We start from the raw sequence: 56,964 nt of genomic DNA, 5'->3' as shown, positions 1-56,964 counted from the left end.
TGGTCCTGGTGGCGCTGGCCGGGGGAGCGGCCACGTTGCTGGTCTGGTTGACGGTGGGGGCGTCATTCAGCCTGGCCATCCTGTTCGCGATCACCGTTGTTGTGATCACCTGCCCGGACGCGCTCGGCCTCGCCACCCCGACGGCCGTCATGGTCGGTACCGGGCTCGGCGCCGCGCGCGGCGTGCTGTTCAAGAACGCCAGTGCCATCGAGACCGCCGCCCGCATCGAGGTGGTCGTCATGGACAAGACCGGCACCCTTACCAAGGGCGAGCCGGAGGTGACCGACCTGGCCGCCGACGGGATCGGCGAGCCGGAACTCCTCGCCCTGGTGGCCGCGGTCGAGCGTGAATCCGAGCACCCGCTCGCCGACGCCGTCGTCCGCCACGCGGAGGGCCGGGACGTCGCGGTGTTCCAGGCGCGGGACTTTCACAACGTCCCGGGCCACGGTGCGATCGCCACCGTGGACGGCCGCCGGGTCGTCGTGGGCAACCGGCGGCTGATGGAACGAGAAGGGATCTCGCTGGACGGGCTCACGCCCCGGCGCGACGAACTGGCCGCCGGCGGGCGCACCGTGGTGGTCGCCGCGGTGGACGGCCGCGCGGCCGGGCTGATCGGCATCGCCGACGCGCCGCGCGACACCTCGGCCACCGCGGTGGCCACCCTGCACGGCCTCGGTGTCGAGGTGGTGATGCTGACCGGAGACAACGAGCAGACCGCGCGGCGCATCGCCGAAGGTCTGGGCATCGACACCGTCATCGCCGAGGTGCTGCCGGGCGACAAGGCGAGCAAGATCGTCCAACTGCAGCAGGGAGGCCGGAAGGTGGCGATGGTGGGCGACGGGGTCAACGACGCCCCGGCCCTCGCCCAGGCCGACCTGGGCATCGCCATCGGCGCCGGCACCGATGTGGCCATCGAGACCGCCGACGTCGTCCTTATGCGGTCCGACCCGCTGGACGTCCCCACTGCGCTGCAGATCGGCCGAGGGACGCTGCGCAAGATGCGGCAGAACCTCGGCTGGGCGATCGGCTACAACGCCATCGCGCTGCCCATCGCCGCCGGGGTCTTCGAGCCCGCCTTCGGCCTGACGCTCCGGCCTGAGATCGCGGCACTGTCGATGTCCGGCTCCAGCGTGATCGTCGCGGTCAACGCACTCATGCTGAAGCGCCTCCGCCTCCCAGGCCGTACGCAGTAGTTTGCCTGGTATGCCGCATCAATCCCTGGATCCGCTCGTCGCCGAGACCGTCGGCGTCTATCTGGAGGAGGTCGACGCGCAGGCCCCCGGGCTGGTTGAAGGGCTGTACCTGGTCGGGTCGGTGGCACTCAACGACTTTCGGCCGCAGGCCAGCGACATCGACTTCGTGGCGGTGACCTCGGCCCGCCTGAACGCCGCCGCGCTCGCGACTCTGGCAGGGGTCCATGACCGGCTGAAGCGGCGCCGTCGCAAGCCCTTCTTCGACGGCGGTTACATCACCTGGGACGACCTGGCCGACGCGCCCGCGGACAGCGGTCCGGGTGCGAGCGTCCACGAGCACCGCTTCCACGCCACCCAAGGGGGAAGCGACCCGGTGACCTGGCACACCCTCGCTCACCACGGCATCGCCTGCCGTGGCCCCGAGCCGGGAGAGGTCAAGGTCCGGGTCGACCGCGAGGAGCTGATCGCCTGGACCGACGCCAACCTGGACGACTACTGGCGTTGGTTGCTGGATCGCGCCTCCCGGCTTCGCCATCGGTGGGGGATGGCCATGCTCGTGCCCTATGGCGCGGTGTGGGTCGTGACCGGGATCTCCCGCATGCACTACACCATCGCCACCGGCCGCGTCATCTCCAAGACCGGCGCCACGGCCTACGCGATCGAGGCGTTCCCCGAGCGGTGGCACCGGGTGGTGGCCGAGGCGGCGCGCCTGCGCCGCGGGGAGCCGGGCCGCTCGCCGTACCGGTCCCCGCTGTCCCGGCGCCGCGACGTCCTGGCGTTCGGTGAGATGGCGATCAGCGAGGCGCACCGCCTCCGCCTGCGCGCCGCCGGAACTTGACGGCTTCCCTGCACAGCGGGAAGCGTCCTGGGGCGCATCATGGGATGCGCCCCAGGACGTGCACTTACTTGGAGTGGAGCATCTGCTTCATCGTGCCGATCTCCGCCGTCTGGCTCGTCACGATGGCACCGGCCAGTTCCTTGGCCGGTGGGTATGCGCCGGTGTTCTGCTCCTTCTCGGCCATGGCGATCGCTCCCTCGTGATGGTCGATCATCATCGTGAGGAATGCCTTGTCGAAGGCGCTGCCCGGCAGTTCTTCGAGTTCCTTCATATCGTCGGCCGACATCATGCCGTCCGTGCCGTGTCCCATCGAGGACATGGCGTCGTCCGGGACCTTCGTGTTCCAGGCGGTCAGCCAACCGCTCATGGTCGTGATCTCGGGGTCCTGGGCGGCCTCGATCTGCTTGGCCAACCGCTTGACGTCGGGGCTGGAGGCCCGCGAGCCGGCGAGCTTGGCCATGTCGATCGCCTGTCGATGATGAGGGATCATCATCTGGGCGAACATCACGTCCTGCTCGTTGTGGTCCGCCGACGTGGCGCCGCTGGTGGGCGCGGCGGCCGGCGACGCCATCGAGGACATGCCGTGGCCGCCGGCTTGCTGACCGCTTCCTGCCTCCTGTCCGCCGCAGCCCGTGGCGAGCAGCCCGGCCGCGGCCAGAGCGGCGGAAGCGATGACGAGACGTTTCATGTGAACAACTCCGTGCTTCGACTGGGTGACTGATCCGTGGGCGGCCGCAGACCGCCGCAGCGGATGTCACCGCCGAAGCACGCAGAGTTGCGCGAGAGTGGGCCCGCGTGGCAGGAGCATCGGACCGGCTCGTGGAACATGCCCGCCGAGGACGAGAGAATCGATGCCCGGCCTCGTGCTGAGGGCCCTGGTGAACAGGAAGGCCAACGCCGCCATCAGAAGCAGGGCGAGGCACACCTCCCCACCACCGTGCCCATCATGGGCGGGCATCTGCCGGTCGTGGGCGTCGGTCCCTGGGGTAGAGGAGGGCATGCCGTCGTGGGAGAGATGCATGGTCCAGACGCTGGCCATCTCGGCCGGCCCCGGCGTGGGTTGAAGGCCGTGCATGGCGAACAACCCGGCCACTAGTGCGCATAGTAGGATCTGCCAGGCAACCACCCGGCCGATCACCTCGGATGTGCTTCCCCCGACCACAGAGCCAGCCTAGCGGGTATCCCAGTAGCTACTACCCATCCCCGGAGGATGCGGCGGATCAGACCTTGGCGGACTGGGCAGCGAGGATGTTCATCCTGCCGCTGCGGGCGAGCAGTCGTACGCCCACGGCGCACGCCGCGCCCAGCGTCACCAGGCCCCACCACGGAAGGCTTTGTGCTCCCGAATTCCGGCCCGCGTCGAGTGCGGCGCCGGTGAGGACGTTGCCCGCTGCGATCCCGACTCCGGACACCGTGCTGTAGAAGCCGTAATACGTGCCGACCATGCGGTCGCCCCCGAACATCGCGATGGTCGCCATCTCGAAGGGGTAGACCATCATGGTCGCGATGGTGAGCAGGCTCGTCGTCGCCAGCAGGGGGGTGAGCGCGAGGACGTAAGTGACCGGCGAGGAATCGACGGTGGGGGCCACTGCAGAGACGTGGTGATCGCGAGAGGGAGGAAGGACACCCCCATGAGCGCGAGCCCTCGTACGATCGCCTGCTGAGCGTTCCACCGCGCTCTCATCCATTGGGTGAGGTGGACCTGGCCGAACATCGCCAGGGCGCCGGACAGCACGAAGAGAAGCGTCACACCAAGTTCGCCAGAGGTCAGGCGCCGAACTTCGATGGGCAGGCCGAGGTAGATCTGGAAGTTGAGCACGTAGGACCCGATCATGGCGAGGGAGAAGAGCAGGAAGCCCCTGTTCGCCACCACCTGCCGCCAGTCGCCGAACATCGTGCTTCCCGCTGCCCGCCTGGTGCCTCCACTGGCCGGAAGGGCGCGCGCTTGTGCCACAGCGAGCACGGCGAAGAGAGCGGCCGCCACCAGACAGGTGACGCGGAATGCCAGTCCCTGTAGCAGCAACCCGACCAGCGGTCCGATCAGGATGTCCATCTGGTAGAAGACGTTGAATGCGGCGAAGGCCTCCACCTTGCGCTCCCCGGACTCCTGGGCTAGATACGCCCGTGCGGCAGGGTTGAAGAACGCGCCGGCGAGTCCGGTCAACGCGGACGCCGCGATGAGCATCGGTACGGAGTCGACCAGTCCCAGCATCGCGAAGCCGACCGTCCTCAGGGCCAGGCCGGTCAGGATCATCCGCTTGTGACCGATCCGGTCGGCCAGGCTTCCGCCGATGAGGAACATGCCCTGCTGGCTCAGGTTGCGGACGCCGAGGATGAGACCGACCAGCCAGACGGCGAGTCCCAGATCGCCGGACAAGTAGTTCGCGAGATAGGGCATCAGCATGTAGAAGCCGATGTTGATGGTGAGCTGGTTGACCAGGAGCAGTTGCACCGGCTGGTTGAAGGACCGGATCTGCGTGACCGTCGTCTTCACCGCCGGCCCCCCTGGCTCGGGTCGACGACATCGGTGCATCGAGTCCAGCGCAGTACTTCGCTTTCGCCCGGACGCGCGATCTCATCCGGTTCGGGTTCCGGCTTGGCGTCGAGCAGACCTCTCTTCGCGCAGTAGGCGTCGTTGAAGACGGTGTCGAAGTAGCGTTCGGGCCCATCGGGGAAGATCGCGGCGATGCGGGTGCCCGAAGGCTCGGTCCTGGCGACCCAAGAGGCGACGAGCGCGACGGCGCCCACACTCCACCCTCCCGTGGCGAAATCGGCCTTGGCGAGACGGCGGCTGGCCCAGATGGCCTCACCAGGGGCCACCCAGTGCACCTCGCTGAATGCGTCGTAGGCCACGTTGCGCGGATAGATGCTGCTCCCGAGCCCGCGCATGAGGCGAGAGCGCGCCGGCTGCCCGAAGATCGTCGAACCGATGGTGTCGACTCCCACCAGTCGCACGCCGGGGCACAGGTGGCGGAGCACGCTGAAGACGCCGGCACTGTGACCGCCGGTGCCCACACTGCACACCAGGACGTCGATCCGGCCGAGTTGGGCGGCGAGTTCGACGGCCAGAGCTTCGTACGCGGTCACGTTGTCGGGATTGTTGTACTGGTCGGGGCAGTAGGCGCCTGGATGACGCCGCAGGAGTTCGCGCACTCGTGCGCAGCGGGCCGCCTGCCGGCCGCCCTCCTGATGAGGCGTGTCGACGAGTTCGATTCGGGCGCCGTACGCGTGCAGCAGTCGGTCCATCAGCGGTTCCATCCCGGGATCGCTGACCAGGATCACCGGGTGGTGGTACATGATGCCGGCCAGGGCGAGTCCCAGGCCGAACGTCCCACTGGTGGATTCGATGACCGGTTTGCCTGGTGCGAGGTCTCCGCGCAGACGGGCTTGCTCGATCATGTGCTGGGCCGGGCGGTCCTTGATCCCGCCGGGGTTGTACCCCTCCAACTTCGCCCAGAAGCCGCGTTCTCCTCCGGACCAGAGTTCCGGAATCCAGAGGACGGGCGTGTTTCCGATCAGGTCTCGGGGGGTGGGGCGGCGCATGGCATGCGCCAAGGGTTGCGTGACTTCCATGGAAGATTCCTCAACGTCGCATGGGAAAGGGGCCGGGCGCGAGGGCGCGGCCGTGCGACATGACGCTGACAGTCGTTCAGCGCGAAAGGGCACGGCTGACGCCCGCCCTTCTACATGCGTGACTGGCAGAGCAGATTGAGGAGACTCGTCCCTGAATGAGCTAAGGACGCCGGAAGCGGATGGTAGGACGTGCCCGGAACGGCGTCGGAACCCTCCAAGGCGGGCGCCATCGCGAGCACGAGCACGCCTGTGAGCAGGGGAGGTGGAGTGACAAGATCGTGTTGGCCGTTGCCTGCCTGTAGAACGGGGGTATCGCACGCTGCGGCAGGCTCCGGGTGTATCGGCTCGTGACCTGAGCGACCATGATCGGTCAGCGTGACGCCCGTCTCCTGTGCGGAGAGGGGGTCCGCGTGGTCGTGGCGGACCATTACGCAAACGGTAAGGGCTGCCGCGATCAATGCTGCGAGCAGGCCGAACCACACCCCAGGTCGCCCAGGGCGCAGTGTGGAGGATGGCCTGACCCGTACGTTCACCGACCACCGACGGTACATCGCCGAACGTATACCGCTACGCAACGGAAGGTAATATCGGTTCGCGGTAACCGCTCCGTGTCGTTGACCCGTCAGGTGCCCGCAGATCAGCTGCGGTCTGGCTCCGCCGGTGCCGGCTGTTGAGGACGTAGTCCGGCCAATGTGATGGCGACGAGGCGGTGGATGGCGTCGGGTCCGATGAGCGTGCCGGCCGCGGTGAGAGCGTGGAGGCAGTAGCCGGTCAACTCGTCGGCGGGAACGTCATCGCGCAGGTCGCCGCTCTGCGCTCCTTCGATGATCAGCTGTTCGATGAAGTCGTGGAGGCGCTTTCGTGCCCGGTCGACGTGGTCGCCGTGATGGAGCAGCACGGAAAGTTCGCCGCCGTGGCGACCTGAGTGGTGCTGGATGAACGCGTAGGTCCGGAGTACCGCTTCCAGTCGGACGCCGGCCGGCGCGGCGGGGTCGGCAGCGGCGGCGAGTTGGTCCAGATGTGTGGCGATCTGGCGCTCGTGCCAGGCGAAGAGGACGGCCTGCACGTCGGGGAAGTACTTGTACAGCGTCGCCCGTCCGATGCCGGCCTTCTCCGCGATCTGCGACATCGTCAGTGCGACGAGCCCATGCTCGGCCACCAGGGCGGCCGTGGCGTCCAAGGCCGCGTCCTTCACAGCCGCGCGATGCGCGTCGATCGACTCGTTCCACAGCTTCGGCACCGCGCCATCATACATCTCGTCCCTGCTATAGACAGACTGACGTTGCCATAGACACTATGTATCGATAGATCTGATGCCGAGTCGATGTCCGTCCTGCGGGGAGTGCCGGTCGCCTCCCTCTCCAACCCGATTCAAAGGAGTGCGATGCCAAGCCTGGAAGCCAACATCGAGACCGAGCGTGCGAGCCGCTATCTCGTCCAGTTCTGCGAACACGCCACAGCCATGGGCGGACGGGGCGCCCACGTGCCGCGGATGCATCTCCATGGAGAGATGAGCCGTCGTGACGTGCGGGTCGACGCGCAATGGTCGGACACGGAGGGCACGGTCACCTTGACTCCATGGGGCCGATGCGTGCTGCGCGCCGACGGGAACGCGCTACGTGTGAACATCGAGGCCGTCGACGAAAACGGCCTGCGAGAGATCCAGGACATCGTCACGCGCGACCTCGACAGGTTCAGTCGCCGTGACCCGCTGGTCGTGACCTGGCGCAGGTCCGGAACGAACGACCCTGTACGGACTACGGAGGCCGAGGGGGTAGCGTCCGGCAGGCGAGGCATTTCTCGGGTGCCTGTGAGCATGCAGGGGATCATCTTGGCGCTCGCCGGGGCGCTGGCCATCGTCTTGCATCTTGGGTTGGCCGGCACCTTCCTCTCCGCTGCCCCCTGGGCCGGTCTCGCCGTCAATGCGGTGCTGGTGATCGTCGTGGTAAAGGTCGCTCTCATCGCTCTGTTCCGCTTCCGCCTTCACCGCCGACGCAGAGCGACCGAGGCTTCGGCTGACGCGCCGGTCGGAGAAGGTGGGTGAGCGGTTTGTCGGAGCGGGCGGGGTGTTCCCAGGGATGGAAGGCAGCGGTCGTATCGGGTGGCCCGGCGAGCCGTCTGCCGTAGGGCTAGCCGGGCCACGGCGCGGCGGGGGTGACGGGACTGTACGGGCCGGGTCGGCGCCTCGGTGCACTTCGACACCGACGAATGCTCCCGCCGGCGCGATGGGCAGCGGACGCTGGATGCTGGTCACCTGTCCGGACCGGCCCGGGATGGTCGTCCGCGACGCCGGCCCGGAAGACGCCCCCGACCTGATCGCGGTTCCCGGCGAGCTGGGCGAGACCTACGCCGCCGCCTACGCCCTCATCGCCCGTGGCCGGACGCTCCCGCACGAAGGCCGCTGGGTCACCGGCGCACGCACTTCCGCGCCGACACGGCAACCCGCCCGGCTCTGACAGCCGCCCGACAGCCCGCAACTCAACAAGCCGAGGCGAGCCGCTCGCCGTGATCAACCCGCGCGGCGAGCTCGGCGACCTGAGGCCGAATGGGCTCGGGAGCGATCGGGGCGGTGGTGCTTATCGCCTGGTGGAGAGCGCTGCTCCAGGACGACACCGCACTGATCCTGCCCGCCACCCTCGCTCACGAGATCGCCCACCAGGCCCTCGGTCACCCCGGCCGGCGCATCCTGCGACTGCTCACCCACCTGCAGTGCGCGGGACTCGCATTCGGCGTCCTGGCCATGGCACTGCACGCCCCATGGCCACTCATCCTCGTCACGGCCGTCGTGACCGTCGCTGCCCGCCTGTGCCTGGACCGGACCTACTGCCACGACGAACTCGCCGCCGACCTGCACGCCGTGACCCTGCTCGATCGCGCGGGTATCCCCGGCCGCCGAGCCATCGGGGCCACGCTCGCCGAGGACGCGGCGGCCGAGCCCCGATGGCACGCACTCACCGGCTGGATCTTCACTGGCCACCCGACCGTTAGCGCCCGGCTCCGCAACCTTCGGCAGGGCCGATGACCGTCATCGTGCCCGGCGCGGGACTCGACATCACGGTGACCCAGCCTGCACCTTCCGCCCTTCCGCCGTAGACAGACCGCCTCCTTGACGCGCCCCCTCGAACCCTCATGAAAGGCCACAGCATCTCGTGAGCATCGCGGTCATGAACTGGGTGTGGCAGCACTCGCCCACCTCCCGGCAATCAGCGCCTGGTGCTGCTCGCCCTCGCCGACGCCTGTTCGCGTGACGACGGGACCGGTTGCTGGCCCTCGGTGGCGACCGTGGCCCGCAAGGCCAACATCAGCCCGCGCAGCGTCCGGCGCATCCTCGCCGAGTTGGAGGCCGCCGGGCACCTGAAGGTCCGTCGCGGCGCCGGCCCGCACGGCACCAACGGCTACGCCATCGTCATGCACGCCCCTACGCCGGCCCCGCCAGCTCCTGTGGAGATCGAATTCGAACCTGTGTACGAGTCTGTGGAAACTGTGGATAACCCCGCGGCCCCCGGACAACCAGTCACCCCTGACAAGTTGTCCGGGGTGACACCGGCGACTGCGAGGGGTGACACCGGTGACAGGGGAGGGGTGACACGCCTGTCACCCAATCCACCAAAGAACCACCAGGAACCACCACCGCCCCCGCGCGAGCGACCGATGTCCAGGCGAGGACGCAAGACCGCCGGCCCGGCGCCCGTCCGAGCTGTTGAATCCAGCTCCGGCCTGCTGCACTGGCCCGAAGGCGGCGGCGGTGGCGAGGCCGACACCGGGGATTCGCAGCCGGGCAGCCCGCAGGAGACCTGCGCCAACCCGATCGAGGTCTTCATCGCCGAACTCGGCCCCGACTGGCCGCTGTCGACCCGCCAGGTCGACCGGCTCACCCCCGCCATCGCCGCCGCCCTGGCCGACGGGTGGAGCCCGGGCGCGCTGGCCGAGCACGTCGGCGCCAACACCGCCGGCGTCCGCAACCCGTACGCCGTGCTGACCGCCCGGCTCAACGACCTGCCCGACCTCGTACGCCTCCCGCCGTCGCGCATCAGTCCCGCCGATCGCAGCGTCGCCGAGGCCGTCACGCCCGCCTGCCCGCACGGCGATCCCCGTCCCGGCGGATGCGCCCTCTGCCGCCGCGGCATCACCCACCTGGAGAGCGCATGAAGCCCGCGGCCCACAACAGTGCAGGCCAGGGCTGCATTCGACCACCTCGCACAGCACAGCCCGACCCCGGCGGCAAAGCCGCCAAGCATCCACCGCCGGGGCCGTACTCCAACCGCCCTACTCGAACGGACAGGAGCACGCCCATCATGTCTTCCCCCTCCTCCCGCCACCAGGCCGGCCCGCACGTGGTACTCCCGGCGGGAGTGCCGAACCTGACGCCCGCCGCAGCGGCCGAGCGGAAGGCCAAGGTGTACGCGACCTTGGGTCTGCGCCTCGTCTATCAACCCGGCAAGCAAAAAGTCCTGGTCACGAACTCTCGTGACCAGGACCCTTTAGGCGACCGGTTTGTGTCCGAGGGCCGACTCGAACCCTTCGCCTATCTCCTCACCTCCCAGCTGGCCCCCTGGCTGGACCTCCCATGAGCGACCCGCTCAATGCTCGGGGAGACAGCGGGCGGCCGGACACAAAGCTCGGATGCAGCAGGCGACAGCGATATCTCGACTTGTACGCTCGGTCCGGGATGTTTGGTGGCTTGCCCATCTTGTAGTTCGGAACCTGGAGTGCGCATGCGACACGCCAGACGTTCCGAAGGAGGTATGGCACCGTATGGTCCTTGATAAGTGAATCAGCAACCGTCCTGATCTACTCCGGACAGCAGTCTTGGCTGCTCAGGCACCGTGGCGGTCGCCCCTCCGGGCGACCGAGGATCGCAACTGCTTGTTGTTGTGCATGACGATCGCTTGGTAGGACGTGGCGGTCGCCCCTCCGGGCGACCGAGGATCGCAACAACTTCGTGCTGTGGGTCCCGGTCGAGCTGGTGGGCCGGTGGCGGTCGCCCCTCCGGGCGACCGAGGATCGCAACCTCCCACGACAGCGGGACCTTCCGCGGCTTCCGGGTGGCGGTCGCCCCTCCGGGCGACCGAGGATCGCAACCGCTGCGCGGAATTGTGTGTTGCGGGTTATCGGGAATGGTGGCGGTCGCCCCTCCGGGCGACCGAGGATCGCAACCGTGTCCTGTGACGGGGTGCGGGTGGTGATCGGTGGGTGGCGGTCGCCCCTCCGGGCGACCGAGGATCGCAACTTCGGGGGGCTGATCCTGATCGGGGTCATCACCAGTGGCGGTCGCCCCTCCGGGCGACCGAGGATCGCAACACCCAGCCAGAGCTCACCTGGCGCAAGAGCTCCTACGTGGCGGTCGCCCCTCCGGGCGACCGAGGATCGCAACATCGGCGGCGCAGAGAAAGCCGTCCAAGCCCTCCAGGGTGGCGGTCGCCCCTCCGGGCGACCGAGGATCGCAACCTGATCGGCGTGCAGAGCGTGGAGTTCGGCAACTGTGGCGGTCGCCCCTCCGGGCGACCGAGGATCGCAACTTCCACACCCGCGCGCCGCCGTTGTCGACGCCCGTCACGTGGCGGTCGCCCCTCCGGGCGACCGAGGATCGCAACTTCCACACCCGCGCGCCGCCGTTGTCGACGCCCGTCACGTGGCGGTCGCCCCTCCGGGCGACCGAGGATCGCAACCTGTCTACGCCTTGACGGCCCGCAGTGTCGCGGCCGTGGCGGTCGCCCCTCCGGGCGACCGAGGATCGCAACTTCTGAGGCAGCCGGTCACACCAACGATGTCACGGCGGGTGGCGGTCGCCCCTCCGGGCGACCGAGAATCGCAACCACAACACCGCGCGCTCTTGAATGGCGGTCGCCGGTGGCGGTCGCCCCTCCGGGCGACCGAGGATCGCAACTCCGGTGTCACCTCGACGCCGTGAGCCGCGAGGGTGTGGCGGTCGCCCCTCCGGGCGACCGAGGATCGCAACCACTCCGGCGTGCGGACGATCGCGCCCGGGGTCACGGTGGCGGTCGCCCCTCCGGGCGACCGAGGATCGCAACGTAGTGCGCGAGCAGTGTGAGCCGCGGGGGCTCGGCGGTGGCGGTCGCCCCTCCGGGCGACCGAGGATCGCAACCCTCGGCGCGCGATGCTCAACGTCGGCCAGCTCCTCGTGGCGGTCGCCCCTCCGGGCGATCGAGGATCGCAACCAACTCACCTCGGCCGGCTCCCCGCTCAACCTCTCAGGGTGGCGGTCGCCCCTCCGGGCGACCGAGGATCGCGACCGCAACGCGGCGCGCATCAACGCCAGCGGCACGGCGTGGTGGCGGTCGCCCCTCCGGGCGACCGAGGATCGCAACATCGACGTCGCGCTGCGCGGGATGCCCAGCACCACCAGGTGGCGGTCGCCCCTCCGGGTGACCGAGGATCGCAACTGGTGGGCGGCCTACTCCATGGAGCAAGCATGATGTGGCGGTCGCCCCTCCGGGCGACCGAGGATCGCAACGACGTCCTGCAGGGCAATCCGGCCTCGGCGCAGACCGACGTGGCGGTCGCCCCTCCGGGCGACCGAGGATCGCAACCATGCCGGCGTTGGTGCCGGTCGCCCACTGCGAGGAGGTGGCGGTCGCCCTTCCGGGCGACCGAGGATCGCAACGGCTTGCCGCCCATGGTGTCGCTGAGGGTGCCGTAGGTGGCGGTCGCCCCTCCGGGCGACCGAGGATCGCAACCCCGACCCCCTGACCTGGTACTGGGACACCCGTCCGTGGCGGTCGCCCCTCCGGGCGGCCGAGGATCGCAACGACGCCTCCTACCCGCAGGTGTCCAACCTGGGCGCGGTGGCGGTCGCCCCTCCGGGCGACCGAGGATCGCAACCTCGTGCTCGACAACGCGACGCTCGGTCAGCTCGAGTGGCGGTCGCCCCTCCGGGCGACCGAGGATCGCAACGTTCTCCGTTCGGTTGTTGCCGCCCCGCGCCCGGCATGGTGGCGGTCGCCCCTCCGGGCGACCGAGGATCGCAACATCACCTGATGGGCGACGGTGTTAATGCCCTCCCTGGTGGCGGTCGCCCCTCCGGGCGACCGAGGATCGCAACGTTCTCCGTTCGGTTGTTGCCGCCCCGCGCCCGGCATGGTGGCGGTCGCCCCTCCGGGCGACCGAGGGTCGCAACATCACCGGCACGCTGGCCCCGATCTTCGCATGGCTGGTGGCGGTCGCCCCTCCCGGGCGACCGAGGGTCGCAACGGCCAAGGCACCGGCCGGGCATCGCTGGTCTCCGGTGGCGGTCGCCCCTCCGGGCGACCGAGGGTCGCAACCGCTTCGGCCGCCGGTACATGGCCCAACGAGAGAGGTGGCGGTCGCCCCTCCGGGCGATCGAGGATCGCAACTCCGAGATCTTCGGAGATCTCTTCGTCGGCTGGAGGTCGCGGTCGCCCTTCCGGGCGATCGAGGGTCGCAACTACTACGTGAGGGTCTGACGTGGCGACCATCCGCATCGTGGCGGTCGCCCTTCCGGGCGACCGAGGGTCGCAACGGCGACGGCACCGAGCAGTCCGGCCGCTCGCGTCTCATGTCGGTCGCCCTTCCGGGCGACCGAGGGTCGCAATCAGTACTCGATCGAGGCTGGGGAGTTGTTCCGTGCCGATGGCGGTCGTCCTTCCGGGCGACCGAGGGTCGCAACCTGGAGATCGCGGTCATCACCTCGGCGGTGCGCGGTGGCGGTTGCCCTTCTGGGCGGCCGAGGGGCGCAACCAAGAAGGCGTCGGCACCGAAACGGACGTCCCTCGGGTGTCGGTCACGCTTTCTAGCGACCGAGGGTCGTAACGATCGCATGCACGAATGCGACGGCGGCTGGGCATTGACGGTCACCTCTCCGGGGGAGAGGGTCGCAACATCGGTACCGCCGTGCACGACGTGCTGAAGATCGTGTGGCGGTCGCCCCCACCGACGCGAGTGTCGGCCGCCCGAAGGGGCGACCGCCTACGGGCACTGGCATCGTCATCCCCGGAAAGTGGTCGCCCCTCCGGTGACCGCAGATGGCCGGCCTGTAGTGGGACACGCGACCGCGCGGCGGTCGTCTTCTGGGTGGGCGAGGAAGTGCAGTAACGCACGGTGATCGAGTCTGTTCGATAACTATCTGTGCCGATCTCACGGAAACTGTCGGTGCCGTCTCCTACAGTCACCTCTTGCTGGATCGCCGCGAGGGAGTGGGATGGCCGAGCGTCTGTGGGCGCATAGCGCGCGTGATAGTGATGGGCTTCGCCATGGGCTTGCCGATCACTTGAGGGGTACAGGGCGGCGGGCGGGTGCGTTCGGGGAGATCTTCGGCGCTGGACCGCTGGCGGCGCACTGCGGCTTGGTGCATGACGTGGGCAAGGGTTCATGTGAGTGGCAGCGGGGCCTGATCCGGGCGGAGAGCAGTAACGGCCCCGTAGGAGTGCCGCACAAGCATGCGGGTACGTGGTTGCTGGACCAGCAAAGGCTCGGGATCTTGGCTGCGGTCGTGTTCGGGCACCACGGAGGTCTTCCCAGCGCAGCACGGCTGAAGGCGGAGTTGCAGTTCGCCGACCACCACCCCTTGGTCGCTGAGGCCATCCGGCGAGTAGGAGAAATCGTCCCGGAGATCCACCTGCAGGGGCCGATCGCCTTGCCTGGTTGGTTGGGCGATGCCAAGGTGGTTGCGGCAGACCCGTATGCGCTGGATCTGCTGGTACGCATGGTTTACAGCACGGTGGTCGACGCGGATTTCCTGGACACCGAGGCGCACTTCGCCGGTGTCGCGCGCGCTGTTCATCGGATGAGCGCCGCCGACCTGGTTGATCGTTACGACCGGCGGCGCTCAGAGCTTCTGGTTGCTCGGTTGTCCGAGCAGGGGCCTTGCCCGGTCGATGGGCTGCGCCAGGAGGTGTACGAGCAGGCTGTTGCCGCTGCTGGTGGCCCTCGCGGCATCTATCGGCTTCCTGCGCCGACGGGGTCGGGGAAGACGCTGGCCGCAGGTGGGTTCGCCGTGCACCATGCACGTATTCATGGGCTGCGGCGTGTGATTGTGGCGGTGCCGTTCATGTCGATCACGGAGCAGAACGCCGATGTCTACCGGCAGCTGCTCGACCGTGACGGTGAAGAGCCGCTCGTGTTGGAGCACCACAGCGGCGTCGATCTGGACGGTGATTATGCCAATCGGCGCTGGCAGCGGTTGGCTGCGGAGAATTGGGATGCGCCGTTCGTGGTCACGACAACGATCCGGTTGTTTGAGTCGCTGTTCAGCAACAAGCCCGCGGCGATGCGCCGGGTGCACCGGCTGGCCGGCGCGGTCATCGTGCTCGATGAGGTGCAGGCGTTGCCCGATCGCCTGTTAATCCCGATCATCTCGGCCCTGAGAACGTTGACCGAGCGGTTCGGTTCGACGGTGTTGCTGGCGTCGGCAACCCAGCCTCCCTTCGAGGTGTTGAGCCCGCTGCGAGCGACGCCGATCCGCGATGTGATCGCCGAACCCAAGCCGCTCTATAAGGCGCTGAATCGGGTGCGTTATGAGTGGCGGCTTCACCCTAAGCCGACATTGGCCGAGATAGCTGGAGAGGCCGCAGAAGAGCCGCAGGCCCTGGTGGTGGTGAACACGACCAAGGATGCCAGCCGGCTGCATCAGCTGGTCGAGCAGAACCGGTCGGCGCTGCATCTGTCCACGCGGATGGCTGCCGCGCACCGCCGTGACGCTCTGGCAGAGGTTAAGCGGTTGCTGGACGCCCGTGAGCCGGTGTCGGTCGTCAGTACCCAGTTGGTGGAGGCCGGGGTCGACCTGGACTTCCCGGTGGGGTTTCGGGCGGTTGCTCCTGCCGATTCGATGCAGCAGGCGGCAGGGCGAGTCAACCGTGGTGGTCGCTTGCCGTACGGGCGGGTCATCGTCTTCGACCCCGAGGACGGCAGCAAGGGTGTCAAGGCCCTGTACGGGGCCGCGTTGGAGGCGACCAGAGACCGGTTCGGGCCCGAATGTGCCCCTGATGACCTTGACGCTTTGGAGGCTTACTACCGGGCACGGTTCGATTTCCACAATGTGGAGCACGTCGGTCAGGAAATCCAGAAGGAGCGCTTGGCTCACGACTTTCCCCGGGTGGCAGAGCTGTTCCGCATGATCGACGAATGGACCGTTCCCGTAGCCGTCCCTTACGGCGACGTTGACGAGCTGCAGCGGATTCTGGCGCATCTGCGCTCAGGAATTCCCGGTGCGGGCGTCCAACTTCGAGCATTGCGTCCGTACTTGGCCACCGTGCCCAAAGGAGCAGCCATCCGCGCGGTGGAGGAAGGGCTAGCCGCACCGGTAGTCGGTGACCTCATCGAATGGCTGGGCGACTACCACCCTAAGCGAGGCATCGAGATTACATCCCCCGACCCTCAGGAGCTGGTGTTTTGACCACTCGTCGCGCTCACCATCCGCCTCCGGCGCTGGTGGTGGAAGTGCAGGCGCCCTATGCCTGCTTCACCCGTCCGGAGTTCAAGACCGAACGGCTCAGCTACCCGGTGATGACGCCGTCAGCCGCCAAGGGTGTCCTTGAGGCGATCTTCTGGAAGCCGGAGTTCTTCTTCCAGATAGAGAAGATCGAAGTGCTCCGGCCGATCCGCTGGTCGTCGATCCGCCGTAACGAGGTCTCCTCGATGCTGTCTTTGAGCTGGGTTCGCGACGCCATGTCGGATCCGACGCTGCGGTTCGACGCCGAAGCTGACCGTGACCAGCGCAACATGGTGTGCCTGCGCGATGTGGCCTACCGCATCCACGCCCAGATACGGTTGCGCCCGCACGCCACCGACCCTGAGGCAAAGTACCGCGATCAGTTCCGCCGGCGGGTCGAGCGAGGAGCCTGCTACTCCCAGCCCTTCCTCGGGGTGCGCGAGTTCTCGGCCTCCTTCCACCCGGCCACCCCCCGCCCGCCGATCCCGCATGACGAGCAGCTCGGAGTGATGCTCCACAGCATCAGCTACGGCGACAAGGGCGAAAGCTACCGCTGGTTTGACGCCGTGCTCGACAACGGCGTCCTCATCGTGCCCAGGCACGGCGTGGAACTGCCCACTGGACAGGCGGCCTCGCGATCGAGTCGTACCGGCGGACGGAGCTAACGCATGCTGATCAAGCAACTGGTCGCGCATGCCCGTGACCGCACGGATCTGCCTCCGCCCTATTACCGCAACCGCAGCGTGCGCTGGGCCATCGACCTGGATTCCGCCGGTCGTCCACGCGGCGACCACCTGATCGACCTGAGCACACCGGAGGCGAAAGCCGGCCAGATGCTGGCCACTCCCTACGTGCAGCGCTCTGGCACCGGGTCGTTGCCCTTCCTGCTCACCGACACTCTGCAGTACGTCCTCGCCGCAGCCAAGGACGACAGCGACAAACAGATCGCCGATGCTCAGCGGCGCAACGCCGACTTCATCGCCCTGATCGATCGATGGGCCAAGGACGAACCTCTGGCGGCACCGGTCGTCGCCTTCTTCCATAGCGGTGCCCACACCAAGATGGTCATCCCGCCAGGAGCCGCGCCCACGGACGTGGTGGCGATCAGAACCGATGACGGCTGGGTGCACGCCCTACCCTCCGCGGTCACCATCTGGGGCGACATCGTCCGTCAACGCAAGAGCTCCAGCGACGAAATCGGCATCTGCCTATCCTGCGGGCAGCCCGGACCGCTGCTGGACACCATTCCCGAACCCGTCAAGTCCGGCGCCATTCCGGTGCCGGGTGGCCGGGGACGAGACGCCCAACTGGTGTCGATCAACAAGTCCGCACAAGGACGAGGCGGAGCCATCCAACTCGCCAACACCCCCATCTGCGACACCTGCGGCAGCCGGGCCATGTCGGCGCTCAATGCCTTGCTCGCCGACCCCCACCACCACCAGCGCGGTAACGACAACGTCATGACATGGTGGTTGCGCCGGCCTGCGCCGATCTCACCGTTGGCCTCCGTCCGCGATGCCAGCCCCGAGCAGGTCAACGCCATCATCGAGCAGGTCCACCTGCCGCCGGTCCGCCGAGCGGCCTGGGTGGACGGCAACGACTTCTACGCGATCACCCTGTCGGCCAACCAAAGCCGCGTAGTGATCCGCGACTGGATCGACATACCGCTGATCCAGCTCTGCGAGAACATCGAATCCTGGTTCGCCGACCACGCCATGACCGACCTGTGGGTTGATGGCCCGCAAAAAGTCCCGCTCTGGCGAATGACCGCTGCACTGGGCCGGCACGGCAAACAGGGATACGTCAAAGACAGCGCCCCCACGGGCGCCGCACGCGACCTCATGGCCGCCGCCCTGCACCGCACCGCGCTGCCGGCCAACCTGCTGGCACGCCTCATCCAACGCATCCGCGCGGACGGCCACGTCGACCTTGCCCGCGCCGCCCTGTTGCGCCTGCTGCTCATCCGCGCCAACCCCGCACTGAAGGAGACCCTGGTGGACGGCCTTAACCGCGACAGTACCGACGCCGGCTACGTCAGCGGACGCCTGTTCGCCGTACTGGAAGACATCCAGCGCACCGCACTGGAGAACATCAACACCACCATCGCCGACAAATACTTCGGCGCCGCGATGGGGCGGCCCCTGGCGGTGTTGACGATGCTCCGCAAGAACGCCACCGGCCACCTGCGCCGCCTGCGCGGCACACGACGTCCCGCCGGCATCGCGCTCGACAAGCGCCTGGACGACGTGCTGCAGCAACTCCATCAAGAACTGCCCGCCGTCTTGGACCTTGCCGGACAAGGCCGATTCGTCTTGGGCTACCACCACCAGCGCGCCGCCGACCGCGCCGCTGCCCGCCAGGCCGCCGCCAACAAGGCCGCCGCCGTTGAATCCGCCTGACCAGCAGCTTCTCCTCTCCCAAGAAAGGACCGTCCATGACGGCTCACCTGGACCCCGCCCGCAAGCACGACTTTGTGTACCTGTTCGACGTCCGCGACGGTAACCCCAACGGTGACCCCGACGCCGGAGGCATGCCCCGCACCGACCCGGAAACCGGTCAGGGCCTGGTCACCGACGTCGCCATCAAGCGGAAGATCCGCAACACCGTTGCCCTGCTCCAGGAAGGCATCCCTGGCTATGACATCTACGTCGAAGCCGGCGTGGCCCTGAACGCCCAGCACGAACGCGCCTACGCCGCCTTGAACCTCGACCCCAAGCAGCGACGCAAGTCCGAAGCCGAAGCCCAGCAGTGGATGTGCCAGACCTTCTTCGACGTGCGCATGTTCGGCGCGGTCATGAGCACCGGCACCAAGCCCTGCGGACGTGTCCAGGGCCCGATGCAGCTCACCTTCTCCCGCTCCATCGATTCGGTCCTCCCACAGGAACACGGCATCACCCGCGTCACCCAGACCCGGCAGGACGACATCGACAAAGGTGAGTCCACCGAAATGGGCAGCAAGCACATGATCCCCTACGGGCTCTACCTCGGATACGGCCACTTCAGCGCCCCGCTGGCGCGCCGCACCGGTGTCGACGGCCAGGACCTGGAGACCTTCTGGCGCGCCCTGACCCTGATGTTCGAACACGACCACGCCTCCACCCGCGGAGAGATGGCTCTGCGCCGGCTGTACGTCTTCAGCCACGACGACGCCTTCGGCCGCGCACCGGCCCACACCCTGTTCGACCGCATCACGGTGCCACCCAGCAACACCACACCGCGCTCAATCAACGACTACACCGTCACCGTCACCGACGACCTGCCTGACGGCGTCACCCTCACCCGACTGATCGGATGAGCGTGTCCGTGCAGCGGGCTGACCACACCGGCGGCCCGCTTGCGCAGGTCACCTTGTCCGCCCTGGAACACCATGAATATTGCCCTCGTCAAGCCGGGCTGATCCTGCTGGAAGACGGATACGCCGACGACGCGGCCACCATCCGCGGCACTCTCATGCACCAGCGGGTACACGAGCCTGGGCAGCAAACCCGCGGCGCGGTCCGCACCCTGCGAGCCTTGCCCGTCTGGCATGACGAGCTCGCGCTCATCGGCGTGTGCGATGTGGTCGAGCTACACCACGACGGCCGTATCATCCCCATCGAGCACAAGTCCGGCACCTATACGCCCGGAGGGCCGGCTGACGTCCAACTGGCCGGCCAGGCCATGTGCTTGGAGGCCATGTTCCACAGAGACGTACCGCACGGTCTCATCTATGCCGGGACAACTCGACGCCGATACACGGTCAACGTCGACCATGCCCTGCGAGAACGCGTCGTGTCGGCTGCTCATGCTGTTCGGCAGACCGTGACCAGCATGACCCTGCCAAGTGCTCCCGCCGACCAGCGGTGCCGCCGATGTTCCATGCGGGACATGTGCATGCCCCGGGTCCTTGCCCGTACCAAGGCCTACACCGCCGCGGCCACCACCCTGTTTCTCCCCCGACCAGAGGCGGCATGGGATGACTGAACTTCTCAACACCCTCTATGTCCAGACTCAAGGTGCCAGCCTCCATCTCGATCACGACAGCCTCAAAGTCGTCGCTCCGGAGGCCCCCAAACGGAGCTTGCCACTGCGCCGCCTCGACAGCATCGTGGTCTACGGCCATGTCGCGCTGTCGGCGGAGCTGCTGACCCGCTGCGCCGACGATGGCCGCTCAGTTGTGTGGATGAGCCTGTCAGGACGTTTTCTAGGCCGCGTCGACGGCCCCACCCGAGGCAACGTCCTCCTGCGTCACGCCCAGCATCTTGCACACGCCGATTCCCAAGTCCGCCTGCAGATCGCCCGATGCTGCGTGGCTGGAAAGCTGCACAATTCTCGCCAGGTTCTCCTACGCGGAGCCCGAGACGCCACCGGCAACCTTCAAAGCTCGCTGCGCGCCCTCACCGAAGATCTTGATGTCCTGCTCACACGCGCCCGCGACGCGGCCACTCTCGACGAACTGCTAGGAGTGGAGGGCCAGTCCGCCCGTCTGTACTTCGAGGGACTCGCCGGCATGTTACGCACACCACCAGACATCGCCCCCTTCACCAGTCGGACGCGACGGCCACCAACCGATCCCGTCAATGCACTGCTGTCCTTCCTCTACGGGCTTACCCGAACGCTTGCCCATGGCGCCGCTGAACAAGTCGGCCTCGATCCCTACCTGGGCTTCCTCCACGGCCTGCGTCCCGGAAAACCTGCCCTAGCGCTGGACCTGATGGAAGAGTTCCGTCCCATCTACGCCGATCGCCTGGCACTCAACCTTCTCAACCGCAAACAAATCCGTGCCGAACACTTCGAAACCCTCCCTGGAGGAGCGGTCCAGCTCACCGAAGACGGTCGGCGGCTCCTGCTCACCGAATGGCAAGGATGGAAGAACAAGGAATGGCCGCACAAGCTGCTCGGCCGCAAGGTGTCGGCCTCACTGCTGCCGGTTGTCCAAGCCCGTCTGCTCGCCCGCAATATTCGAGGTGAGCTGCCCTCGTACCTGCCCTGGACACTCAGCTGATGCAACTACTACTGACCTACGACGTATCCACCACCACCCCTGAAGGACGCCGGCGGCTCCGTCAGATGGCCAAACTCTGCGAAGGCTACGGACATCGAGTCCAGAAATCCGTATTCGAAATCACTTGCACCGACGCCGAACTGCTCACGCTCCTCGACGGTGCGACACGAATCATTGAGGCGGGAGACGACTCCGTGCGTGTCTATCGCCTGCCTCACGACGGGTTCACCACCGTTCACCGGCTGGGCGTAGCTGAGCCTGTCCCGCACCATGACCCGCTCATCCTCTAGCTCGGAACCCCAAGCGCTCATACGACACGCCGGTCATACCGAATGAGATATAGCCCGTTTTGCTCCTTGATAAGTAAATCGAGCAGCCCCAAAGATCGGTACTGTGTGGGAGTACTCCCTGCTCAGATGCCGTGGCGGTCGCCCTCCGCGGCGACCGAGGATCGCAACTGTGTGACATCCGGATCATAGGGCATGCGAGGGTGTGGCGGTCGCCCTCCGCGGCGACCGAGGATCGCAACAACTCGCTCCCGGTGTCTCATGTGCGCGACGCACAGTGGCGGTCGCCCTCCGCGGCGACCGAGGATCGCAACGGCTTCCGTGAGCTTTGCCATGACCTCGTCCAGGTGGGGGTGGCGGTCGCCCTCCGCGGCGACCGAGGATCGCAACGGTGTCAAGGTCGGCCCGACCACCGTCCAGCTCAAGTGGCGGTCGCCCTCCGCGGCGACCGAGGATCGCAACGACATCGCGGCCGTGCCGCTGGACATGCTGACGTGGGAGTGGCGGTCGCCCTCCGCGGCGACCGAGGATCGCAACCGTGGGGGTTGACTTTCCGCCGCGAATCGCGAGAGGTGGCGGTCGCCCTCCGCGGCGACCGAGGATCGCAACCCGTCGTCCGGCCACCTCGGGTCATGGGTCAGGGGTGGCGGTCGCCCTCCGCGGCGACCGAGGATCGCAACGGGATCTTCTCCATGCTCGGCTACCGGTTCGCGCCCCGGTGGCGGTCGCCCTCCGCGGCGACCGAGGATCGCAACAGCCCTGCGGCCTTCTTGCGGCGCGACCCCGGCTGATGTGGCGGTCGCCCTCCGCGGCGACCGAGGATCGCAACGCCTGTGGCCCCGAGCGCAGCCACCCACCGAGGAAGGGTGGCGGTCGCCCTCCGCGGCGACCGAGGATCGCAACCCGTACGACCAGGCGCACAAGGCCCTGGAGGAGTTCCGTGGCGGTCGCCCTCCGCGTCGACCGAGGATCGCAACGGTACTGCACGTTCGGTAGTTGCATCCGCTATGCCCGGCCGTGGCGGTCGCCCTCCGCGGCGACCGAGGATCGCAACCGCGACCCACGCGAGGGCCTCGGCGGTCGCCCTCCGCGGCGACCGAGGATCGCAACCACGCGCTCCACGGCAGTGCCGCGCCCTCAGGCGTGGCGGTCGCCCTCCGCGGCGACCGAGGATCGCAACCGTGCGGGCGGGGGCGTGGTCGGTGAGCCAGTGCATGGTGGCGGTCGCCCTCCGCGGCGACCGAGGATCGCAACGTGAAGTCCTCGACCGGCACGTCCGGCAGCGTGACGTGGCGGTCGCCCTCCGCGGCGACCGAGGATCGCAACCCGGCTCCACGTTCAGCAGCTCGGCCGGCCGCGGTGGCGGTCGCCCTCCGCGGCGACCGAGGATCGCAACCACGCGGTGGCCGGCCACGGGTGCGGCGTGGTGCCGGTGGCGGTCGCCCTCCGCGGCGACCGAGGATCGCAACTACGAGGCGCCGAAAGTGCTGGTCCTCACGACCAGGTGGCGGTCGCCCTCCGCGGCGACCGAGGATCGCAACCGGGGCCGGGACCAGGGGGCGGAGTGGGACCACGTGGCGGTCGCCCTCCGCGGCGACCGAGGATCGCAACCCCAAGGCGTGCCTGCTGGCGTGCGTGGAATCCGACCGTGGCGGTCGCCCTCCGCGGCGACCGAGGATCGCAACGACCACCCTGCAAGACGACGACCACCTTGTGGTCGCAGTGGCGGTCGCCCTCCGCGGCGACCGAGGATCGCAACACCCAGTTGGCATGCCGGTGCCACCAGGACATGGGTGGCGGTCGCCCTCCGCGGCGACCGAGGATCGCAACTCCCCGGTCGTGAGCCGCACCTGTGAGACCCACCGGGTGGCGGTCGCCCTCCGCGGCGACCGAGGATCGCAACGTCGCCGGTCTGCGCGCCGCCGCGCTGACCGCCGCCGTGGCGGTCGCCCTCCGCGGCGACCGAGGATCGCAACACCATCATCCACGTCGCACATGCCGACGGCTCCCACGGTGGCGGCCGCCCTCCGCGGCGACCGAGGATCGCAACGGCGTCTACCGCAAGTCGATCCGCGCGGCTGAAGCCGGTGGCGGTCGCCCTCCGCGGCGACCGAGGATCGCAACGACACCCCGTCCGGCGGGTGGGCCCCTTTGGTGCAGGGTGGCGGTCGCCCTCCGCGGCGACCGAGGATCGCAACCCGCACGTGGCACATGCGGGGATCTCGACTGTCGGGGTGGCGGTCGCCCTCCGGGGCGACCGAGGATCGCAACTATCGGGGCGCGCACCAGACGCTGTTCGACACGAGGTGGCGGTCGCCCTCCGCGGCGACCGAGGATCGCAACCACGTCTTGGCCTGGCGGGCGTAGGAGCCGCCGGCGGTGGCGGTCGCCCTCTGCGGCGACCGAGGATCGCAACCGGGTGGAGCATTAACCGGGACGGTTCGGCGGAATTGTGGCGGTCGCCCTCCGCGGCGACCGAGGATCGCAACGGCCACAGCGCAGCCGTACCCGCCACGCCTCGTCCGTGGCGGTCGCCCTCTGCGGCGACCGAGGATCGCAACGATAACCGGGGTTGGTCAGGCGGCGTCTCTCGCGGGTGGCGGTCGCCCTCCACGGCGACCGAGGATCGTAACGCCCGGGGCGGCCAGCTGTGGGCCGTCGACCACCTCGGTGGCGGGTCGCCCTCCGCGGCGACCGAGGATCGCAACTTCTGCCATCACGGCATGCCGGTGGTCGACGGCTCCGTGGCGGTCGCCCTTCGCGGCGACCGAGGATCGCAACGCCACGGCGACCGTTAAGAAGACGGCCAGGGCGCAGGTGGGGGTCGCCCTCCGCGGCGACCGAGGATCGCAACCCCGAGCGGGACCGCCTCCCAGCCGAAGGTGGCGGGTGGCGGTCGCCCTCCGCGGCGACCGAGGATCGCAACGCCCCCGCCACCGGGGCATGGGTCAACGTGCCGCTGTGGCGGTCGCCCTCCACGGCGACCGAGGATCGCAACCCTCCGTCCTCGTCCAGACGCAGGAGACGCCGTGACGTGGCGGTCGCCCTCCGCGGCGACCGAGGATCGCAACCGCTCGATGTCGACCTGGATGGCCACGTCGGTCGGGGGTGGCGGTCGCCCTCCGCGGCGACCGAGGATCGCAACCTGACCGGCACCTCGAACCACGGCTCGTTGTCGCCGGGTGGCGGTCGCCCTCCGCGGCGCCGAGGATCGCAACGCCATGGACGGGCGGGCGGTGCGCGAGTACGTGATGTAGCGGTCGCCCTCCGCGGCGACCGAGGATCGCAACCACGGGGTCGACCCGTACGCCGTGTCGGTGTTGAAGTAGCGGTCGCCCTCCGCGGCGACCGAGGATCGCAACAACAGTGAGGAGCGACACAATGCCGAACGTCACGTGTAGCGGTCGCCCTCCGCGGCGACCGAGGATCGCAACTCCTCCGCCTACATGTAGCCAACCGGAACGGGGGTGGTAGCGGTCGCCCTCCGCGGCGACCGAGGATCGCAACCGGCTGGTTGTGCGCGTACTCGAACCCCACGTGGCGAGTAGCGGTCGCCCTCCACGGCAACCGAGGATCGCAACCCCGGCACCCCCGCCGGCACCGTCGCCGGGATGCTCGTGGCGGTCGCCCTCCGCGGCGACCGAGGATCGCAACAACAAGGACTTCGGCCACCGGCCCGGCCAGGAGGTGGCGGTCGTCCTCCGCGGCGACCGAGGATCGCAACGGCAAGGGCTGATAGGAGCCGGCATGGCAGACAAGGTGGCGGTCGCCCTCCGCGGCGACCGAGGATCGCAACGAGTGCGTGCTGGACATGCCGAACGCCAACTGGCGTGTGGCGGTCGCCCTCCGCGGTGACCGAGGATCGCAACATCAAGCGCATGAACACCACCGTGATCCCGGACGGTGGCAGCCGCTTCGTGGCCACTGAGGATCGCAACGAACCCGGCCAGGACTAGTACCTGGACTTCACGCCCGCGGCGGTCGCCACTCGCAGCGACCGAGGATCACAACCACGACTCCAACGTCGGAACGGCCTACGACGCCCGGTGGCGGTCGCCTCTCACGGCGACCGAGGATCGCAACGGCTCGATGCCCTACCAGTGCAACGGTCGCCCTGGCGGCGACCGAGAGTCGCAACAAGCGGTCCCTGAGCAGAACGTCAGTGGTCGCCCTCGGCGGCCATCGAGGATCGTGACGAGGGCGCCTGGACATCTGTACGCGGAGGGGAGTGGAAGCGTCCGGGAACGCTGGTCCTCCCCAGCCCGTGAGGCTGAGCTGCGTGGAGGTGGCCGTGTAGGTGGCGGGCCTCCGATGTTCGTCTGGTGGCTGGTTTCAGTTGTCAGTACCACGGAGGAGGAGGCGCTGGCCGTCGTGGATGCGTACTTTGGGGCCGCCGGGAGTGATGGCGTCGAGTAGGCGGATGGCGAAGGGCTCGGTCATGTGGCTGGTGATTTCTGCCGGGGTGAACCAGGCGACTTCGGCTGCCTCGTCGGTTTCGTGGGCTTCGCCTGCTACCGGCCTGCAGCGAAAGACCAGCGAGACCACGTGGCGGCGCATGTTCTTGTAGACGCCGGTGAGGAGTTCGGGCTCGACTTCTACGCCGGTTTCCTCTAGGACTTCGCGTATGACTGTATCGCGCGGGCCTTCGTCCAGTTCCACTATGCCGCCAGGCAATACCCATTCGCCGTTGTCGCGTCGCTTGATCACTAGTAGAAGACCGTCATCGCGAAGAACGGCGGCTCCGGCGCTCACCGAGTGGAGGGGCAAGTCGCTTGGATAGGTCCGGCCGTCGTTGTATACCACCATGCGCTCTTGCCTCTATCTCGGCGTATCTGTCGCGTGTGAATTCGTTAGATCCTGGAAGAACCGTGTGGGTGTGCCTATTAGTCGACTTGTGTAGCCGGCGGCCACGAGGTGATGAAATGCCTGTTCTACTTCTTCTGGCATCTCTTGGGCTACGGCGAAGCCTGCTCTCGCATATACGTGTATTCGCTGCGTATCGCCGACCAGCATGTCAAGGACCCGTTTGGAACTCCCGATTCCCTCAACATACTTGTCCAGCGGCAAGTCCTGGGAGGCGCAGACAATGCTCACCTCTGACCAAAGCTTCTTGCAGGTGGCGTAGGCCCTACGCTGCTGGTAAGGGCGCGAGATTAGCATGACGGATGAAGGGTGCTTCCCTTTTTCCGCCAGGAGGCGCATGCTCAGGTCGATGTTTTCTCCGGTGTTCCTTGCCTCGGCTTCTACGAAAATTCTGTCTGATGGAACCCCTAGGCTAATTGCGCGGTCTCGGTAGTGGGCGGCTTCACCTTGCGGGAATAGGTCGATCGTCGTTGGCGCATTGGCGCCCGTGAAGACGATTAGGGGAAACATGCCTTGCTGGAACAGTTCGGCGGTGTAGTCGGCAACGCCGATGTCGTGGCTTCCTAGCCCAATACCAACGTCACACGGTCTGACCTGATGGCGCATGTTGTGGTAGTCCCATAGGATCTCAGCTTCGCGCCAAACTTCCTTGGGGATTGTGCTTTTCTGGGTCATCTTGTCCTCAGTGTGTGCCAGGTTGAGCTCATTCTGCCTTGGGGATGTGGTAGCGAGAGATAGTGGTGAGCAGGCGGCAAGCTCATTGCTGGCTTGATCTAAATACGCAGTAGGCGACGGTCGCGTCGTCGTGTGTCTTGAAGCGGGGCCAGCGGTGGCCGGCTGGGTCGCCTTGTTCGGCTGTTCGGACCTGGTCGATCAGTGCTGCAGGGCCGTGGGTCTGCAGCGTATTGAGGATCTCGCGCCAGGTGGCCATGTGGTAGTCGTCGATGTAGTCGGCTACCCCGTCACTCAGTACGGCCGCGGCGCGCAGACGGTCTCGTTCGATGCTGCCGATGATGGCGGCCTCGGACACGGCTTGGTCCGAACTGGCGACCCAGTAGCCGTCGGTCATGTTGCGGAAGCGCCGTTGAACGGCGATGTAGGCCTGGCGGGCGGCGGCATGCTCTGGCGACCCGAGGGGGAAGCCATGCATTACCTTCCGTGGTTCGCGGAGGGCGTCGATTTCCAGGATTCGCCTGTCGCTGACCGCCTCGATGCCGTCCACGGTGTCGAGCACGAGTGTCGAGTCTGAGATGACCAGGTAGTCGACCGTGTCAGGGCGTTCGCGCAAGATGATGGCCGTCGTCGATGGGGTGCCCTCGTTGTGCAGGTCACACGTTGGCCGGTGGAGGTCAGCCGTCCTCTCCAGGCCGGTGGCGAGACCAGCGCGCAGGTCGTCGTCTGGAGACCGGGTCAGGGCACCCAGCAGTTCCGCGCCCAGGTTCCGGACGAACCATGCGACACCGTGGATGCAGCCGCCGCCGTCTTCGCTGGGGCCGCCGGCTCCGTCGAGCAGGATGACGAACTGAGGTGTTGCGACGAGCCAGTCCTCGTTGGGGCGGTTGGGATGGCCGGCGTGCGTGGCGAAGGTGACTTTCAATGCGCCCCCCTTATCGAGCGTTGGAGAAAGAGGCTGCCATATCTGACTGCACGAGTCATGATGCAGGTATGGGCGAGGTGGATCACCCGTGGCTGCCACGATCAGAGGCGGACGCTACAAGAGTTCCGGATCTCGGGAGGCTCCTCAGGGACTACCGAACCGCGGAGTCGCTGACCCAGGGACAGCTCGGCAAGTTGCTCGGGGTGGACCAGACCTACATCTCGAAGATCGAGCGTGGTCATCGCGTCATCCGCGATATGGGCTTCCTGCTCAACGTCTCGCGCATACTCCGGGTTGCCCCTGAGCAACTCGGTCTTGCCGGTGACGGCTTCCAAGGAGAGGCCGTGCCGCAGGACGCTGTAGCAGCGAGTCAGGAGCGTTGGCGGGTTGGCCGCCGCTATCTCAACCAGCATCGAGCCGAGCTGGCACGGCAGGCCAGTCTTCTCTACCCATCCGACGTACGTCTGAAGTCCACCGCCTTGATCGCACCTCGGGAGTGGTTGCCGGACGAGCCTGTCCGCCTGGAGGAGATCGAGCTGGAGTGGGTCGACGGATCGATGCCTCGCGGAATTGACGGCACAGAGCCGGAGTCTCAGCAGGTACGTCCCCTTCGTGCGTTAGGTCGCCAATTCGAGAGCTATACATCGGCGGTCCGCTATCTGGATCCGCCCAAGCTGTTCGAGAACCGGCCGAGTTACCGGCTGACGGATGTCCATTGGACGCAGTCTGGTGGCCGTATGTGCTTTGGATTGGCGAACTACTTCGACAAGCTCGATGTCTCAGAGGCGATCGGACATGAGCTCGCTCTCGTCCAGATGGAGAACACCGTTGAGAAAGTGAACCGCCTGGCCGACTTGCCGTTTCGCTCGCTGATCGGTGATCCCTTCGCTTTCGGTAGACGTGCCATGATCCCGGCGATCACGACGCTCACACTGCGACGTCGCCGGACTCATGGTGACGCCTCGTTCTTGCTGCACTGGCGGGATCCCAGGCGAGTGGCCACCGCATCAGGTCTCTACGACGTCATCCCGGCCGGAGAGTTCCAGCCTTCGAGTATGGCGCCGTGGGACCGAAGCAATGACTTCGACCTCTGGCGGAACGTCGTCCGTGAATTGAGTGAGGAGCTGCTGGGAACTCCGGAGCACGATGGTTCGCGCAGTACGCCAATCGACTACGACGCATGGCCGCTCTATAGGGACCTACAGCGTGGACGTATGAATGGGCAGGTCTCCATCTACTGCCTGGGAGTGGCTCTGGATTCGCTGACCTTGGCCACCACGATATTGACGGCCCTGGTGATTGATGACGACCTGTTCGATCGAATCTTCGCCGACATAGTCCAAATGAATGCGGAAGGCATCACCGTGTCGGCAGTGGACGGGATGGCCGGCGGGAAGGGGATTCCGTTCAGTGAAGGGAACGTGGGCCGCCTCCTGCGCAAGGAGCCGATGGCATCGCCAGGTGCGGGATGTCTCGCCCTGGCCTGGCGCCATCGAGGTCTTCTGCTGACGTCGTAGGCTGGCACCAAATCGCGACGCTAGGGAGTGATGTGGCCCGTACAGACCAGTGGCGCTCTGTGCGGCGCTACCTCAACGAGCATCGCTATGACCTGGCGGCCGTCGCACAGGATCTCTATCCAGAGGTGGACCACGTCGCCGGCACTCCGTTGCTGTGCCGTTCGGAGTGGTTGCCCTCCCGTCCGATCGATCTGGCCGACCTGCGTCTGACGTGGTCCGCAGATGCCAAGCCGCCTGTCTGGAATGGGGCCGAGGCAGAGGCGCAGTCCATATGCGCCGGTCACTCCACCTACGCGTCAGCCATGGCCGCATTCGACTCTCCGCGGCTGTTCGAGGACCGTTTCAGTTACCGGCTCCTCGACATCGCGCTCGATGAACGGCGGATGCGCTATGGGCCGGCCGCCTACTTCGACGGTGTCAACGTGGGAGAGGCCGTCGCGCACGAGCTGGCGGAGCTCGTCCAGCGGGGGCAGCGGCCGAAGCTGGCCGAGCTGCCTTTCCGGGCGTTGGTCGGTGATCCGACGCTGCTTTCTCAGCGGCCGGTGCTGCCGGCCATCAGCATGCTGACTTTGCGCCGCGATGCTCAGCAGGGCGACATGACCTTCGTGCTGCACTGGCGCGACCCTGCGCATGTGGCTCATGGCGGTGGCCTCTACCAGGTCATGCCCGTAGGGGTGTTCCAGCCCATTGACGACAGTCCGGCGGCGCGGCAGCGTGATTTCGACCTTTGGCGGTGCGTCGTTCGGGAGTACAGCGAGGAGTTCCTCGGGACCACGGAACACTACGACGAAGCGTTCGACTACGAGCAATGGCCGTTCTACCGGACCCTGACGGAGGCCCAGGAGCAAGGGCTGCTGCGCGCATACGTGCTCGGAATGGGAGTGGACCCCCTCACCTTCGCCACCGATGTGCTCGCGGTCACTGTGATGGATGCGCAGCTGTACGACGAGGTCTTCGAAGACCTCGTCGACGTCAATCCTGAAGGTAAGATCCTCGCTCATGACGCGCGGGGGTTTCCGTTCGAGAGCGACGTGGTGAACCGCCTGACCACCAGGGAGCCGATGCAGGCTGCGGGTGCGGCGGTCCTCTCGCTTGCCTGGCGCCACCGCGAGTTTCTTGGACAGTTCTGACCTGGCCTTATGACAGCCTGGCCTGAGTGAGACTCCGGCAGGACAAGCTGTCATACATCGCGATCGCTCAGGCTCCTACCTTCTGAGATGACGGAGGTCATCAGGAGGCACTGTGAGCCCCGACGAAGTGCGACGAGTGGCAACCGAATTATCCGAGCTGGCCAAGGAACTGCAGGCCCTTCGACACCGTACGGAACTGCTGGCCGTCAGGCTGGCGAATCCTCCGCCGGCCCGTCGACCAAGCCCTCCAGCCGCGACAAGCGATCGCCCATGCGGACGAGATCGTCACGAAGAACACGGATCTCGCTCATGATCGCCGTGTACTCGGGCGAGGCAGTCGCTTCCTGGGCGGGAGCCTGGCGCACGAATGTCCCTCGCTGCCACGCGCTGAGCACGCCGTCCCGGATGAGCTGTTGGATCGCCTGGTTGAGGGTCCCAGTGGCGACGCCGTACTCCTCGGCGAGTTTGGCGCGCGAAGGCAGCTTTTCCCCTGGCTTGAGGCGGCCTGACGTGATTGCGGCCCGCAGATCGTCAGCAATCTGTACGTACTCAGGCCGCGGATCGTCCGGATTGCGACTCACAGGCTCAGCGTAGTGGCCATGGATCCGTAGTTACACGCCTAACCGCTTGACGCGCTGCCCGCACAGACGCATAGTGAAGTAGTTGATTCAGAGTCAACTAGTTCACTCGGCCGAAGGGGGTGAGGCAACGCTTATCCACCGGCTCTGGTCGGCGAGGTGGACGCCACCTTGTCCGGCTACAGCCCAGAGCGCGGTCGCTGAACCACAGCCCTTCAACGACGTGCGGCCCCGGTGTGCCTAGCACCAGGGCCGCGAACGGGTCCCACCTCAACGAAAGGACTTGAGACCCGATGCCCAACATCTTCGCACCCTTGCTCACGAGCGTTTGCGCTCAGACCACGAGGGATCTGCACCGGCGGGTCATCGTGGACGGCCTCTGCGTTGGTACGGACGAGCCCGACGCGTGGTTTCCGCGTGAGCCGCCTGAGTTCACCGGGGGCAGCCCCGAAGCGCTGGCTGAGAAGCGCGCTGCGTACGAGGCGGTCGCGCTGGACCTCTGTGGGCCGTGTCCGGTCCGGGCGGAGTGTCTGGAACTGGCGCTTCGCGAGGAAATCGTCCTTCCTCGGACCTGGGTTCATGGCATCCGTGGCGGTACGGCGCCGTGGCAGCGGCTGAACCTCATCCGCCAGCGGCAGCGGGCCGCCCAGCGCGAGGCCGCCGGGGCCGGCAGGGCGGTGAGCGCCTGATGTCCGAGCCGACGACACTGTGGCCCTCGGCTCCGCCGCCCGCCGAACCGCGGCATCGGCCGAGCAGCAAGGCCGAGAAGCTGGCCCTGGCGGCGAAGGCAGCCGCCGATGTCCGGGCCTATGACACCAACCCTGACGTGATCGCCTACCGCATCGAGCGGATGAGAACGCGCGTCGACCGGCTGATCTGGACTGGGCTCGTCCTCGGCCTGGCCTTCACCGCGGCCAACGTCCAGGCGTTCGCCGCGCGCGGCGCCGAGGTCGGGTCGATCGAGTGGTGCACCGCCTGGTTGCTGGACCCGATGGTGTCCCTGGTCCTGGTGGGCGTGCTGCTCGGCGAGCAGGTCATCGCCCGTCACCAGATCAAGGCCGGCCCGTGGGTGCGCCGGACCAAGTGGGTCGCCCTCGGCTGTACCTACGCGATGAACACCTGGTCGGCCTGGGCGTCACTGGACCCCTCGCTGATCCTGCTGCACTCCGTCCCGCCGGCGATCGTGTTCTGTGCCGCCGAGGCCGTGACGGACCTGCGGCACTGGATCACCGAGGCTGTACGCCGGGCCTACCGGGCGGCGGCCGAGCGGCTGCACGGGCTGTCGTCCGATGCGCGGCCGGCCCGCACGGTCGTGGACCGTGCGGATGTGCCGAGGCCCGGGACCGCACGCTTGCAGCAGGACCGTGCGGTGCTGGCCCGCACGGTCGTCCCTTCCCCGGCGACCGTGCGGGCCGAGAGCCTTCGTGCGGATCCGGACCTTGCGGTGAAGGACCGCGCGGACGATGGCGTAAGCGGGTTCTCCGAGGAGGACCGTGCGGACAAGCCCAGCGCGCCGGTCGAGCAGGCCGCCTACCGGGCCGCCGTGGTCGCCGAGCTCCGTGAGGAGATGCTGGCTGCGATCGAGCGAGGCGAGAAGTACGAGGTCACCTGGCGGGACGTCGAACAGCGCACCGGTTACCGCAAGCGGTGGTGTGAGGGCGTCCTGGCCGAAGCCCGCCGCGGACTGCTGTCGATGGACGGGACGGCTTTCGATGAGCCGGCTGGCGACTCTGCGGACGCTGACGCGGTGGGTCCGCATGGTGGCCTGGACCGTGCGGACGCCGACCCGCACGGTGGTGCCTCTGCCTCTGAGGTGGGCCCGCACGGTGGCCCAAGCCGTGTGGGGACCGGACCGCACGGTGGTCCGCACCGTGCGGAGGGGCGTCCGCAGGGTCAGGGCGACCGTGCGGAGCCGCTGCCGGACCGTGCGGACCCAGGGCGTAAGGCCGTGGCCTACGACCGCACGGCCATGGGTGAGCGTTCGGAGGCACTCGTCCAGGTGGATACCGGACGCGAGGCGCGCGGTCAGGCTGACGCCGGTACGGGAGCGGCGCGGTCCGAGCCTGCGACGACGGAGGCAGTCCCGTACGCCGAGGGGGTCGCGGCATGAGCGCCCGGGTGCGTACGACGCTGACGCTGTGGAGTGCCGACAGGCCCGAGGCTCCCATCGCCGTCACCGCGCTGTACCAGGTCACCGACCCGTACGCCGTCCGCCTGGTCTTCCCCGGACTGCCTGAGCCGTGGTTCCTCGCGCGGGCGCTGCTCGTCGACGGGCTGGAGCAGCCCGCGGGCGAGGGAGACGTCCGAGTGGCGCCGGCCGAGGCGGACGGCTGGATCGAGATCACGCTTCTCCCCGGCCAGGACCGTGAGTGCCGGTTGTTCGTCCTTCGGGTCCAGCTCGCTTCGTTCGTGACCCGGTGCTGCCGGCTGGTGCCGGTCGGGCGTGAGGGCGAGTGGATCGACTGGAACCGCCAGATCGCGTTGCTGCGGCAGGTGACGTCATGACCTGTACGAACCTTTCCGACCACGACCGCCTGGTCCTGCTCACCGCCGCCTACGCCGAGCTGCTCGCGCACGCTCGGGCGGCGGTCGCCGCGGCCGAGCAGGGGGAATCCGACCCGATCGGGTACGTCCGCGACGTCCTCGTCGAGCATGGGCAGCTTCCGCCGGCCGGGGTTCGGCCCGCACGACTGCTGGCCACCCTTCCCAAGGCCACCGAGCCGATGACGCCGACCTGCCAGTACGAGCGGATGTTCGCCGGCTGCCCGGAAGCGATAGCCGAGGTGCGCCGGTACGTGGAGACCTGCCTGACCGGGGTCCCGCGCCGTGACGAGGCCGTGCTGTGCGCCTCGGAGCTGGCGAGCAACGCCGTGCGGCACTCTGCGTCCGGCCTGGACGACGGGAAGTTCACCGTCCGCGTCTCCTACGGCGGTCACGCGTGGGCGCGTATCGAGGTCGCCGACGCCGGCGAGCCGTCCGAGCGGCCGCCGCTGTCCCGTGGCGTCGAAGGCGGGCGCGGCCTGGCCATCGTCGCCGCGCTCGCTCGCTGCGGCGCCGAACCGCTCGACATCGACGGCAAGCAGGGCCGGCTCACCTGGTGCGAGCTGGACTGGCCCGCTGATCACTACTCGAAGGGAGAGGACCGATGATTCTGCTGGCCATCCTCACTGGTGCGATCGTCGCGCTGATGTGGGCCCGTCAGACCCGCTGGTATGAGCTGGTGCTGCTCGGCGGCTGGGGCTTGCTGGCCGCGACCACGCCGCTCGGCCGCATCCCCGCCGGCTGGCTCGCGAGCGTCAGCGACATGATCGGCGGGTGGTTCTCGTGACCACGTCCATCACCAAAGGCCAGGTCGCGCGCCGCGCCTGGCAGATCCGCCCCACGCTGCTGGAGACGGCCGGTGCCGTACTGGTCATCCTCGCCGTACACGTCTGGGTGCACCTGCCGATCCTCGCGGGCGTTGTGAGCTACTTGGTCGTCGTCGCCCTGATCGCCACCGTCACCGCCGTGGCCGAGCTGCGGCAGGAGGCCGAGGACGCTACCGAGCGGCGGACGCCGCCCGAGAGCGAGGGCCCCGATGCTGCTTGAGCTCTTATTCGTGGCCGCCATCATCACGGGCATCACCGGTGTGGCCCGGCACGCCAACCGCCGCAGCACCCGCCCCGGCCGCAACGTCCATCGACTGCCGCGCCGATCCTGGCTCGTCAAGGCCTGGAACGCCTCGGGAGCGCCACCGGTCAAGGGCACGACGTTGGGCGATGCCGCCGCCGAGTTCACCGGCAAGGCCGCGGGCGCGACCGTCCGCACCGGCACCCGTCTGTCCCGCCGGGCCGCGAAGGCCGCCGCCACGCGAGCAAAGCGGCGGTGGGAATCCCGGACGCAGGAGGCCGAGGTCATCCCGCTGTTCCGGCGCGTCCGCCCGTCCAATGCCGACGACCCCCGGCCGGAGCCGCGGCCGGACGGAGAGCCACAGCCGAAGCCGGAGTCCAGGGCCGGCGAACCGCGAACGGAACCGCGCCCGGCGGAGCAGCGCCCTGACCCGCGCCCGGCCGACCCCGGCCCGAAGCCCGATGACGAGGCCCGCCCCGGCGAGCCCTCCGACGAGCGCCCCCGCTCTGACCACACCACGGCCGCGCCCGAACCGCAGCCGGCCGACCGTCCCATCCCATCCAGCCAAGGAGAAGCGCGCATGGTTCCCAACAGCACCACCTTCAGGCACACGACCGCCGGTCAGACGGCGCCCAGCGGGGACGGTGCGGTGGCCCCATCCGACTGGGCACAGACCATCGGCCGCATCGCCAACCACGTACCCGAGGACGACTCCGCGCTGCTGCACCTGATGGCCGGCGAGGTCGCCGGAGTCTGCGGCTACGCCGACGCGCTCGCCGCGCTGCACGAGACCTGCGTCAACGCGGTCGGCCTGGACCCGTCCTCGGTGCAGGGACTGGCCGAGTACTCCACGCACGCCAGCGAGCTGGCGCAGCGGATGGCCGAGGCGCACAAGCAGTTCCTGACCATCTACCAGGAGGTCATGGAGGCCGTGGCGCGCGGCGTGGTCATGCCGTACCAGGGCCGGTTCTTCTCCGGGCAGGCCGTCTAGCCACCCGTCCGACGCACGGACGCTTCCGGGCCCCGCACGGTGGCCGGGGCCCGGAAGCAGCACCCGCCAGCCGCCCGAGGAGGAGAGGAAGGATGGCCCGCCGGCCCGCCCGTCCGCCCAAGCAGCCGCTTCGGCACGCCGTCGCCGCCCGCATGACCGCCGACCGCTGCCCCAGCCCGCCGCACAGAGCCCACGCCCAGGAGCACCCCCGGCACCGTCGGAGCGCCGGGGCCGGGGCCGGTACCGGGCTCGGCCGCGCGGTCCGCTGGGTGAAGGCCAAGCCGGCCGAGCGTGTCCCCCTCCCGATCGGCGTCGGTCTGTACGGCGCTGGCGGACTGGCGCACCTGGCCGAGCTGCCCGCCCTCGGCATCATCCCCGTCACCCTCGGCACCGCGCTCGCCACCTACGCCGTCACCGTGCGCAGGGACGAGACCCGCGCAACCAAGGCCGCCGCCGCGATCGGCGCCGCCGGCACCTGGCTGGCCGTCTCCGCCGAACTGGGCCCCGCCTTCGGCCCGCACGCCGCGCTCACCTGGGCCTACTGCACGCTCTACGCCACGGCGTACGGCATCTACCGGCTGGACCACGGCACCCGTAAGGCCATCTCCTGGCGGCGGCAGAAGTCCGAATGGCATCGGCTGGCCGCCCGGCTAGGATTGGGTGGCTCGCACCTGCTGTCCAACGAGCCGACCCGGCTGGGGGAGCGGCTGCTGGTCGACGTCACCGGCACCGGCCGCCGCGCCTCCTCGATCGCCTCCTCCGACCTGGCCGAACGGATGGCCGAGCACTACGGCATCCCGGCCACTCGCGTGAAGGTCAGCGCTGACAAGATCGCCGGACGCGTCCGCATCAGCGTCCGCCACCGCGACCCGTGGGCCGACCCCACCCCGCATCCGATGTTGGACGCCGACTCCGAGATCGTCCTGCCCGAGGTCGCCGACGCTCGCGAGCCACTCATTATCGGCATCGACCCCGAGACCGGCCGCCCGCTGGAGATCGTCGTCTGGGACGAGGACGGCGCCAAGCACACCCTGATCGTCGCCGTCACCGGCGGCGGCAAGAGCGTGCTGCTCAACAACAAGCTCGAACGCCTCACCGCCGCCGACAACGTCGCCGTCTGGGGCATCGACGTCTCCAAGGCCAAGGAGATGCGCCGCTGGCGCAAGGCCTTCGACCTGGCCGCGTGCGGACCCGGCGACCGGGTCAAGGCGCTGCGCATGCTGGAGCAGGCTTGCAAGGCCATCGATTTCCGCGCTGCCAACGCCGGCGACGAGGCCACGTTCATCCCGCGCCCGGGTCACCCGCTGATCGAGATCGTCGTCGACGAGATGTCGGCCTTGCTCGGCCCGAACGACAACATCGGCCTGGCCACCCGCCAGGCGCTGGCCTACATCACCAGCAAAGGCCGCTCCGAGGGCGTCGGCGTCACCCTCGTCGGCCAGCGCGGCACCATCTCCCAGATCGGCGACACCGACATCCGCACCCAGATCAACAACATCGTGCTGCTCAAGATCAACCGCCGGACCGAGATGGCGCACGCCGCCGGAGACCTCGGCCTTGAGCTGCCCGACATGACCCGCTACGGCGAGGGACACCCCGGCGTCGCGCTGATCGCCACCCTGGACGGTACCCACAGCGTCGGCCGCACCTTCTTCCTCAAGCACCTGCCCGACCTGGACAAGCTCGCCGCCGACCGCCGGCCCTCCCCGCTGGAGCCCTCGCTGGTCGCTCACCTCGGCGAGGCCTACCAGCGGCTCAAGGCCGACACCCCGGCCGAAGGCCGCAACGCCCAGACCCGTTCCGCTCCCTCATCCCTCTACCAGCCGGAGGCCGACGCCGTGCCGAACACCGCCGACCCGATCGCCACCCGCATGCACGCCGCCGCGGCGAGCCGCGAGCAGACTCGCCGCTACCTCGAAGCGCTGCCCGACCTCCCGCAGCCGGACGCCGAGACGGCCGCCCGGCTGGCCGAGGCCGCCGAGATCCGCCGGGCGCAGGCCGCCGAGCAGACTGAGATCCCCGACGACGTCCGCGACCGCCTGCTCCAGCTGCTCGCCGGCGACGGCACCACCGTCCGCCAGGTGGAGACCGCGCTGGAGGAGATGGGCGTGAGCCGGATGGGCGCCTGGCGCTTCCTGGACCGGCTCCGCTTGGAGGGCGTGGCCGTGCTGCGCGGTCGGGGCCGCGGCTCCCGCTGGCACCTCACCCCCGAGCCGACCGACCAGCCCGACGAGCGGGAGGGCAACGCAGCGTGACCGCAGGAATGTCCCAGGAAATGTCCCAGCGCCCCCGGATCCGGGTCCGTATAGAGCCCTCACTGGGACATTGGGACATTTCCTCACCGGACGCCCCCCGATCACTCCCCGTGACAGTAACCAAGACCGTGAAGGAGGGATGACATGAGCTACACCGCCACCGCCCAGGCCCTCGCCGACACCGGAGACCTCGCGCGCGTCGCCGCCTCGATGGCCGGCCGCTGCGTCGCCACCGGCCTGGATCTCACCACCTACCGCGGCATCATCGCCGCCGCCATCGCCCTCGGCCAGCGCCCGATGCGAGACTGCCCGCGCTGGGACGCCGACCAGGAACTGATCACCGCCGTCCATGACTTGGAGATCGAGATCGGCCACCGCGCCCGGCGCGTGGACGACATCGCCCGGACGATCCGTGCCGCCATCCGCCAGGCCCGCTCATGGCTCACGAGCGAGGACGAGGACGTAGCCGCACGGGCCCGCGCCGTCATCGCCGACTGCCGCACCGCGCTGGAGATCCTCGAACCGATCCCGGACCGGCTGCGCTACGCCGCCGCCCGCCTGATCGCGGTTCCCGGCGAGCTGGGCGAGACCTACGCCGCCGCCTACGCCCTCATCGCCCGTGGCCGGACGCTCCCGCACGAAGGCCGCTGGGTCACCGGCGCACGCACTTCCGCGCCGACACGGCAACCCGCCCGGCTCTGACAGCCGCCCGACAGCCCACAACTCAACAAGCCGAGGCCCGGCGCCCAAAGCCGGCAAGCACAGCGCGCCGGGCCTCCCAACCAGCCCTCTCGAAAGGAGAGCGGTCGTGTTCAGCATGCCACGAAAGACCCACGCCATCTCGGCCGAGCAGGCTCGGCAACCGTACGGCCGGCCCCGCCCGGCCGTGACCCGCATCTGCCTGCCCGTGGTCACGGTCATCGCCCTCACGGTGCTCATCACCGACGTCCTCGGCCTGCCCGGACGGCTCGGCGCCGGCCTGGTCCTCGTCGTTTTGGCCGTGCTCGCCGGACTGCAGGCCGACCGGCTCATGCACCCGGCCGGCGCGCGTCCCCGGCCCAACCTGCGGATGCACCGATGAGCCGGCCACGCTGCTGCGGCAAGCGCAGCCACCCCGACGAGCAGGCCGCCCAGGTCGCCCGCGCCAAGCTCCAGGCCGGCACCGGCCGCACCGCACGGATCTACCGCTGCCACCCCGCCGGCGGCTGGCACCTGACAACCCGCCCCGACGTCCCGCCCATCGTCCCCACCCAGACCCCGCCCCCGCGCATCGACCGCGAGACGCGACGCCGCGTGCTCGTCCGCGACCGGCACCGATGCGTGGTGTGCGGGCGCGACGTCACCGGCAACAGCACCGGCCCGCGAGCGGCGGGCCTGCCCTACGTCCTGCACCGGCGCAACCGGCGACTGACCCCGACCCCGCCCAACCTCGTCATCGTCTGCGGCACCGGCGGTACCGGCTGCCGGGCCTGGCTCCGTGCCCACCGCGCCGAGGCCTTCGCCGCCGGCCTGCTCATCGGCACTCGCGACGTCGCCGAGCAGGTCCCCGTCGTCACACACGCCGACGGCTGGGTCCTGCTCACGGCTGACGGCGGCCTGCGTCGCATCCCCGGAACGGGGGTGGCCTCGTGATGCGACGGGCCGCCGGCCACGGCTACCGCTGCCCTGCCCACACCGCTGACGGCTCAAAGCGCCGCGGTGCCGCCGTGCGATGGGCCACCGACCAAGTCCACCAGGCCGCGATCGAGGGGGTGCGAGCATGACGGTTCACCCACACGCTGTGGGCGCGCCGTCCGGCGCGAGCCCGCTCGATCGTGACGCGCTAGTGGAAGCGATGCGACCGGTCGCCGAGGCGCTCACCCGGCACGTACACGATCACCAGCCCGCCGCCGTCGAGCGCCTGCTGACCCCGCTGGGCGTCATCGAGCTGCGCGCCCTGGCCGTCGTCCTCGCCTCGCTGCGCCGCCCGCAGCGGACCCTGCCAGAAGACGGCATCGTGGACGAAATCGCGGTTGAACTCGCCGCCCGCGGCGAGCGCGTCATGCTCACCAAGGCCGAACGCCAGGCCGCCGCAGCACAGATCGTCGCCTGGGGACACGGCCCCTCCGAGGTCGCTGCACGGCTGAATGTCAGCGGCCAGACGGCCCGGACTCTGTACGAACACGCCCGCCGCCTCCGCCACCGCACCGACCTCACGACCAGCGCACCGGCCGATGACGCTGCTCCGGTCGGACGGAGGGCAGTGGCATGAACACCGTCGCCTACCGACTCACCCTCTGGCCGTACGGCGAGGACCACGGCGGGACGCCCCTGCGGGCCCTGGTCTCCTATCACCGGTCCGACCCGTACTGCGTTCGCCTGACCTTTCTGTCCGCGCGCGGCGGGACGACCGTGGAGTGGCAGTTCTCCCGTGACCTGCTCGCCTGTGGCCTCATCACCCATGCCGGCGTAGGAGACGTCCGCATCGAGCCCGCTCTGCGCGACGCTGACATGGAACTCGGCGTCACCCTCACGCTGGTCTCTGACGGTGACTCCTTCCCCCTGTGGACGCCGTCGGCGCCGCTGTGGCGCTTCCTCCGCGACACCTACGCCCTGGTCCCCATCGGGGCCGAGTCCGGCCGGCTCGACATCGACGAGGCCATCGACCGCCTGCTCGGCAACCCCGGCGAGGTGACCTCGTGAGCCGGGCCCGCGTCCCGTTCTGGGACCCTGATGGCAAGCGCTATGGCACCCCGACCTACCCCTGGCGGATGGCGCCTGACGGCCTGGCCACCTACCGGCAGCTCCGCGCCGCCGGTCTGCGCCCTGGAGGCCAGGGCGTACAGGCGCAGCTCATGTGGCGCTCCCGCCGGGCCGCCAAGGGCGTCCGCGTCGCTTACCTCTACCGGCTCGACCTGGCCAAGCCGCGCCGCACCCCCACCGAGGCGCAACTGGAGGCCATCGGCAAGGCCCTGCGCGCCCGGCGCACCTGCCCGGACTGCGGCATCGAACAGCCTTACTGCTTGCCCATCCGGTACGGCGCCTGCCTGGACTGCCACGGCTGGGAGGTGAGCGCCTGATGCCCATCCGACCCGACCAACGCCACCGCTACCCGGCCGACTGGCGGCAGATCAGCGACCGCATCCGCTTCGACCGCGCCGGGGGCCTGTGTGAGTGCGCAGGAGAGTGCGGCCGCCACCCGGAGCAGGCCTGCCCGGCCATCCATGGCGAGGCGCACCCGGTCACCGGGTCGACCGTCGTGCTCACTGTCGCCCACCTGGACCACACGCCCGAGAACTGCGACGAGACCAACCTCATGGCGATGTGCCAGCGCTGCCATCTGGCCTACGACCTCGCCCACCACATCGCCAACGCCGCCCGCACCCGCTTCGCCCGTCAGGTGGCCGGCATGGACCCCCTCTTCGAGGTGACCCCGTGACCTGCGTTCGTACCGGGTTGCGTGGCTGTTGCCGGGTGTACCGCTGTGAGCTCGTTCATCTGACCTGCTATCGGCTATCTCTCAGGCTGCAGGACGACGACGGGGATGGTGCGGCTCGTCTTCTTCTTGTAGCTGGCGTACGTCGGAAAAACCGACACCATGAGGTCCCACAGGCGCGGTCTCTCATCGTCGGTGGCGTTTCGGGCGTGGGCGGTGAACTTGTCCGTACCGACCTGCACGTACACCTCAGGGTCCTCAAGCAGGTTGAGGTACCAGGCGGGGTGGTGGTCGGCACCGCCATTCGACCCGACGAGCACGAAGGTGTCGCCGTCACGCCCGTAGATCAATGCGGTACGGCGCAGCTTCCCGGATTTCCTGCCGCGGGTGGTGAGCAGCAGCGAGTCATATCCGTGGTACTTGTGGCCGTCCTGACCGTCGGATTCGACATAGCGCTTGATGTGTTCGGCGACCCAGCCCGTAGGGCTGTCCACGACTTCGTCGGGCGTCGGCATTGTCAACGGTCCTCCCAGTACATGATCACGTTTGCTCCATCCCACGTTAGCCGCGATGTGATCATCGTGGTCAGATTCGGAACTCCGAGATCCCGGGACGGAAGTCAAGGGACGGTCAACAGAGGCGCACCTGACGTGCCCGCCCTTCATGGCGCTTTCCCTCGCGTGCCGCCATAGAGGTCGCCGCTTTCCTCCACGCAATCCGTTCAACATCGTTGGAAGGTCGCAGCCTCTCGTGAGTATCGCGGTCATGAACTGGGTGTGGCAGTACTCGCCCACCTCCGGCAATCAGCGGCTGGTGCTGCTCGCCCTCGCCGACGCCTGTTCGCGTGACGACGGGACCGGGTGCTGGCCTTCGGTCGCGACCGTGGCCCGCAAGGCCAACATCAGCCCGCGCAGTGTCCGGCGCATCCTCGGCGAGCTGGAGGCCGCCGGGCACCTGAAGGTCCGTCGCGGCGCCGGCCCGCACGGCACCAACGGCTACGCCATCGTCATGCGCCCGCCCGCGCCTGCCCCGCCAGCACCTGTGGAGATCGTATTCGAACCTGTGTACGAGTCTGTGGAAACTGTGGATAACCCTGCTGCCCCCGGACAACCTGTCACCCCTGACGAGGTGTCCGGGGTGACACCGGTGGCCGCGAGGGGTGACACCGGTGACAGGGGAGGGGTGACACGCCTGTCACCCAATCCACCAAAGAACCACCAGGAACCACCACCGCCCCCGCGCGGGCGACCGACGGCCAAGCGAGGACGAAGCGCCGCCGCCCGGACGCCTGCCCGGTCCGTTGGATCCAGTTCCCGGCCGCTGTGCTGGCCCGAAGGCGGCGGCGGTGGCGAGGTCGACACGAGAGATCCACAGCCGGGCAGCCCGCAGGAGACCTGCGCCAACCCGATCGAGGTGTTCCTCGCCGAACTCGGCCCCGACTGGCCGCTGTCGGCCCGCCAGGTCGACCGGCTCACTCCCGCCATCGCCGCTGCGCTGGCCGACGGCTGGAGCCCGGCCGCGCTGGCCGAGCACGTCGGTGCCAACACCGTTGGCGTCCGCAACCCGTACGCCGTGCTGCATGTCCGGCTCAACGACCTGCCCGACCCTGTCCGCCTCCCGCCGCCGCGCATCAGCCCGGCCGACCGCAGCGTCGCCGAGGCTGTCACGCCCGCCTGCCCGCACGGCGACCCTCGCCCCGGCGGCTGCGCCCTGTGCCGCCGCGGCATCACCCACCTAGAGAGCGCATGAAGTTCCGCATCAGCGGCCTCCCCGAGGAGGTCGCCGAAGCCGCCGAGATCATCGGCACGGCCTTCGACGGACCCCTGCCGCGGCGCCAGCCGCAACGTCCGCATCTACGCCGAGGTCCGACCGCCAGAGCGCCGTGCCGGCACCTGGTCCGAGCCCGGCCAGTAACCGGCCTCCGGAGGAGCCCTCCGCCTGCCCAAGGAAGCACCCAGCACAGCACGGCCGGCCCCGGTGGCAAAGCCGCCAAGCATCGACCGCCGGGGCCGTACTCCCACCGCCCTAGTTGAACGGACAGGAGCACGCCCATCATGGCTTCCCCCACCTCCCGCCACCAGGCTGGCCCGCACGTGGTACTCCCGGCGGGCGCGCCGGAGCTCACCCCGGCCGCGGCGGCCGAGCTGCTTGCGATCCTGCTGGAGGCTCACCAGGAGCTGCTCGTCGCCCGCCCGGATGCCGCCTGAGGGAGACATGGACACCATCCGCTTCGCCTTCTACGGCCGGGTCTCGACCGAGGACAACCAGGACCCGGAGTCGTCCCGGGGCTGGCAGCTCACCCGTTCCCGCGCGCTCATCGAGTCGCGCGGGGGCGTGATCGTCACCGAGTTCTTCGACGTCGACAAGTCCCGCTCGATCCCCTGGCAGCGTCGGCCGCACGCTGCCGCGTTGCTCGCCGAGCTGCGCAACCCTGATCGTGGGTTCGAGGCCGTGGTGATCGGGGAGCCCCACCGCGCGTTCTACGGCAACCAGTACGGGCTCACCTTTCCGGTCTTCGAGCACTTCGGCGTCCCGCTGTGGGTCCCGGAGGTCGGTGGGCCGATCGACCCGGGCAACGAAGCGCACGACCTTGTGATGTCGGTCTTCGGCGGGATGAGCAAGGGCGAGCGGAACCGGATCAAGATCCGGGTGCGGACCGCGATGTCGGCGCAGGCGCAGATGGAGGGCCGGTTTCTCGGCGGCCGGCCCCCGTACGGCTACCGCTTGGCCGACGCCGGCCCGCACCCCAACCCCGCCAAGGCCGCCGACGGCCGCCGCCTGCACAGGCTCGAAATTGACCCGGTCGCCGCGCCCGTCGTCGCGCGGATCTTTCAGGAGTTCATCGGCGGGCGGGGCCTCTACGCGATCGCCGAAGGGCTGACCGCCGACGGCATCCCGAGTCCGGCCGCGCACGACCCGGCCCGCAACCGGCACCGGTCCGGGGTGGCGTGGTCCAAGAGCGCCGTACGGGCGATCATTCTCAACCCCCGTTACACGGGCCGGCAGGTCTGGAATCGGCAGCGTAAGGACGAGGTGCTCATCGACGTCGACGACGTCGGGCTCGGCCACACCACCAAGCTCCGCTGGAACTCGGCCGAGGAGTGGGTTTGGTCGGACGAGATCGTTCATCCGCCGATCATCAGTGCCGAAGACTTCGCCGGGGCCAAGGAGACGCTCGCCGGGCGCGGCGGCCGGCAGACGGGTCGGCGGATCAAGCGCACGGATAACCCGTACGTCCTACGCGGGTTGCTGTTCTGCGGGGCCTGTGAGCGCCGGATGCAGGGCAACTGGGTGAACGACGCGCCCTATTACCGGTGCCGCTTCCCGGAGGAGTACGCGCTGGCCAACCGCGTCATGCACCCCCGAAACGTCTATGTCCGCGAGGACGCGATCGTGCCGCGCCTGGACCACTGGCTCGGCCGGCTGTTCGCTCCGCATCGGATCGACGCCACGCTCGATCTCCTTATCCAGGCGCAGAGAATCGACGTGTCCGAGAGCGAGACGCTCGTCGCGGCTCGCCGTCAGGTGGCCGAGTGCGATCGGAAGCTCGCCCAGCACCGGGCGGCCCTGGAGGCCGGCGCCGACCCGGCCGTGGTGGCCGGGTGGATTCGCGAGGAGCAGGCAAGGAAGGTCGCGGCCGAGGCGAGGCTGCTCCGGGCGCCGGCCCGCCGGCGGCGGCTCACGCGGGACGACCTTGCCGAGATGATGCACGCGCTCGGCGGGATGGTGCAGCTGCTCGGCCAGGCCGAGCCGGTCAGGAAGGCCCGCCTGTACGCCAAGCTCGGCCTGCGGCTGACCTACCACCCGGGCAAAAGAAAAGTCCTGGTCGGCTCTGTGAGCGACCAGGACCCTATAGGCGAATCGATGGTGTCCGAGGGGGGACTTGAACCCCCATGCCCCGTAAAGGGCACTAGCACCTCAAGCTAGCGCGTCTGCCTATTCCGCCACCCGGACAGTGGTGCCTGCACGCGGAGAACGTCTTCCCGCGTCGGCTGAACTAGGTTAGCAAACTCCGGGCACTCCTTCATACCGGTAAGCGGGAGGGGAGGATGCGCTATGCCGGAGATGCTGGTAGGTGCCCCTTGGCGGCAGGATGGGGGTGTCAGCCTGTACTTGACCGAAGGAGCAGGGGATGACCGCGTTCAACGGCGAGGAGGAGGTCGTAGAGCTGTGCCGCGACCTGATCCGCATCGACTCGACCAACGCTGGGGACAACGCGGGCCCGGGAGAGAGGGCCGCCGCGGAGTACGTCGCGGAGAAGCTGGCCGAGGTCGGCCTGGAACCGCGCATCCTCGAGAGTGACGACAAGCGGGCCAACGTGATCGCCCGCATCGAGGGTGAGGACTCCGGACGGGAGGCGTTGCTGCTCCACGGGCACCTCGACGTGGTCCCGTTCAACGCGGACGACTGGACCCATCACCCGCTGAGCGGTGAGATCGCCGATGGGTGCGTCTGGGGCCGGGGCGCGGTGGACATGAAGGACATGGACGCCATGATCCTGGCGGTCGTCCGGCAGCGGCTCAGCGAGGGGCGCAGGCCGCCGCGCGATGTGGTGCTCGCTTTCACGGCCGACGAGGAGGCCGGCGGCACCTATGGTGCGCAGTGGCTGTCCAACGAGCACCGTGACCTGTTCGAGGGGTGCACCGAGGCGATCGGCGAGGTGGGCGGGTTCAGCGTCTCCGTCGGCGAAGCCAGGAGGCTGTACCTGATCGAGGCGGCCGAGAAGGGCATCGCCTGGATGACGCTCAGGGCCGCGGGCCGGGCCGGGCACGGGTCGATGCTCAACAACGAGAACGCGGTGACCGAGCTGGCCGAGGCCGTCGCGCGCATCGGGCGTCACGAATGGCCGGTGCGGCTGACCCCGACCGTGCGCAGCTTCTTCCTGGAGGCCTTCGAGATCGAACTGGAGGCCGATGACGCCGAGGCGGCGGTGGCCAAGCTCGGGTCGCTGGCCCGCATGATCGGCGCGACGCTGCGCAACACCGCCAACCCGACGATGCTCGACGCCGGCTACAAGGCCAACGTGATCCCCCAGACCGCGACGGCGCATGTGGACGGGCGCTTCCTGCCCGGCTACGAGGAGGAGTTCTTCGCCACCATCGACGACCTGCTGGGGCCCAATGTGACCCGGGAGTTCGTCTATCACGACGTCGCGGTCGAGACGGCGTTCGAGGGGCCGCTCGTGCGGGCGATGGCCGGCGCGTTGCAGGCCGAGGATCCCGGTGCGCGGGCCGTGCCGTACACGCTGTCGGGAGGCACGGACCTCAAGGCCTTCAGCCGGATGGGGATCCGGGGCTTCGGGTTCGCGCCGCTGAAGCTGCCCGCCGACTTGGACTTCTCTGGCATGTTCCATGGCATCGATGAGCGGGTTCCGGTGGATTCGCTCAAGTTCGGGGTGCGAGTTCTTGACCGTTTCTTGGACGGCTGCTGACGTGTTCCGCGAAAAACCGTTGCCATAACTCCAAGTGCTGCTAGCGTGACTCTCCGTTGAGGGGCTGGTTCCAGGGTCCGTCCTGCGAATGCGGGGCGTCCAAGGAGTTCAAGGAGGTCACGTGGCACGCATGCCGGGACGTCGGCGGAGGGCTCAGTCGCCCACCGTCACCGGTCGCGTGCCCGTGATCGTTTCTGGTGATCAGATCCAGGCGATCGTGACGCGGGAAGGCCGGATGGCACGGTTCGTGGCCGGCTCCCGGTTCGTTCGCCTGGTGGCCATCGGCGGTCTGATCGCCGCCGGCTGGCTTCTGGGTGTCGTCTTCGGTGCCGTCGGCGCCGGTCCCGTGGCCGCGGAAGCCCGCGTCCCCGCGAGACAGGTGCCGCCGGCGAAGGCCGTCGAATATGGTCACGGTCATCAGGCGGTAGCCGCCGGTGCTGTGGAACACGGTCGGTCGGCCGGTGTCGCCGAGGCTGTGGAACAGGGCCGGTCGGTCGGTGTCGCCGGGGCTGTGGGACATGGTCGGTCGGTTGGGACCTCCGATGTCGCTGGGCGTGGTCGTCCTGTGATGGCGGGGGACCTGGCGGTGCTCGGTGATCCGGCCATGGCCGGTGCTGCCGGAGCGCGCGTCGGCCGTCTCGCCGAGGGCGATGGTCTGGTCGATGCCGATGATCTTCTTGATGACGCTCCAGCGGGTCATCCCGTCCGCAGGACGGGCCGTGCGGGGTCGCCCATGAGCGGTGATCTCCGTGGGGTCACTTCCGAGCGCGGCGATGGCTCCGCCACCTCTCATGTCGCCACCGGGCCGGCCTCCGCCGGCGGTTTCCCCACGGTGCGCGTCGACGCTCCGGCTGATGCCGGGGCGATGGCAGGCAGAGCGGTCGACGGGCTCACCAGCCAGTCGAAGCCCCTGTCTCCCCAACCGTCCACCGCCGACCACTCGGCGGGGGCCAACGGGTTCGTTCCCAGGCCCGGCTCGGGTCCGTTCGGGTCGGGGTTCGGGGACGTCGCGAGGTCGGTCTTCGACCCGCGGCTCGCGGTCGCGCCCGCCGAGATGGCGAGTGTGCTCGCCCCTGTCGTCCGCGCGGTAGCGGACGACCCTTCTTTCTCTCCTGATTGACCCCGCTGCTGTGCCGGCCTCGGAGGCGTCAGCCGTCCGGCCGGTCGCGGAGCGTGCCGTCGGTCCCCGTCGCGGGAGTGACCATGCCGGCTCCGCGCGGGTGAAAACGTCAGTCCCAGCATCGCGATGATCTCGGGCTCACCGCCCACCATGCGATCTCCACGAGTTCGTCCACACGAGCTCGGCTCCGCGAACTTCCTCGACTGCTGCGTGACCTCGGTGGTCCGGCCCTCTTGGTCCGGTGAGGGCGCTGTGGGTGAGGTGGGTGCGGAGGCCACGATCGGCCCGCTCGTCGCCACCGTCCAGGTGGTCGGCGCAGGATCGGGCCGGTCGGGGCGGAGGCCGGCGCGCACCGATGCGCTCGATCCCGGCTCTGCTTGATCCCTGCTCCGCCCGATCTCGGCTTCCTCGGAAGCCGGTCCGGTCTCGGCCAGTTCTGTGTGAACGCAGTCGGCTGGGGTGGCTCCGCTCGATCCCGGCTTCGTGAGAAACAGGTCCGGTCTCCGCCGGTTCTGTGCGAGCGCGGCTGGCGAGGGCGGGTCTGTTCGTAGCGGTCCGGTTCCCACGCCGCGCGGACGTTCGTAGCGGTCAGGTTCCCACGAGTTGCGCGCGGACGTGCGTAGGGGGCCGGTTGCCGCGAGTTCCGTGTGGACGGTGGTGGCGGGTCGGCTCCGTTCGTAGCCGTCCGGCCATCGCTCGTCCGGGTGGACGGCGGCGGGCGGCCGATCGGGCCGGTCGAGTGGCGCGGCCCGGGCCTTTCGGGGCCTCGGGCGGCATGGTCCCGAGTGCGTCGCAGTCTGTCAGGTACTTCCCCCAAAGAACCTCTGTCAGGTACTTCCCCCCAAAGAACCAAGGAGCGATCTGTTATGCGTACGTGGGCGAAGGGTTCTGCCCCCGCGGCTCTTCTCGCGGTCGGCGTCATGGCTCTGGGCAGCGGCACCGCCGTGGCCGACACCTCCGGCACCGGCTCGGTGGGCGGCGGCAACCAGGTGAACCTTCCCATCACCCTCCCCATCGACATCAGCGGCAACGCCGTCGGCGTGATCGGCGAGTCCTCGGCCTCGTCCCGCGGCGGTTCGTCCGTCCAGGGGGGCTCCGGGTCCGCCGGCATCCAGGGCGCCACCTCGGGCCGTGGCAGCGTGCTGGGCGGCAACCAGGTCAACGCGCCGATCACGGCCCCGATCAACGCCTGCGGCAACGCCGTCTCTCTCGTGGGGCGCTCGGACGCCGGCTGCCGGGGCGGTGCGACGGTGAAGAACGCCGGTGGCGGCGCGGGCGGTAACAGGACCGACGGCCGGCACAGCGTGCTGGGCGGCAACCAGATCAACGCGCCGATCACGGCCCCGATCAACGCCTGCGGCAACGCCGTGGCGATCTTCGGCGAGGCGACGGCGGGATGCAAGGGCGGCGCGTCGGTCGTCAGGGGCGGCGCCGGTCGCGGCGCGGGCGGCAACCGCACCTCCGGGCACGGCTCGGTCCTCGGCGGCAACCAGATCGTCGCCCCCATCACCGCGCCGGTCAACATCTGCGGCAACTCGGTCGCCCTGATCGGCGAGGCGTTCTCCGGCTGCCAGGGTGGCGCCCACGTCAAGGGCGGCCACGGCGGCAACGGCTACAACGGGCACGGCCCGCGTCCCGGCTCGGGCGCCGGCCACAACCTCACCGACGGGCGGCACAGCGTCCTGGGCGGCAACCAGATCGTGGCTCCGATCACCGCGCCGATCAACGTCTGCGGCAACGCCGTCGGCAACGGCAACGCGGGGTGCCCCGGCGGCGCCACGGCCCGTCCCGCCGGGCAGGGCGGCGCGGGCGGCAACCGCACCTCCGGGTACGGCTCGGTCCTCGGCGGCAACCAGATCGTCGCCCCCATCACCGCGCCGGTGAACGTCTGCGGCAACGCCGTCGCCGTGATCGGCGAGGCCTTCGCGGGCTGCCGCGGCGGCGCCTCGGTGAAGGGCGGCGCCGGTCGCGGCGCGGGCGGCAACCTCACCGACGGGCGGCACAGCGTCCTGGGCGGCAACCAGATCGTGGCTCCCATCACCGCGCCGGTGAACGTCTGCGGCAACGCCGTCGCCGTCCTGGGCGACGCCGCCGCCGGGTGTCTGGGCGGCGCCCGCGTCGGTGGCGGCGAGCCGTGCCGGCGGGTGCCCGTGCCGTGCGGGCCGGCGTACATGGCGCACAGCTCCGGCCAGGTCGCCGACGCCAAGGCGGCGGGGCTCGGGCTGCTGCCCGAGCTGCCGCTGGTGCCGTCCCTGCCCGGGCAGAGCGGGACGATGATGCGGCGGCCGTCCGGGCCCGCCGGCGTGCCGCCGAAGGCCGACCCCCTGCCGCTGCTGCCGACCCTGCCGGGTGGTGCTCGTGAGGGCGGCGGCGGGACGTTGGAGCAGGTCACGGGCGTGGTGGCGAACAGCCCCGTGGGCGAGGCCGTGTCGTCCACGCCGGTCGGCGGCGTCGTCGACGGCAAGGCGGCGCGCGAGCTGCCCATCAACCCGGGCCTGATGAGCGCCGAGCAGCCGGTGGGCCTGACGGGCATGAACTCCGGCTCGCTGGTCGCCCTGCTGGCCGGCGCCCTGTTCGCGGCCTCCGCCACGCTCTTCGCGGGCACCCGCCGCCTGCGCCTGCGCCGGAGGTGACCGGCGGCGGTCCCGCCGTCCGGTGATCACCTCGGGAGAGGACGCTGGACGCGGCCGTGGGGTGATCGATGGCGGTGCCACCGTCCGTTGGTCACCCCCAGACCCGGCCGCCGGGGTGATCGGGGGGCGGTCCCACCGTCCTGTGATCACTGTGGGGCGGTGTCCGGGATGATCGGCAACGGTTACAGCGTCCGCTGATCACCCCGGGGCCGCGTCAGAGGCGGCCGTCCGCGCGGCGCGTTGTGAGACTGCTCGCTCTGTCCGGTCTTGGAAGGTCTTATAGGCCGGGAGTGATTCTCGTGAGCGTGTGTCCGAAATGGTCGCCTCGCTGGAGTCGCGTCACCGGACGGGGCCCTTGTGAGATGACGGCCCGTCATGAGACGGGCCTCGTCGAGGAGGGCTCGTGCCGGAGAGGCCGTCCCGGCTCGCTTCCCAGACACTCCGTAACGGACCAGGCGTCCGGCGGAGCCACAGACGCCTCGCCGCCCGCGAGAGCGGCCACGGTGCCCGGTCATCGTGCCGGGCTCGCGCGGTGAGGCACAGAAGCTTTGCCCGTTCCGGGGGCGCGGCCCGGGACGGGCAAAGCCATGTCCGGACGCCGGTCGATCCTCGGCAAAACCGTGTTCGGTGGGTGGTCGGTCACCGGGTGTGGGTGGGAGGCGCGATGTTCGGCCGGTACCGGGTGTGGGTGGGAGCCGCGATGTTCCACCCGGTACCAGGTGTGGGTGGGAAAGCAATGTTGGGTGGGTGGTCGGTTACCGGGGGTGTAGGTGGGAGGCGCGATGTTCGACCCGGTACCAGGTGTGGGTGGGAAAGCAATGTCGGGTGGGCGGTCGGTCCGCCGAGTGTGGGTGGGACAGGCGATGTTCGACCGGTATCAGGTGTGGGTGGAAAGCAATGTTCGGTGGGTGGTCGGTTCACAGGGTGTGGGCGGGGAGCGCCGGGTTGGGGTGTCGGCCTGTACCAGGGGTGATCAGGGGGTTGGGGGAGCCGTGTTCGGAGGGCGATCGGTGTCCAGGGGGTGGGTCGGTGGCGCGGTGTTCGGGGGTGGTGGTTCTTCCCGGGACGGTGTGACGGGAAGTGGGGCGGTGGCCGGGGGGTTACAGTTGCCTGGGCGGCGGCTACAGGGTGCTGGCCACGCGCAGGATCTTGCGGCGCAGCCGTACATGGCGGCGGCCATCGGGATACAACCGCAGGCGGTCCAGCTCCCAGTGTCCGTATTCGGCGTGTTCGGTCAGCACGCGCCGGGCGGCTTCGCGGCTGGTCCCGCGTGGCAGATACAGGTCCAAATAGGAGTACTCGAGCACAGCGGTTAGTCTCCGAAGGGTGTGCAAGGGGACGCTGGCACTCTCTGGGCTCTATTCTGCGTCCTCGTGGGTATCGGGTCCAGGTAGGTGGAACACCGGTAAGTGACCGGGTAGTCCGACGGGGAGAAGTTTCCGGCGGCGGGTTACCTTCATGCCTGTGACGGATCACATCGGCCCGCCTCCCACGGCGGGCGGTGCGGGATCGGCAGGGGAATGACAGCGAACAGCGAGGTAGGAAGCAGCGTGCCAGCCAAGAACGGCAACGCCGGCGGAACCCGCCTGGTGATCGTGGAGTCGCCTGCGAAGGCGAAGACGATCGCCGGGTACCTCGGGCGCGGCTACATCGTGGAGTCCAGCATCGGCCACATTCGAGATTTGCCCGAAAAGGCCGACGACATCCCCGAAAAGTTCAAGGGCGAGGCATGGGCCAGGCTCGGGGTCAACGTGGACAACGAGTTCGAGCCGCTCTACGTCGTCAACCCGGACAAGAAGTCGCAGGTCTCCAAGCTCAAGCAACTGCTCAAGGACGCCGACGAGCTCTACCTCGCCACCGACGAGGACCGCGAGGGCGAGGCCATCGCCTGGCACCTCCAGGAGGTGCTCAAGCCGAAGGTGCCCGTGCACCGCATGGTGTTCCACGAGATCACGCCGCAGGCCATCCAGGACGCGGTGTCGAATCCGCGCGCCCTCAACCTGCGCCTGGTGGACGCCCAGGAGACCCGGCGCATCCTCGACCGCCTCTACGGCTACGAGGTCAGCCCGGTCCTGTGGAAGAAGGTCAAGCCGCGCCTGTCGGCCGGCCGCGTGCAGTCGGTCGCCACCAGGCTGGTCGTGGAGCGCGAGCGCGAGCGCATCGCCTTCACCTCGGCCGACTACTGGGACCTGCGCGCGCTGTTCGACACCGGCCGCGACGAGGACCCGCGCAGCTTCGGCGCGACCCTGACCTCGCTGGACGGCCGCAAGGTCGCCCAGGGCCGCGACTTCGCCAGCACCGGCACGCTCAAGAGCGCCGACGTCCTGCACCTCGACGAGCAGGCCGCCCGAGCCCTGTCGCAGCGCTTGGAGAACTCCTCCTACGCGGTCACGTCGGTCGAGAGCAAGCCGTACACGCGCCGGCCGTACGCGCCGTTCCGCACGACCACGCTGCAGCAGGAGGCCAGCCGCAAGCTCGGCTTCTCGGCCAAGTACACGATGCAGGTGGCCCAGAAGCTCTACGAGAACGGCTACATCACCTACATGCGTACCGACAGCACCACGCTGTCGGAGACCGCGCTGGCCGCCGCCAGGAGCCAGGCGGTGCGGCTGTACGGCGCGCAGTACGTCCCGGACAAGCCCAGGGTGTACGCGAGCAAGGTGAAGAACGCCCAGGAGGCCCACGAGGCGATCAGGCCCTCCGGGGACGAGTTCCGCACGCCGGGGGAGACCGGCCTCAGCGGCGACATGTTCCGCCTGTACGAGCTGATCTGGCAGCGCACGGTGGCCTCCCAGATGAAGGACGCCGTCGGCGAGTCGGTGAGCGTCCGCATCGCCGGCACCTCCAGCACCGGCGAGAAGGCCGAGTTCAGCGCCTCCGGCCGGACGATCACCTTCTACGGCTTCCTCAAGGCGTACGTGGAGGGGGCCGACGACCCCTCGACCGACCGTGACGACTCGGTCAGCCGCCTGCCCAACCTCGCCCAGGGCGACGCGCTGACGGCGCTGGAGCTGGAGGCCGAGGGCCACTCGACCCGCCCGCCGGCCCGCTTCACCGAGGCTTCGCTGGTCAAGGAGCTGGAGGACCGCGAGATCGGACGCCCGTCGACGTACGCGTCGATCATCGGGACGATCCTCGACCGGGGGTATGTCTTCAAGAAGGGGACGGCGCTGGTGCCGTCGTTCCTGGCCTTCGCCGTGGTCAACCTCCTCGAGCGGCACTTCGGCAACCTGGTCGACTACGACTTCACCGCCGAGATGGAGAAGGTCCTCGACGACATCGCCAACGCCCGCGCCGAGCGGGTGCCCGAGCTGCGCCGGTTCTACTACGGCGACCAGGGTGACGACGGGCTGAAGGAGCTGGTCAGCGACCTCGGCGAGATCGACGCGCGTGAGATCAGCTCGTTCCCGATCAGGGGCACCGACATCGTCATCCGGGTCGGCCGGTACGGGCCGTACCTGGACCGGGACGGCGCCCGCGTCAACGTCCCCGAGGATCTCGCGCCCGACGAGCTCACCGCCGACAGGGCCGAGGAGCTGTTCACCCAGCCGAGCGGCGAGCGTCAGCTCGGCGTCGACCCGGGCACCGGGCGGGTGATCGTCGCGAAGTCCGGGCGTTTCGGCCCGTACGTGACCGAGATCCTGCCCGAGGAGGAGCCGCCGCCCGCCGAGGGCGCCAAGCGGAAGGCGAAGAAGGACGTCGCCAAGCCGCGCACGGGGTCGCTGCTGAAGTCCATGTCGCTGGACACGATCACGCTGGACGACGCGCTGAAGCTGCTGTCGCTGCCGCGCGCGCTGGGCGAGATCGACGGCGAGGAGGTCACGGCGCAGAACGGCAGGTTCGGCCCCTACATCAAGAAGGGGACCGACTCCCGGTCGCTGGCCTCGGAGGACGAGCTGTTCACGGTCACGATCGACCAGGCCAAAGAGCTGTTCGCGCAGCCCAAGACGCGGGGCAGGGGCCGTGCGGCCGCCGCTCCGCCGCTGCGTGAGCTCGGCGTGGACCCGGTCTCCAAGCAGCCGGTCGTGGTCAAGGAGGGCCGTTTCGGCCCGTACGTGACCGACGGCGAGACCAACGCGTCGCTGCGCAAGGACGACTCGGTGGAGCAGATCACGATCGAGCGTGCCGCCGAGTTGCTGGCCGAGCGCCGCGCCCGGGGCCCGGCGCCGAAGCGCCCGCGGGCCAAGGCGGGGGCGAAGGCCGGCGCCAAGTCCTGACACGCCGGGGTATGGGAGCGGGGCGTCGCCGATACGGCGGCGCCCCGGTCTCCTTCACGGCCCCGGTCTCGTTCGCGGCCCCGGTGGACGCCCGCGCCGCGCAGGCCGGGCTCCTTCGCGGGGCCATGGCGGGCGCTGCGGGCTCAGGCGGGCGCTGCGGGGCTCAGCCGAACAGGGTGCGGCCCCAGTAGTCGCCGGCGTCGCGCAGGCCGGGAGGGCAGGCGAACAGGGCGCTGGAGACGTGCTTGATGTACTCGTTCAGCTTGTCCTTGCGCGCCAGTTCCATCTGGATCGGCACGAACTGCTTGTGCGGGTCGCGCTGGTAGGCGATGAAGAACAGCCCCGCGTCGAGCCGTCCGAGCCCGTCGGAGCCGTCCACGTAGTTGTAGCCCCGGCGCAGCAGGTGGGCGTTCCCGTGCGTGGACGGGTGCGCGAGCCGGACGTGGGAGTCCATCGGGATCATCGGCGTGCCGTCGGGCTTCTTGGCCGCGAAGTCGAGCTGGTCGAACTCCTTCTTCTTGCCCAGTGGCGCGCCCTCGCCCTTGTCGCGGCCGAAGATGTCCTGCTGCTCGGACAGCGAGGTCCGGTCCCAGGTCTCGATGTTCATGCGGATCTTGCGGGTCACCATGTAGCTGCCGCCCGCCATCCACGCGGGGCCGTCCCCGGTGGCCACCCAGAGCTGGTCGCGCAGCAGGGCGGCGTCCTCCAGCTTGAGGTTGGCGGTCCCGTCCTTGAAGCCCATGAGGTTGCGCGGGGTGGCCTGGGCGCGCGAGGTGGAGGACGTGCGGCCGAAGCCGAGCTGCGACCAGCGGACCGACACCTTCCCGAAGCCGATGCGGGCGAGGTTGCGCACCGCGTGCACGGCGACCTGCGGGTCGTGGGCGCACGCCTGGATGCAGATGTCGCCGCCGGAGATCTCCGGCCGCAGGTCCTCGCCGGGGAACTTCGGCAGGTCGGCCAGCGCGGCGGGCTTCTTGGCGGCCAGCCCGAACCGGTCGTCGAACAGGGAGGGCCCGAAGCCGATGGTGATCGTCAGCCCGGACGCGGGCAGGCCCAGCGCCTCGCCGGTGTCGTCGGGCGGGGCCTCCACGGCGCCGCCGACCGCGCCGAACGTCCCGGCGTCCTTGCCCTGGGTCATCCGCGCGGCCGCGGCCGTCCACTCCTGCAGGAGGTCGACGAGCTCGGCGCGATTCTTGGTGATGACGTCGAAGCTCACGAAGTGCAGGCGGTCCTGCGCGGGGGTGACGATGCCGGCCTGGTGCTCGCCGTAGAAGGACACCGGGTCGGAGGTGGAGGCGGCGGCCGCGGGGGCGGGCCCTTCCATCACGCCGCGGGTGGCGAGCGCGCCCGCGCCGGCGGCCGCGACGCCCGCCGCGCCGATGCCGAGCAGCCTGCGCCGGTTCATCTGCGTCATCGGACCTCCCCTGCCCGCGCGCGGCGGCGGCGGACGCGCGTCACTTGGCCACCACCGCGGCGACCCTGCTGATCGGCTCGGCCAGCGCGTTGATCGCGTCGGAGAGCTCCTTGAGGTCTTCCTTGGAAAGGTCGGTGTGCAGCTTCCAGCCGTCGCCGTCGTGGTGCTTCTCCAGCGTCGCCTCGGCGGCGGCGAACTTCTCGTCCAGGGTCTTGGCCAGGGCGGGGTCGCGCTCGTCCAGGACGGGGCGCAGCGCGGCGACCGCGGCCTGCGAGCCTTCGAGGTTGGCGGCGAAGTCCCACAGGTCGGTGTGGGAGTAGCGGTCCTCCTCGCCGGTGATCTTCCCGGTGGCGACCTCGTCGAGGAGCTCCTTGGCGCCGTTGGCGAGCTTGAGCGGCGGCACCTTCTCCGACGATGCCAGCTCGACGATCTTCTTCACGTCCGCCATCAGCTTGTCGGCGACGGGACCGTCCTTGCTGATGTCCTTGGTGATCCACAGATCCTTCTCGATCTTGTGGAACCCGGTCCACTCCTCGCCCTTGGCCAGGTCGCCCTCGCGGGCGTCGATGGCGGGGTCGAGGTCGCCGAAGCTCTCGGCGACCGGTTCGATGCGCTCCCAGTACGTCCGCGCGACCGGGAACAGCTTCTTGGCCTTGTCCATGTCGCCCGCCTTCACGGCGTCCACGAACTCCTGGGTCTTGGTGAGCAGCGTGCCGGCCTGGCTCTTGACGTACCGCTGGTAGTCGGTGGTGGCCTGGGCGAGCTTGGCGTCGCCGCTGAGCGGCGCGGCGGCGCCGCTCACCTTGAGCGGGTTGCGGATGCCCTTGCCGATCATGCCCGGCTTGCAGGCGGTCTCGTAGGTGCCGGCGGGCAGTTCGATGAGGACCTCACGGGTGAGGCCGGGGACGACG

General features: G+C 69.1%; 52 protein-coding genes, 1 tRNA gene, 2 pseudogenes and 4 CRISPR repeat arrays (2 of these 59 cut by a window edge). Of the genes and pseudogenes, 39 read left to right on the top strand and 16 right to left on the bottom strand.

Going from position 1 to position 56,964, the window contains the following annotated elements:
* Together ACFQSB_RS08410 and ACFQSB_RS08405 are read left to right on the top strand one after the other, a co-directional pair.
* Positions 1-1,193, top strand: partial view of a heavy metal translocating P-type ATPase gene (locus tag ACFQSB_RS08410; protein WP_380825393.1) — the 3' portion only. It extends 1,153 nt beyond the left edge of the window; 1,193 of the gene's 2,346 nt are visible here — the last part of the coding sequence; its start codon lies off the left edge, out of view; the stop codon is at positions 1,191-1,193.
* A 10-nt stretch (positions 1,194-1,203) separates the two neighbouring features.
* Positions 1,204-2,031, top strand: a complete 828-nt coding sequence (locus tag ACFQSB_RS08405) for an aminoglycoside adenylyltransferase domain-containing protein (RefSeq protein ID WP_380825391.1) — start codon at positions 1,204-1,206, stop codon at positions 2,029-2,031.
* A gap of 64 nt (positions 2,032-2,095) precedes the next feature.
* On the opposite strand, the gene ACFQSB_RS08400 is transcribed toward ACFQSB_RS08405, so the two are convergent.
* The 6 genes from ACFQSB_RS08400 to ACFQSB_RS08375 form a co-directional block, all read right to left on the bottom strand.
* Positions 2,096-2,719, bottom strand: coding sequence for a DUF305 domain-containing protein (locus ACFQSB_RS08400; RefSeq protein WP_380825390.1), 624 nt, complete (start codon positions 2,717-2,719; stop codon positions 2,096-2,098).
* Positions 2,720-2,785: 66 nt separating this feature from the next.
* A complete protein-coding gene (locus ACFQSB_RS08395; protein WP_380825389.1) occupies positions 2,786-3,124 on the bottom strand; it encodes a DUF6153 family protein in 339 nt (112 codons plus the stop codon).
* Positions 3,125-3,251: 127 nt separating this feature from the next.
* The gene (locus ACFQSB_RS08390) at positions 3,252-3,530 is read right to left on the bottom strand and encodes a hypothetical protein (RefSeq protein WP_380825388.1); all 279 of its coding nucleotides are present in this window, start codon (positions 3,528-3,530) and stop codon (positions 3,252-3,254) included.
* Positions 3,527-4,525 carry an MFS transporter gene (locus ACFQSB_RS08385; protein ID WP_380825387.1) on the bottom strand — a complete coding sequence of 333 codons (999 nt, stop codon included), beginning with the start codon at positions 4,523-4,525 and terminating at the stop codon, positions 3,527-3,529. The genes ACFQSB_RS08390 and ACFQSB_RS08385 overlap by 4 nt, the downstream gene beginning before the upstream one ends.
* Complete coding sequence (locus tag ACFQSB_RS08380) at positions 4,522-5,604, bottom strand: PLP-dependent cysteine synthase family protein (RefSeq protein ID WP_380825386.1); 1,083 nt, start codon at positions 5,602-5,604, stop codon at positions 4,522-4,524. Before ACFQSB_RS08380 ends, ACFQSB_RS08385 begins: the two co-directional genes overlap by 4 nt.
* A 637-nt stretch (positions 5,605-6,241) precedes the next feature.
* Positions 6,242-6,844 carry a TetR/AcrR family transcriptional regulator gene (locus tag ACFQSB_RS08375; RefSeq protein WP_380825385.1) on the bottom strand — a complete coding sequence of 201 codons (603 nt, stop codon included), beginning with the start codon at positions 6,842-6,844 and terminating at the stop codon, positions 6,242-6,244.
* A gap of 144 nt (positions 6,845-6,988) precedes the next feature.
* On the opposite strand from ACFQSB_RS08375, the gene ACFQSB_RS08370 reads away from it, so the two are divergent.
* From ACFQSB_RS08370 to cas2, 13 genes and pseudogenes are all read left to right on the top strand, one after another.
* Positions 6,989-7,648, top strand: a complete 660-nt coding sequence (locus ACFQSB_RS08370; RefSeq protein ID WP_380825384.1) for a DUF2218 domain-containing protein — start codon at positions 6,989-6,991, stop codon at positions 7,646-7,648.
* Positions 7,649-7,829: 181 nt separating this feature from the next.
* Entirely contained in the window at positions 7,830-8,060 is a 231-nt protein-coding gene (locus tag ACFQSB_RS08365; protein ID WP_380825383.1) for a hypothetical protein, read from the top strand.
* A gap of 113 nt (positions 8,061-8,173) precedes the next feature.
* Complete coding sequence (locus ACFQSB_RS08360) at positions 8,174-8,626, top strand: M48 family metalloprotease (protein WP_380825381.1); 453 nt, start codon at positions 8,174-8,176, stop codon at positions 8,624-8,626.
* A 188-nt stretch (positions 8,627-8,814) separates the two neighbouring features.
* Positions 8,815-8,949 (top strand): annotated as a pseudogene (locus ACFQSB_RS08355) (helix-turn-helix domain-containing protein); the annotation flags it as partial.
* 306 nt (positions 8,950-9,255) lie between these two features.
* Positions 9,256-9,753: a hypothetical protein gene (locus tag ACFQSB_RS08350; protein ID WP_380825380.1), complete on the top strand. Its 498-nt coding sequence runs from the start codon at positions 9,256-9,258 to the stop codon at positions 9,751-9,753.
* 203 nt (positions 9,754-9,956) lie between these two features.
* Positions 9,957-10,175: a hypothetical protein gene (locus tag ACFQSB_RS08345; RefSeq protein ID WP_380825378.1), complete on the top strand. Its 219-nt coding sequence runs from the start codon at positions 9,957-9,959 to the stop codon at positions 10,173-10,175.
* A 255-nt stretch (positions 10,176-10,430) separates the two neighbouring features.
* Positions 10,431-12,742: a CRISPR direct-repeat array (repeat unit 37 nt; unit sequence GTGGCGGTCGCCCCTCCGGGCGACCGAGGATCGCAAC).
* A 1,041-nt stretch (positions 12,743-13,783) separates the two neighbouring features.
* Positions 13,784-15,976, top strand: coding sequence for a CRISPR-associated helicase Cas3' (cas3, locus tag ACFQSB_RS08340; protein WP_380825377.1), 2,193 nt, complete (start codon positions 13,784-13,786; stop codon positions 15,974-15,976).
* Positions 15,973-16,677, top strand: coding sequence for a type I-C CRISPR-associated protein Cas5c (gene cas5c, locus ACFQSB_RS08335; protein ID WP_380825376.1), 705 nt, complete (start codon positions 15,973-15,975; stop codon positions 16,675-16,677). The genes cas3 and cas5c overlap by 4 nt, the downstream gene beginning before the upstream one ends.
* 3 nt (positions 16,678-16,680) lie before the next feature.
* Positions 16,681-18,411: a type I-C CRISPR-associated protein Cas8c/Csd1 gene (gene cas8c / locus ACFQSB_RS08330; protein ID WP_380825375.1), complete on the top strand. Its 1,731-nt coding sequence runs from the start codon at positions 16,681-16,683 to the stop codon at positions 18,409-18,411.
* Positions 18,412-18,446: 35 nt separating this feature from the next.
* Entirely contained in the window at positions 18,447-19,307 is an 861-nt protein-coding gene (gene cas7c / locus ACFQSB_RS08325; RefSeq protein WP_380825374.1) for a type I-C CRISPR-associated protein Cas7/Csd2, read from the top strand.
* A complete protein-coding gene (cas4, locus tag ACFQSB_RS08320) occupies positions 19,304-19,975 on the top strand; it encodes a CRISPR-associated protein Cas4 (RefSeq protein WP_380825372.1) in 672 nt (223 codons plus the stop codon). The genes cas7c and cas4 overlap by 4 nt, the downstream gene beginning before the upstream one ends.
* Positions 19,968-20,996: a type I-C CRISPR-associated endonuclease Cas1c gene (gene cas1c, locus ACFQSB_RS08315; RefSeq protein ID WP_380825371.1), complete on the top strand. Its 1,029-nt coding sequence runs from the start codon at positions 19,968-19,970 to the stop codon at positions 20,994-20,996. Before cas4 ends, cas1c begins: the two co-directional genes overlap by 8 nt.
* Complete coding sequence (cas2, locus tag ACFQSB_RS08310; RefSeq protein WP_380825370.1) at positions 20,996-21,286, top strand: CRISPR-associated endonuclease Cas2; 291 nt, start codon at positions 20,996-20,998, stop codon at positions 21,284-21,286. The genes cas1c and cas2 overlap by 1 nt, the downstream gene beginning before the upstream one ends.
* Before the next feature lie 131 nt (positions 21,287-21,417).
* Positions 21,418-22,260: a CRISPR direct-repeat array (repeat unit 37 nt; unit sequence GTGGCGGTCGCCCTCCGCGGCGACCGAGGATCGCAAC).
* A 95-nt stretch (positions 22,261-22,355) separates the two neighbouring features.
* Positions 22,356-24,428: direct repeats of the CRISPR family, unit length 37 nt; unit sequence GTGGCGGTCGCCCTCCGCGGCGACCGAGGATCGCAAC.
* A gap of 107 nt (positions 24,429-24,535) precedes the next feature.
* Positions 24,536-25,152: direct repeats of the CRISPR family, unit length 37 nt; unit sequence GTGGCGGTCGCCCTCCGCGGCGACCGAGGATCGCAAC.
* Positions 25,153-25,615: 463 nt separating this feature from the next.
* Here the strand turns inward: cas2 and ACFQSB_RS08305 are convergent.
* From ACFQSB_RS08305 to ACFQSB_RS08295, 3 genes are all read right to left on the bottom strand, one after another.
* Positions 25,616-26,089, bottom strand: coding sequence for an NUDIX hydrolase (locus tag ACFQSB_RS08305; RefSeq protein WP_380825369.1), 474 nt, complete (start codon positions 26,087-26,089; stop codon positions 25,616-25,618).
* A gap of 12 nt (positions 26,090-26,101) precedes the next feature.
* Positions 26,102-26,821 carry a YdcF family protein gene (locus ACFQSB_RS08300; protein WP_380825366.1) on the bottom strand — a complete coding sequence of 240 codons (720 nt, stop codon included), beginning with the start codon at positions 26,819-26,821 and terminating at the stop codon, positions 26,102-26,104.
* 82 nt (positions 26,822-26,903) lie between these two features.
* Positions 26,904-27,743 carry an integrase gene (locus ACFQSB_RS08295; RefSeq protein WP_380825364.1) on the bottom strand — a complete coding sequence of 280 codons (840 nt, stop codon included), beginning with the start codon at positions 27,741-27,743 and terminating at the stop codon, positions 26,904-26,906.
* Here ACFQSB_RS08295 and ACFQSB_RS08290 point away from each other — a divergent pair.
* Both ACFQSB_RS08290 and ACFQSB_RS08285 read left to right on the top strand, forming a co-directional pair.
* The gene (locus ACFQSB_RS08290) at positions 27,743-29,260 is read left to right on the top strand and encodes a helix-turn-helix domain-containing protein (RefSeq protein WP_380825363.1); all 1,518 of its coding nucleotides are present in this window, start codon (positions 27,743-27,745) and stop codon (positions 29,258-29,260) included. The two genes, ACFQSB_RS08295 and ACFQSB_RS08290, sit on opposite strands and share 1 nt — an antisense overlap.
* Before the next feature lie 32 nt (positions 29,261-29,292).
* Positions 29,293-30,390 carry a hypothetical protein gene (locus tag ACFQSB_RS08285; protein WP_380825362.1) on the top strand — a complete coding sequence of 366 codons (1,098 nt, stop codon included), beginning with the start codon at positions 29,293-29,295 and terminating at the stop codon, positions 30,388-30,390.
* Positions 30,391-30,596: 206 nt separating this feature from the next.
* On the opposite strand, the gene ACFQSB_RS08280 is transcribed toward ACFQSB_RS08285, so the two are convergent.
* Positions 30,597-30,971, bottom strand: coding sequence for a GntR family transcriptional regulator (locus ACFQSB_RS08280; protein WP_380825361.1), 375 nt, complete (start codon positions 30,969-30,971; stop codon positions 30,597-30,599).
* Positions 30,972-31,261: 290 nt separating this feature from the next.
* Here ACFQSB_RS08280 and ACFQSB_RS08275 point away from each other — a divergent pair, with 290 nt between their 5' ends.
* The 15 genes from ACFQSB_RS08275 to ACFQSB_RS08205 all read left to right on the top strand — a co-directional run bounded on the left by ACFQSB_RS08275 (position 31,262) and on the right by ACFQSB_RS08205 (position 41,241).
* On the top strand, positions 31,262-31,657 hold the full coding sequence (locus ACFQSB_RS08275) for a WhiB family transcriptional regulator (protein WP_380825359.1): 396 nt from the start codon (positions 31,262-31,264) through the stop codon (positions 31,655-31,657).
* Complete coding sequence (locus ACFQSB_RS08270; protein ID WP_380825358.1) at positions 31,657-33,078, top strand: hypothetical protein; 1,422 nt, start codon at positions 31,657-31,659, stop codon at positions 33,076-33,078. Before ACFQSB_RS08275 ends, ACFQSB_RS08270 begins: the two co-directional genes overlap by 1 nt.
* Positions 33,075-33,473, top strand: a complete 399-nt coding sequence (locus tag ACFQSB_RS08265; protein WP_380825356.1) for an SsgA family sporulation/cell division regulator — start codon at positions 33,075-33,077, stop codon at positions 33,471-33,473. The genes ACFQSB_RS08270 and ACFQSB_RS08265 overlap by 4 nt, the downstream gene beginning before the upstream one ends.
* Positions 33,470-34,117 (top strand): ATP-binding protein, encoded by a 648-nt coding sequence (locus ACFQSB_RS08260; protein ID WP_380825355.1) that lies wholly within the window; start codon positions 33,470-33,472, stop codon positions 34,115-34,117. Before ACFQSB_RS08265 ends, ACFQSB_RS08260 begins: the two co-directional genes overlap by 4 nt.
* Positions 34,114-34,296, top strand: a complete 183-nt coding sequence (locus tag ACFQSB_RS08255) for a hypothetical protein (RefSeq protein ID WP_380825353.1) — start codon at positions 34,114-34,116, stop codon at positions 34,294-34,296. Before ACFQSB_RS08260 ends, ACFQSB_RS08255 begins: the two co-directional genes overlap by 4 nt.
* Positions 34,293-34,556: a hypothetical protein gene (locus ACFQSB_RS08250; protein ID WP_380825351.1), complete on the top strand. Its 264-nt coding sequence runs from the start codon at positions 34,293-34,295 to the stop codon at positions 34,554-34,556. Before ACFQSB_RS08255 ends, ACFQSB_RS08250 begins: the two co-directional genes overlap by 4 nt.
* A gap of 10 nt (positions 34,557-34,566) precedes the next feature.
* Positions 34,567-35,568, top strand: a complete 1,002-nt coding sequence (locus tag ACFQSB_RS08245) for a hypothetical protein (RefSeq protein ID WP_380825350.1) — start codon at positions 34,567-34,569, stop codon at positions 35,566-35,568.
* A 92-nt stretch (positions 35,569-35,660) separates the two neighbouring features.
* Entirely contained in the window at positions 35,661-37,823 is a 2,163-nt protein-coding gene (locus ACFQSB_RS08240; RefSeq protein WP_380825348.1) for a hypothetical protein, read from the top strand.
* Positions 37,824-37,967: 144 nt separating this feature from the next.
* A complete protein-coding gene (locus tag ACFQSB_RS08235) occupies positions 37,968-38,525 on the top strand; it encodes a hypothetical protein (RefSeq protein ID WP_380825347.1) in 558 nt (185 codons plus the stop codon).
* Between the two features lie 106 nt (positions 38,526-38,631).
* Complete coding sequence (locus ACFQSB_RS08230) at positions 38,632-38,904, top strand: hypothetical protein (RefSeq protein WP_380825345.1); 273 nt, start codon at positions 38,632-38,634, stop codon at positions 38,902-38,904.
* Positions 38,901-39,455, top strand: a complete 555-nt coding sequence (locus ACFQSB_RS08225) for an HNH endonuclease (RefSeq protein ID WP_380825343.1) — start codon at positions 38,901-38,903, stop codon at positions 39,453-39,455. The genes ACFQSB_RS08230 and ACFQSB_RS08225 overlap by 4 nt, the downstream gene beginning before the upstream one ends.
* 127 nt (positions 39,456-39,582) lie before the next feature.
* Positions 39,583-40,074: a hypothetical protein gene (locus ACFQSB_RS08220; RefSeq protein WP_380825342.1), complete on the top strand. Its 492-nt coding sequence runs from the start codon at positions 39,583-39,585 to the stop codon at positions 40,072-40,074.
* On the top strand, positions 40,071-40,505 hold the full coding sequence (locus tag ACFQSB_RS08215) for an SsgA family sporulation/cell division regulator (RefSeq protein ID WP_380825341.1): 435 nt from the start codon (positions 40,071-40,073) through the stop codon (positions 40,503-40,505). The genes ACFQSB_RS08220 and ACFQSB_RS08215 overlap by 4 nt, the downstream gene beginning before the upstream one ends.
* A complete protein-coding gene (locus tag ACFQSB_RS08210) occupies positions 40,502-40,882 on the top strand; it encodes an RRQRL motif-containing zinc-binding protein (protein WP_380825339.1) in 381 nt (126 codons plus the stop codon). Before ACFQSB_RS08215 ends, ACFQSB_RS08210 begins: the two co-directional genes overlap by 4 nt.
* Entirely contained in the window at positions 40,882-41,241 is a 360-nt protein-coding gene (locus ACFQSB_RS08205; protein WP_380825338.1) for a hypothetical protein, read from the top strand. Before ACFQSB_RS08210 ends, ACFQSB_RS08205 begins: the two co-directional genes overlap by 1 nt.
* 74 nt (positions 41,242-41,315) lie before the next feature.
* Here the strand turns inward: ACFQSB_RS08205 and ACFQSB_RS08200 are convergent, their stop codons facing one another.
* Positions 41,316-41,753, bottom strand: coding sequence for a nitroreductase family deazaflavin-dependent oxidoreductase (locus tag ACFQSB_RS08200; protein ID WP_380825336.1), 438 nt, complete (start codon positions 41,751-41,753; stop codon positions 41,316-41,318).
* A gap of 235 nt (positions 41,754-41,988) precedes the next feature.
* Here ACFQSB_RS08200 and ACFQSB_RS08195 point away from each other — a divergent pair, with 235 nt between their 5' ends.
* The 3 genes and pseudogenes from ACFQSB_RS08195 to ACFQSB_RS08185 form a co-directional block, all read left to right on the top strand.
* Positions 41,989-42,987, top strand: a complete 999-nt coding sequence (locus ACFQSB_RS08195) for a helix-turn-helix domain-containing protein (protein WP_380825335.1) — start codon at positions 41,989-41,991, stop codon at positions 42,985-42,987.
* 305 nt (positions 42,988-43,292) lie between these two features.
* Positions 43,293-43,445 (top strand): hypothetical protein, encoded by a 153-nt coding sequence (locus ACFQSB_RS08190; RefSeq protein WP_380825333.1) that lies wholly within the window; start codon positions 43,293-43,295, stop codon positions 43,443-43,445.
* A pseudogene (locus ACFQSB_RS08185) lies at positions 43,435-44,568 on the top strand (recombinase family protein); the annotation flags it as partial. The gene ACFQSB_RS08190 and the pseudogene ACFQSB_RS08185, both read left to right, overlap by 11 nt.
* Here the strand turns inward: ACFQSB_RS08185 and ACFQSB_RS08180 are convergent.
* Complete coding sequence (locus ACFQSB_RS08180; RefSeq protein ID WP_380825332.1) at positions 44,476-45,042, bottom strand: hypothetical protein; 567 nt, start codon at positions 45,040-45,042, stop codon at positions 44,476-44,478. The pseudogene ACFQSB_RS08185 and the gene ACFQSB_RS08180 overlap by 93 nt on opposite strands.
* A 61-nt stretch (positions 45,043-45,103) precedes the next feature.
* Positions 45,104-45,192: transfer RNA gene (locus tag ACFQSB_RS08175), tRNA-Leu, on the bottom strand.
* Between the two features lie 178 nt (positions 45,193-45,370).
* Between ACFQSB_RS08175 and ACFQSB_RS08170 the strand changes: the two genes are divergently transcribed.
* The 3 genes from ACFQSB_RS08170 (at position 45,371) to ACFQSB_RS08160 (ending at position 50,422) form a co-directional block, all read left to right on the top strand.
* Positions 45,371-46,669, top strand: a complete 1,299-nt coding sequence (locus ACFQSB_RS08170) for a M20/M25/M40 family metallo-hydrolase (protein WP_354918224.1) — start codon at positions 45,371-45,373, stop codon at positions 46,667-46,669.
* Positions 46,670-46,790: 121 nt separating this feature from the next.
* Positions 46,791-47,789, top strand: a complete 999-nt coding sequence (locus tag ACFQSB_RS08165; RefSeq protein ID WP_380825330.1) for a hypothetical protein — start codon at positions 46,791-46,793, stop codon at positions 47,787-47,789.
* Between the two features lie 866 nt (positions 47,790-48,655).
* Positions 48,656-50,422, top strand: a complete 1,767-nt coding sequence (locus ACFQSB_RS08160) for a chaplin family protein (protein WP_380825329.1) — start codon at positions 48,656-48,658, stop codon at positions 50,420-50,422.
* A 1,121-nt stretch (positions 50,423-51,543) separates the two neighbouring features.
* Here ACFQSB_RS08160 and ACFQSB_RS08155 read toward each other — a convergent pair.
* Positions 51,544-51,729, bottom strand: a complete 186-nt coding sequence (locus ACFQSB_RS08155) for a DUF5703 family protein (protein ID WP_354842792.1) — start codon at positions 51,727-51,729, stop codon at positions 51,544-51,546.
* 243 nt (positions 51,730-51,972) lie between these two features.
* Between ACFQSB_RS08155 and topA the strand changes: the two genes are divergently transcribed.
* Positions 51,973-54,639, top strand: a complete 2,667-nt coding sequence (gene topA, locus ACFQSB_RS08150) for a type I DNA topoisomerase (RefSeq protein WP_380825327.1) — start codon at positions 51,973-51,975, stop codon at positions 54,637-54,639.
* A 163-nt stretch (positions 54,640-54,802) separates the two neighbouring features.
* Here the strand turns inward: topA and efeB are convergent, their stop codons facing one another.
* Both efeB and efeO read right to left on the bottom strand, forming a co-directional pair.
* Positions 54,803-56,053: an iron uptake transporter deferrochelatase/peroxidase subunit gene (gene efeB / locus ACFQSB_RS08145; RefSeq protein WP_380825325.1), complete on the bottom strand. Its 1,251-nt coding sequence runs from the start codon at positions 56,051-56,053 to the stop codon at positions 54,803-54,805.
* Between the two features lie 40 nt (positions 56,054-56,093).
* A protein-coding gene (gene efeO / locus ACFQSB_RS08140; RefSeq protein ID WP_354842783.1) for an iron uptake system protein EfeO crosses the window boundary here: on the bottom strand, positions 56,094-56,964 show its 3' portion. 269 nt of this gene lie beyond the right edge of the window; 871 of the gene's 1,140 nt are visible here — the last part of the coding sequence; its start codon lies off the right edge, out of view; it ends in the stop codon at positions 56,094-56,096.

Source organism: Sphaerisporangium rhizosphaerae (genome assembly GCF_042665155.1).
Taxonomy (GTDB): domain Bacteria; phylum Actinomycetota; class Actinomycetes; order Streptosporangiales; family Streptosporangiaceae; genus Sphaerisporangium; species Sphaerisporangium rhizosphaerae.
Note: the sequence above shows the minus strand (reverse complement) of the source record. Positions and strands in the feature narration are given on the sequence as shown.

Bases quoted from the DNA above. Each gene is read 5' to 3' on its own strand.
- ACFQSB_RS08405 (WP_380825391.1), top strand. From the start codon at position 1,204: ATGCCGCATCAATCCCTGGATCCGCTCGTCGCCGAGACCGTCGGCGTC.
- ACFQSB_RS08400 (WP_380825390.1), bottom strand. From the start codon at position 2,719: ATGAAACGTCTCGTCATCGCTTCCGCCGCTCTGGCCGCGGCCGGGCTG.
- ACFQSB_RS08390 (WP_380825388.1), bottom strand. From the start codon at position 3,530: ATGATGGTCTACCCCTTCGAGATGGCGACCATCGCGATGTTCGGGGGC.
- ACFQSB_RS08380 (WP_380825386.1), bottom strand. From the start codon at position 5,604: ATGGAAGTCACGCAACCCTTGGCGCATGCCATGCGCCGCCCCACCCCC.
- ACFQSB_RS08370 (WP_380825384.1), top strand. From the start codon at position 6,989: ATGCCAAGCCTGGAAGCCAACATCGAGACCGAGCGTGCGAGCCGCTAT.
- ACFQSB_RS08365 (WP_380825383.1), top strand. From the start codon at position 7,830: ATGGGCAGCGGACGCTGGATGCTGGTCACCTGTCCGGACCGGCCCGGG.
- ACFQSB_RS08350 (WP_380825380.1), top strand. From the start codon at position 9,256: ATGTCCAGGCGAGGACGCAAGACCGCCGGCCCGGCGCCCGTCCGAGCT.
- cas3 (WP_380825377.1), top strand. From the start codon at position 13,784: ATGGCCGAGCGTCTGTGGGCGCATAGCGCGCGTGATAGTGATGGGCTT.
- cas8c (WP_380825375.1), top strand. From the start codon at position 16,681: ATGCTGATCAAGCAACTGGTCGCGCATGCCCGTGACCGCACGGATCTG.
- cas7c (WP_380825374.1), top strand. From the start codon at position 18,447: ATGACGGCTCACCTGGACCCCGCCCGCAAGCACGACTTTGTGTACCTG.
- cas4 (WP_380825372.1), top strand. From the start codon at position 19,304: ATGAGCGTGTCCGTGCAGCGGGCTGACCACACCGGCGGCCCGCTTGCG.
- cas1c (WP_380825371.1), top strand. From the start codon at position 19,968: ATGACTGAACTTCTCAACACCCTCTATGTCCAGACTCAAGGTGCCAGC.
- cas2 (WP_380825370.1), top strand. From the start codon at position 20,996: ATGCAACTACTACTGACCTACGACGTATCCACCACCACCCCTGAAGGA.
- ACFQSB_RS08305 (WP_380825369.1), bottom strand. From the start codon at position 26,089: ATGGTGGTATACAACGACGGCCGGACCTATCCAAGCGACTTGCCCCTC.
- ACFQSB_RS08300 (WP_380825366.1), bottom strand. From the start codon at position 26,821: ATGACCCAGAAAAGCACAATCCCCAAGGAAGTTTGGCGCGAAGCTGAG.
- ACFQSB_RS08290 (WP_380825363.1), top strand. From the start codon at position 27,743: ATGCGCCCCCCTTATCGAGCGTTGGAGAAAGAGGCTGCCATATCTGAC.
- ACFQSB_RS08275 (WP_380825359.1), top strand. From the start codon at position 31,262: ATGCCCAACATCTTCGCACCCTTGCTCACGAGCGTTTGCGCTCAGACC.
- ACFQSB_RS08270 (WP_380825358.1), top strand. From the start codon at position 31,657: ATGTCCGAGCCGACGACACTGTGGCCCTCGGCTCCGCCGCCCGCCGAA.
- ACFQSB_RS08265 (WP_380825356.1), top strand. From the start codon at position 33,075: ATGAGCGCCCGGGTGCGTACGACGCTGACGCTGTGGAGTGCCGACAGG.
- ACFQSB_RS08260 (WP_380825355.1), top strand. From the start codon at position 33,470: ATGACCTGTACGAACCTTTCCGACCACGACCGCCTGGTCCTGCTCACC.
- ACFQSB_RS08255 (WP_380825353.1), top strand. From the start codon at position 34,114: ATGATTCTGCTGGCCATCCTCACTGGTGCGATCGTCGCGCTGATGTGG.
- ACFQSB_RS08240 (WP_380825348.1), top strand. From the start codon at position 35,661: ATGGCCCGCCGGCCCGCCCGTCCGCCCAAGCAGCCGCTTCGGCACGCC.
- ACFQSB_RS08235 (WP_380825347.1), top strand. From the start codon at position 37,968: ATGAGCTACACCGCCACCGCCCAGGCCCTCGCCGACACCGGAGACCTC.
- ACFQSB_RS08225 (WP_380825343.1), top strand. From the start codon at position 38,901: ATGAGCCGGCCACGCTGCTGCGGCAAGCGCAGCCACCCCGACGAGCAG.
- ACFQSB_RS08220 (WP_380825342.1), top strand. From the start codon at position 39,583: ATGACGGTTCACCCACACGCTGTGGGCGCGCCGTCCGGCGCGAGCCCG.
- ACFQSB_RS08215 (WP_380825341.1), top strand. From the start codon at position 40,071: ATGAACACCGTCGCCTACCGACTCACCCTCTGGCCGTACGGCGAGGAC.
- ACFQSB_RS08205 (WP_380825338.1), top strand. From the start codon at position 40,882: ATGCCCATCCGACCCGACCAACGCCACCGCTACCCGGCCGACTGGCGG.
- ACFQSB_RS08200 (WP_380825336.1), bottom strand. From the start codon at position 41,753: ATGCCGACGCCCGACGAAGTCGTGGACAGCCCTACGGGCTGGGTCGCC.
- ACFQSB_RS08190 (WP_380825333.1), top strand. From the start codon at position 43,293: ATGGCTTCCCCCACCTCCCGCCACCAGGCTGGCCCGCACGTGGTACTC.
- ACFQSB_RS08170 (WP_354918224.1), top strand. From the start codon at position 45,371: ATGACCGCGTTCAACGGCGAGGAGGAGGTCGTAGAGCTGTGCCGCGAC.
- ACFQSB_RS08160 (WP_380825329.1), top strand. From the start codon at position 48,656: ATGCGTACGTGGGCGAAGGGTTCTGCCCCCGCGGCTCTTCTCGCGGTC.
- efeB (WP_380825325.1), bottom strand. From the start codon at position 56,053: ATGACGCAGATGAACCGGCGCAGGCTGCTCGGCATCGGCGCGGCGGGC.